This window comes from Lactobacillus selangorensis (assembly GCF_001437205.1).
Taxonomy (GTDB): domain Bacteria; phylum Bacillota; class Bacilli; order Lactobacillales; family Lactobacillaceae; genus Paralactobacillus; species Paralactobacillus selangorensis.
Map to the genome: position 1 here is coordinate 57,672 of NZ_JQAZ01000002.1, position 57,453 is coordinate 115,124.

Sequence of the window (57,453 nt, forward strand, 5' to 3'; positions counted from 1 at the left end):
TTCCGATTTACCGGAAACTGAAAAGCCCGATTCAAGCAAAGAAACAGAATTAGGCGACTAACAGAGTGCGGCACAAAACGCTTTGACCGCAAGTCTTAAAGAAAGTTCAGACAAATTCTGTCTTCTGAATTTAGTCTGAACTGACTTAAACGCAGCGGTCAGTTTTGTGACACACGTTTCAATCAGAGTGCGGCACAGAACGTTTTGACCGCAATAATAAACGTGAAAAAAGACTAACGAAAAATTTCGTTAGTCTTTTTTGTGATTCTGATGCCAAAATGCCAGCCACGCACAAAACGGACTGGTGACCAGCAAAATGAAATTGGCTGCGAACAAAATCACTGTTGTCAGTACGTTGCGCTGTCTGGATGCTGTCTGTGCCTCTGTCCGTGTCCATTTGCGCAGCCACGGTGCGGCCCAATTGCGAAACGTCGGATATAAAAAAAGATACATCGCCGTCCACAAAATGTCGCTGTTCAGCAGCTGCAGCCACCCTACGTTCCGTTGACTGAAATGAATCGTCAACAGTAACACTGCCCATGGCCAAAAGCCTTGTCGCCAGTAACGCCGCCAATATTTCTGCATCAAGTCGCCCTCCCATCTTTATTGTGCCACAATCAGTGATACGAGTAAAAAAAGTTTCACTTGAATTCGCTTTCTTTGCTTTTAAAACGGGATTTGTTACAGACTTGTGACAAAATGACAAAAGCCTTTTAAACTGTAACTTTTCTGCGACAGGATTGACATTCTTAAGTTGTATACTGCTCCTTGTAATCAGGTAATGGGGAAAAAGCCTGAACGCAATGCAAACATTAACCAAGTACAAACTATTTTACAAGGAGTGGGGAATTTGAGTAAACGAATCAAATCGATGTTGATCACGACCGGGGCAGCCGTTTCATTATTCGCAGTTTCTGCGCAAGCGACCCAAGCCGCAACGGTTACGGTTCAATCAGGAGATACACTTTGGGGTTATTCACAAAAGTATGACGTTTCGCTCGATCGGATCGTCCAAGCAAACGGAATCGATTTAACGGATTATCTGCTGTTACCTGGGCAAACAATCACAATCCCAGATGCGACGACAACCGCACCTCAGTCGACTCAAGTGCAGGCTGCGACAACGACACAAACAGTTCAGCCAGCCGTTCAAGCAACGACTCAGACTGTTCAGCAGCCTGCCGCACAACCAGCAGTCACTACTCAAACAACCACCGCACCAGCAGCCGCAACCGCTTCGTCTGATTCAACTGCTGCAACCGATAGTTTGTCCACTTCCGATTCAGCCGCCAAGGCTTGGATCGCCAACAAAGAATCCGGCGGTTCTTACAGTGCTAACAACGGCGCTTATGTCGGCAAGTATCAATTAAGTGCTTCTTACTTAAACGGCGATTATTCAGCCGCCAACCAGGAACGAGCCGCTGATCAATACGTTACCAGCAAGTATGGTTCATGGTCAGCTGCACAATCCTTCTGGGAATCCAACGGTTACTATTAAAAGAATAAAAGATAACGGCCGCACAACTGTGAGGCCGTTTTTATATGCCATTTTGAATTTGCATGCTAGAATAAGAATAAAAGAGGATGAGCATATGTCACAAGACATCATTTCATACACACAATTGCAAGCCGATTATAACGAAACAATCCCGGCCCCATTGCGTTTGCCTGATTCTGTTCAGGAAGGGATTCATGTTTATAATCATTTCGAACCGATTCAGCTGTCATTAGTCGTTACCAATGGCAAAGTCGAAAAGATCATTTTGCAAAGTACTTTAGTCGATACGAATTCTTATTATCAGATTCTGGCCAACCTTTCCCGTGTGCTCAAACTCGATTACGAACCCATCGAAAAGAGCGCCGAACAAGCGGCCACGCTTGAAAAAGATAACAGTGTCACCGTTAACGATCTCGAAATCATTAACGATGTTCCAGCCGTCAACCATATCATCACGACGATTCAGAAAGCTTAATCAATAATAGCGCAAAAGCGACTTCTAGAAAATTCTAGGAGCCGCTTTTTTTGTCTGACGTCCTGACAACATAGGCATCTGTCAGGATACGTGTCATCACTTGTAATGACAATCGTGAATGGACTTCAAATTCAGGGAAGTATGTAATATCCGATTTATAGCCTAAAAAAACTAAGTCAGAATATGGCAAAATATCGCCTTCATCATTTGTTGTAAACGTGATGGTTGTAATTTCACGTTTATTGATTTTTTTAGCTGCATCAACCAGCTCTGGCGTTTGCCCATTTAAAGTAATAAAAATTGCAACGGAGTTTTTGGGAATCCGATTTCCTAAAATGCGAATGATATTCGGATCTGTAAACATTTCAGCTTGTTTCCCCAGCAATTGAAATTTCATCATCATTTCTTTGGCAATCAGTTCTGATAAACCGCGTGCAAATATATAAATGCTTGGTATGGCTCGCAATTTTTGGATGCTATCCTCAATAACGCCGATGTTCAATTGCTTGATCGTATTTTCAACTTCAGAAGTGCTTTTAAAAATAACGGACCGAATTTCGTCGTCAGCTTGTTTTAAATTTTGATATTTGACATTTTTCGAATTATGCCGAATGATTTCATGCCGAAAGTCGGTATATCCTTTATACCCTTTTTTCTTCATCGTTCGCACAATGGTCGCAGTTGACACATTAGCTAGCTCACTTAACCTCACAATGGATAAATTGGGAATGTCGACCACATGATCTTGAATATAACGCCAAACATACTCCTCAGAGTTACTTAACTTTTTCACTGTACAGCCCCTCTTCTTGTTTTTGTAAACGTTTTTTCAGTATTTTGCTGATATTCAAAATAGTGAAAACATTTTCACACGCATTTATCCTATCATAATGGTGAAGCAACAGAGAAGGGAATCCTGCATATGATTTACACGTTAACACTAAATCCAGCAATTGATCTTTTTATTGAAACCAATCAGCTGGAACCAAACATCGTGAACCGAACGGAAAGCTCAGATATTCAAGCAAATGGAAAAGGTGTCAATGTTTCCTTCATTTTGCATCGAATGAACATTGACAATACAGCACTTGGTTTCATAGGTGGTTTTACAGGACATTACATCGAAAGTCAACTCAATGAGCAGTCGATTCAAACTGACTTCATCGATATTCCCGGCAATACACGGATTAACGTTTTTACAAACGTCAATGCGACCCAAACCGAATATAAACTAGTTAATAAAGGGCCGCAAGTTCCACAGGATAAGCAAGCTGAATTATTGATGCAGTTGCAAGAATTGACAGAAAACGATTTTCTGTGTATTTCAGGCAGTTTTGCGCAAGGAATTGACCCATCGATTTTAATTAAGATTGCGGAAATTGCAGCGCAAAACCAATTTAAATTGGTAATCGATACCAGTTACCAAGAAGTTCCGGAAACATTTAAGTATCACCCATTCCTTGTTAAACCGAATGAAGTCGAACTCAGTCATTGGTTCAACTATTCAACTGTGCCAGATCGGCAAACGTTGATCCAATTAACTCGAAAAGCCGTTCAAATGGGTGTCCAAAATGTTCTGTTATCCTTGGGAGCTGAAGGTGCCCTCTTCGTTAATAAAGACGAGGTTCTCTATGGAAATGCCCCTCAAATAACGGTCGTCAATACGGCCGGGTCTGGAGACACGATGTTAGGCACATTTTTAGGCGGCATCGTTCAGCACATGCCAGCAGCTGCAAATTTGCAGCATAGTATTGCTGCCGGCAGCGACACAACACAATCAAGTTGGATTACCGATTTTAAAAATGTTCCTGAGCTTGAAAAACAAGTTACGATTCAAAAGTTAGGAGGAAAATAATATGGCAAAATACCAAATTATTGCTGCAACTGGATGTGCAACGGGGATTGCTCATACCTATATGGCACAAGAAGCACTCGAACAAGCTGCGGCAAAACGTGGCGCTACCATCAAGGTTGAAACACACGGGCAAACTGGCGTTGAACATGAACTGACCCAAGATGAAATTGACCACGCTCAAGGTGTCATCATTGCTTCTGATGTTGCCGTCGACGATGACCGTTTTATCGGCAAACGTGTTATCAAAGTTCCGGTTGCACGTGGCATTCGGGAACCAGACAAATTAGTCGGCGATATTTTGGATGACCAAAGTATTCCGCTTTTTAAAGATAAAGGTCATCAGCAAGAACGCTCAACCAACAAAGAAGAAGAAGCTCATAGCAAGGGAACTTCGATTTGGAATACGATTTATGTTTCCTTAATGAATGGTGTTTCGCATATGCTTCCAATCGTTGTTGCCGGTGGTGTTTTAACCGCAATTTCTTTCTTTTGGGGCATTTATTCAGCAGATCCGAAGAGCAGTGAATATAATTACTTTGCTTATATGCTGAACACAATCGGTTCAACTACCATGAACCTAATGGTCCCTATTCTTTGTGCTTACATTGCTGAAGCTATCAGTAAACGTTCTGGTTTAATTGTTGGTTTTGCAACCGGGATGATTGCTTATAACGGTGGTACTGGTTTCTTAGGTGCAATTGTCGGCGGCTATTTAGCTGGTTATACTGTTATCCTCCTTCAAAAGGTATTCAAACCATTGCCAGACAAAGAATTACGTGGTTTAAAGGCTATTTTCCTCTATCCAGTCTTTGGGGTGCTTATTTCAGGACTTGTCATGTGGTGGATCTCAACACCAATGAAAGATTTGAATGTCGGCATGATGAATTTCTTAAAAGGAATGCAAAATTCGGATCCAATTCTGTTAGGAATCGTTGTCGGTGTCATGTGTGCTTCTGATTTTGGGGGCCCAATCAACAAAGCGGCCTACTTAACTGGGACTGCGCTGCTGGCACAAGGAAATTACTTCTTTATGGCCGGTGTTTCGGCAGCCTGCATTGCACCGCCATTGGCAACTGGTTTTGCCGTTTTAATGAATAAGAAAGCTTACACTAAGAATGAACGCAGTGCTGGGTATGTTAACTTCCTGCTTGGATCCACGCATATCACAGAAGGTGCGATTCCATTCGCCGCTAAAAATCCTTTGTTAAACATTCCGGCCTTTATGGTTGGTTCTGCAATTGCAGCCGTATTAAGTTATGCAACTAAAATTCAGGTACCAGCTCCACATGGTGGCTTCATTATCTTGCCATTAGTAAACCATCCAGTTCTATGGGTATTATGGATTGTCATCGGTGCTTTAGTATCCGGTGTTCTATTAGCAATTATTGCTGGTCGTCAAGCCAAAAAGCATGGCGGCGTTGAACCATCCGGGTCTAGTTTAACGAATCTTTCCGGTTTGGATACTAGTGAAGATATCAATACCGAAACACAGGATCTTGAGATGACACCTGCAGATGCAAAAGAAGAAGATCAGATTTTAAAAAAGGATGAAGAATCATTTGATCCAGGGAATATTCTGACCAAAGAAAATATTGAATTAAATGTCACTGCAAGTTCTCGGGATGATGTTTTACATCAATTAGCGGACTTGGCTGTTAAAAATCATCTTGCTGATGATGCTGATGCTGTTTACAAGAAATACATCAAACGTGAAGATGAAGGTTCCACCGGTATGGAACAAGGAATTGCAATTCCACATGCACAGGATGCTACAATTCATCAATCAGCAATGTTGGTTCTTAAATTGAAAACACCCGTTGATTGGAAAACCTTTGATCATAAACCGGTTGATACCATTATTTCATTCTTAATTCCTGAAAAAGATAGTGGCAGTCATCTTAAGTATCTGTCGAATACTGCTAAATTATTAACGCATGCAGATTTTGTGGATGCACTCAAAAAAGCTGATTCTGTCAACGAGATTATGCAGCTCTTTAAATAAACAATTACTAAAAAAGGGATTCTGACACAATTCTGCCAGAATTCCTTTTTACATTCCTCTGATTACCTCAAAACTGATCAGCACCAGCACAATGATGACAATACCGACCCCGATTGAAATCCAATGCCAGATTGGCGTGAAATGGTCGCTGTTTCGAATCAGATAAGCATACCAGACCCCTAGGATAAAAATCAGGGCAATCAACCCCAAACGGTTCGCAACTGACATTTGTACTGCACTTCCTTTTTAGAATCGTATTCGGACGCCTGCTCCGCTTCCGTCTATTTTACCGCTAATGAAAGGATGTTCGTCGCTTCTCGACTTATTTTGCGCTATGATGGACACAACAAATACTTTAAAGGAGTGAGTCAGATGCAGCGAATTGCGATTGTTTCGGATAGCCATGGAAATGCGACTGCCCTGGCAGCGGTGATTGCCGATGCTCGTCAGATGGGTGCCGATACTTTTCTGTCGGTCGGCGATCTGACCATGCGCGGTCCGTCGCCGCAAGCCTGCATCGACTTGCTGCGGCAGGTGAATACCCAGACTTGGGTTTTAGGCAATCATGAACAAACTTATGCCGATCTGAATACGACCGATAAGGTACCGTTGAAAAAACCAAAGAGTATCATGTCAGTCGTCCAAAGTGCCTATGATAAAAATGATATGGACGCCGCAACATACCGCTTTCTGGCAACCTTGCCGCTTAAACAGACGCTCACGCTTGAAAATGTGACGATGGATGTCTTCCATGCTGCCCCTGACCAGACGCATGGTGTCCATGTTCAGGCAACGGATAAACAGCGTTACTTCAATGCCCTGCTCGAAGACAGCAACAGCGACTTAGCGATTTACGGCCACATTCACCAGCAATTATTGCGCTGGACGACAGATGGCCGGCCAATCATCAATGCCGGAACCGTCGGACTGCCGAATGCCCGCCACATCTTGCTGCAAGATCAGCGAGCCGAATATGCTGTGCTGACTTTAGACAACGGCAAATTATGCGGACTTGATTTTCGTCATGTGGCCTACAATATCGACCATGAGCTGGAAATTGCACGTCATAAAAATCTGCCCTATTACGAATTATACAAAGAAGCGCTAACCACCGGGCAGTACGCCTACACACAGGAAAAAGTCGCTGCTCAGAATCAGAAACATCATTACAAACATCTCGCCAAACAATTTCTGAAACAAAAAACATTTTTATTCTGAAAAAATAAGGCTCTGGTAAAAATCACTTTTTACCAGGGCCTTATTTCGACATTCATTTATGTTCTTGCATGTATTCGGTCAAACTCTGAATGTCATCCGCAGTTGGTTGGCGCCGCATCGACTTGATGTCATGAATGTGTTCCACCGAAACGTGACTATCAAAAGCAAGCTCTGAGTCGGTCAGGTCATGCTTCTTTTGGAAGTGGATAATCGCTTCTGCAAAATCACTTAATTGTTCGTTATCATTCATCTTTCTGCCTCCTGCATTTATTATACCGCACTAAAAGTCGACTAACTTACCATTTAAGTGAACTGGAACTGGATCGCCGTCCAGCAAATGAATCTCGCTGACGACTAAATCGTTGTCCCGTTTGACTTGCAGCTGCAGCAGCGAACCGTGGTACAAAACTTCCATCTGGTAGCCGTTCCAGCTCTTCGGCAGATACGGTTCGAACGACAGCATCTTGTCGCCGATCGTCATCCGGGCAATCCCATACGCCAGAATCAGCCATGAGCCGCCCATTGCAGCTGTATGCAGGCCGTCTTTAGTATTGCCCTGCTGGTCCGCAATATCGGTCAGCGCCGTCCGCTTGAGCAGTGTCTTGGCTTTATGCGCATCGCCGATTTTAGCAGCTACAATCGCATAAATAGCTGGTGACAAGGAGGAATCGTGCGTCGTGAGTGGTTCATAATATTGGTAATTGACCCGCATCTCTTGGTCGGTAAATAACTTCGGCAGGAGGCACCATTGCTAAAATCAAATCGGCCTGCTTCAAAACCTGCTTGCGATAAATGATGAGCGGATGGTAATGCAGCATCAACGGGAAATTTTCCTTTGGTGTGTTGGCTAAGTCCCATTTGCCTTTGTCTAAGAATGTATCATCCTGCCCAATCAAATCGCCCCGCCGGTAGATAAACATCTCATCGGCAGCCTTCTTGAAGGTCTCCCATTCTGCTTGGGTGACTCCGAAACGAGATGCCTGTTCCAGTGTAAAGTGTTTCAGCAAGAAGTAGAGCTGATTCTGAACCATGAAATTCGTATAAGCATTGTTATCCACTAACGCTGTATATTCATCCGGTCCGGTAACGGTATTAAGGGTGAAGCCCTTGCCAGGCACGAAATCGCCATAGCTGATATAGAAACGGCTCGTTTCAACCAGCATTTCCAGGCCGTACTGATCGAGAAAATCACGATCCTGTGTCACTTCGTAATAACGCTGAACGGCGTACATAATATCGGCATCGATATGGATCGCCGCTGTGCTGGCTGGAAAATAGGCCGAAGCCTCTTCCCCATTGATTGTCCGCCACGGATACAAAGCGCCCTTTAACGACAGATTCTGGGCATGGACTTTGGCATCCTGCAGCTGTTCATAACGAACCAGCAGCAAATTACGAGCTGTTTCCGGCTGATTCATCAGGAAGAACGGCAGAATATAAATTTCGGTATCCCAGAAGTAATGGCCCTCATAGCCAGTACTCGTCAGCCCTTTCGCTGAAATACTCCGTTTACTGTCTTGTCCGGCCGCCTGCAGCAGCTGGTAGCTGACAAAATGCAACGCCTGCTGAAGCTCGTCATCGCCGTCGATTGAAATCGCCGCATGTTCCCAGAAAACATCGAGATGCACTTTTTGTTCCATCGCCAGTTTGGCAAAGCCGATTTTCTTAGCTTCCGCCAATTGCTGCCATAATAAATCCTGTGTATCTTTTTCACTATCGACCTGCAGATAAACCGCATATTTGGTCAATGAAACGGGATTTTGCAAATCATACGTCTTTTCCCAGCTCAAATCATGCCATTCGCCCGCTGTATCATGGGTGATTCCAATCAGCACTTCTTGATTGCTGTTCAAGGTCCGCAAATCTAAGCCACGTGCATCCTCTTTTTCAATTGCCAGCGCATTTTGGAAAATGGATTGGGTATTAACTTGGCTCAGACGAGGATCAAACCCAGCTGGTGCCGCATCGGTCGTCCGATCGAGCTGCGAAACCACTTTGAGGCGGCCGTCTTTAAAGTCGACTGCCGTTGCATCCATTAGAAAAGCAGCGACTGTCTGATGTTTGAAACTGACCAAACGGCTGAATGTCACGGCAATCGTCTTGTTCGACTTATAAGAACGCCACTTGAAGTGATGGATCATCTGCCCATTTTTCATCTTGAGGTTCCGTGAATTGACTAAAAATTCGCCGTTCTGATCATCGACGTGTTCGCCGTCCAAATACAAGGCACAGCTGCTGGCATCGGGCAGATTGATGATCGACTGCCGCTGATTGGGATAACCATAAGCACTTTCGCCGTAAACAATCGGCTCTTGTTCGTAAAAACCGTTGATATACGTGCCCCGTGTGCTGGACAGGCTCTGAATCAGATTCTTGTCCTCAAATGAACCTCGAATCCCCAAATAGCCATTTCCAACCGTGAATAAGGACTCAGTTGCCTTATTCTTGGAATCTTCTTTATTGACGCCAGCTGTTAAACTCCAGCTATCTTCTCCGTACTGCAAAGTTTGCCACTCCCCGCTTCTTAAATTCATCTTAATTTTACGACTGAATCGGTCCAGATGAAATCGTTTTTGGTACAATATTCCTATGACCGAAACAGAAAGGATCGTTTTTAATCATGAAACGTCGAAAAATCTTGCTTTATCTCGCTTTACTCGTGCCGCTGTTCTTCTGGGTGCAGCAGACGACACCAGTTGCTGCTGCCGATGACGACTGGACGCCAGTGGCTACGCTAGGGGTCACCCTGACGGACAGTCAGAAGCAGCAGACGCTCAGCACGCTGACGGCCCCTTTGAACAATGCTAGTTATACCACATTGACCGTTGATGGCAATACGCTCGTCAAGTACCTCAATTCAACCGGCGACAACTTCACTTCCAGTTCGAATGTTTATTCGAGTGCGCTCGTCCAGAAAACGTCCAGCGGTTCAGGAATCAATGTCAAGATTCTCGATTACAACGGTAAAAACAATATCACGACCATCACAGCCGATCAATACAAAAATGCCGCTTTAACGGCCGGTGTGACTGATGCCAACATTTATGTCACTTCCGCTGTCCCGATTGACGGTTCCGGTGCCCTTGCTGGTGTCTATGCCGCTTTTGCGAAAAACGGCGACACCCTCAGCAGCAGCCAAATCAGTGCTGGCCAAAGCGAATTGAACACTTTGAGCGACATTACCCAAGCCAACAAAGATAAAGACGGTTATTCCGATGCCCAGCTCAACAATGCTGTCGCCGGTGCCAAGGAAGAAATGGCTAAGAAGGGGTCCAACATTACAGTCAACCAGATTACCACAATCGTCAATAATCAGTTGACTCAAAATAACCTGACCAACGTCATCACAAGTACGCAGAAACAGCAAATTATCAACATCTTAGTCAAAGTGCGTGACTCAGGTGCACTGAAATCCAACAGTTTCCAGGACCAGGCCAGCAACGTGGCTTCCAACATTAAATCCGGTGCGAAGAACATCTTCTCGCACTTGAACACGGCGCAGAATCAGAACTTTATCCAACGCTTGTGGGCGCAGATTTTGTCATTCTTCCAATCGATTATCAGCTGGATCACATCACTTCTCTAATTGATCAAGAACCATCCCGCTCGCTTTCATAAACATGTACGTAATGACAGGGCCGACAAACTTGAAGCCCTGTTTTTTCATGTCTTTCGCAACACATTGTGAAAACGGCGTCTGATTGGGAATCGGATCCATCGGCAGATAGGTCATGATTTTAGGTTCGTCGTCGACAAACGCCCACATATAATCGGAAAAGGTTGTCTGCGCCCAATGCAGTTTGACAATTGCCTGTGCATTGGCAACCACAGCCTGAATCTTGCGGGGATTGCGGATCATGCCTGGATAAGTGATGATACTTTCAAGGTCATCTTGCATCATTGCGGCGACGGAATCAATTTTTAAGCCGTGAAACGCTTGTCGAATCGTCGGCATTTTGGCAGCGGCTACTTTCCAGCTCAAACCAGCTTGAAACGTGCCGACCGTCAGCAGTTCGAACAAACGCTGATCATCATGGACCGGATGTCCCCATTGCTGTTCATAATCAATAATTCCTGATGCTGTTTTTTTCATGATAATCCTCCTCAAACCAAAAGCAGCCGATCCATGCTAGAATATCCTCAAAGGAAGTGGGCAGGATGGATTTGAAACACGAACAGGCCAAATTAGCCGGCCACCATCGCAAACACGAACTGGAAAAGCAACTCGAACAATTACGGGACCAGCGGCAGCGGCTGATTGCCGGTACTGCTGCTGAAAACGACAACGGCACACCGGCCGATGCCGACAGCAGCCGCAACGATCATCAAGCTGTGGCCCAGCTCGACCAGCAGATCCAGCAGTTAACCGACCAACTCAATCAGTTAAAAGCATAATCCAATAGAAAAGCTGAGACAAATTCTGCCTCAGCTTTTTTGAACGTTTTTATTGCGCCATATGCCAGACGATCGTGTCCAATTTGGGATCGATCGAAGCATTTTCAACGACATCATACCCATTGGCCTTCGACGTCGAAATGATTCCGTTCTGCAAGGCATCTTCTTTGCCAGCTAAGTACATTTGACTAATTTCAGTATTAACACTGTCCAAAGAAGTTCCTTCAACAACATATTCAGCGACTAAACCGCCGTTAAAATAAAAACGAACCGAATAATGTTTCGTATCTTGTTCTGCCATTTTGTTCACCTCGTGTTCATGATAACAAATTTCACCGGGACCAGGGCGCTTAACCGTCCTCATTCTGGTTTTCTTGTTACAATAAAGATAGCTTACATTGGGGGCAAAATAAAGATGAATTTATGGATCAATTGGATTTGTATCATTATCGTCGGGTTCATCGCCGGTGTCTTTGTGGCCGCCGAATTTTCCGTTTTGAAAGTCCGGCCGTCCTATTTGCAGGAATTAAGTGATCAGGGCAACAAAACGGCCCGAGTCACCTTGCACCTCCTGAATAAATTAAATGACACCTTATCGACGACCCAAGTGGCGATTACCTTCACCGGTATCATCATGGGGGCAATCGGGGAAAGCACCGTTTCTGAAACGATCATCCGTCTCTTCAGCCTATTCCACATCGAGCTCGCTGAAAACTGGCTTCTCTCCGCCGTCAGTGTCATCATCCTGACTTATTTGGAAGTGGTCCTGACCGAACTAGTGCCTAAATCGATTGCGATCGATCAGCCGAATAAGACGGCTATGCTGATTACACGGCCTGTTCAGGGATTTGAGAAAATTGCTTATCCGCTCGTCTGGTTCATGAGCATTTCGGCAGCCGACGTTTTGAAATTGTTAGGCTTCACCGTCGCGCAGGAAGGCGAAGAAATTTACACCCAAGCCGAAATTCTGGGCATTACGAAAGCAGCTGTCAAGGGCGGCACGCTTGAACCAGCCGATGCCGCCTTTGTTTCACGTGGATTTTCTTTTAATGATCAGCAAGCCAAAGACATCATGATTGATCGAACGGCGGTCACATTTCTGGACCAGTCCGATACTGTTCAGACGGCTTACCATGCCTATTTAAAAACTGGTTTCACCCGTTTTCCTGTCACTGAGGAACATGACAAGGACCGGGTCACTGGTTACGTTTATTCGTATGACTTAGCCAAAGCCGTTCAAAACGACAATGCCCAAACCTTAAGCGAATTGACCCGGCCGCTGATTAAAGTCGCCGAAACGCTGAATATCGGGTCAATCTACCGACGCATGCGGCAGGAAAATTCGCCGATTGCGCTCGTCGTCGATGAGTACGGCGGTACTGCCGGCATGATCACCGATGAAGATATTACCGAAGAAATCATGGGTGATTTTGAAGATGAAAACGACCCGGCCAATCGTAAGGTTGTTCATCATCAGGACGGCAGCGATACCGTCAGCGGCAAAATCACGTTGCATGACTTCGAACGTCTTTTTAAAACACCAATCCCCAGCTTTTCCGAATCGCCGTCGGTTACTCTGTCCGGCTACATCACCGAACAGCAGCCGCACATTCAGGCCGGCGACACGTTCACCGTGGGGCCGTTCACACTCGAAGCCATTCGCATCAAGAACCACCGCATTCAGCAATTTAAAGTTACGCACCGCAAAAAGGAGGAACAAGCATGACAGTCAATGAATTTTTAACCACCGCTCCCGCCGATTGGACTTTTGCTAAAGTCGACACTAACACGATTAGCGAACTTACCGCCGGCCAAAGTTATGACGAAGTTTATCAAATGCCGCTCAATCAGCGGCCGGGTCTTCGTGATTTGCTGGCCAAAGCACTCGAGAAAAGCATCATCACTCGTGACACCAAACTCGAGCTCTACACCGACGGCAATATTGATGTCGTCGTCCCTGATTTAAACTGAAACAGTCCCAAAAAAGGCTTCGGCACGTTTTGTGTCGAAGCCTTTTTTAAGCCCCCTGCTTAAACATTATTTTGTTTTCGTAAACGGATTGGCAACCTTCGAATAATCATGATGTTTACGAACCATAGTGTGCGCCGCTTTCGCCAACACCTTCGGGTCCTTATCGTAATGATTCAGTTTCGGCAGGTCATCGTCCGGCAGTCCTAAGAACTTGTTGACGGCAATATGAGCACTGCGGACACTCATCATTTCGGTAAAGGTCATCTGGGTCTTCATTTCGGTAAACTGGCCCAAGAAGGCTAAATTATGCGAACCAGCCGGAACGACATGCGGCCGGTCCTTCTTGGAACGGTTGTTGAAGAGAGCATCGACGTATGGCATGTAAGCTGGAATAACATTTTCAACACTGGCCATAATTTCGTCAGTCTTGTCCCCGATTTTAACGGCCCGTTTGTCCATCGCATTCAGATGCCCAATCAATTCCAGCAGCATTTCACGGCCGGTCATTTCGATGAACGGCTTGTCGACATAATCGCCTTTGCGGCGTGGATAGAGGACGTAGCCCCACAGAACGGTTTCATTCGGCTTCTGTGCATGGAAATGCGGCTGATGATGCACCACGATACTCAATAATGGCGTCGAATCAATCCAGGTCTGCAGTGCATTGCCAGGTGCCTGACGAGTGATTTCCTTGATTTCGTTGACCAGCAGATGATTGGTCGTCGTCACGGTGAAACTCTGCCATTCGCTCTGGCTGCGATCGCCGAAGAATTTGTCAGGATTGCCGACGTTATAGAAGCGATCGGCCACTTTGCGCCATAAAGCCGCACTCGGCGCTGGATTCATATTTTCGGTGATTGGAGTATCGAGATCGCCTAAAGTGGTGCAATCCGTAATCGAACCATTTGTATCGAAAACGAGATCGCCTTCGTTGACTTCGATGTGAATCGGCTCATTCGTCTCGACATTGACTCCTTCGATGCCAGTCACGATGATTTCATCCCGCATCGGAGTATCCGCAAAGTCAAGGTCGTCGATCCGAACGCGATTGACGAATTGAACACCCTGATCCTGCAAATACTTGCGGGCTGGAAGAATCAAACTCTCGTATTGATTGTATGGCGTCCGGGTCACGCCAGCTAAGGTGTTGATCCGACTGAATTCCAAAATCATCCGGTGCATGTAGCGCCGTAATTCAGCAGCTGAACTCGTCTTCTGGAAGGCAAAGGTCGTCTGCCACATGTACCAGAAATTAGTCGTGAAGAAATCAGGGTCGTCTTTGAACCAGGTCTGAATGTCTACGTCGTCCAAGGTTTCCTCTTGATCATCCGGAATGGCCGTTAATTTAACTAATAATTCACGGTCCTGATTGCTGAAGCCCATCGAATACGTATCGATGATACCATCTTTGTCCATCAAACGGGACACATCGTTCGTCGGATGGGCATGATCAAAGTTCAGGATTTCATCCGTGACTGACTCGCCCGGATGATCCAGTGACGGAATCCCCCGAAACATATCCCACAGATCTTCGTAAGTTTCTTCATTCAGCATCCGGCCGCCGATGGCTAAAAATCCTTTGCTGTTGGCTAACCGGCCTTTTTGATATTCGTCCTCATAAGCAGTAACATGATTGCCATCATTGGCGCCATGGGTATCCAGCCCGATAATCGTAATATCCTTGCCGGACCAGCCATTTTGAATTAAATAATAAGCGGCGGCTAAACTCGAGATTCCAGCGCCGATTGTATATGCTTTACTCATTTCAAACACCTCATTTTTAATAGACAAGTTCTATCTACGGATCGTGGATAAACGATGTCTTTGATTCTGCTTTTATCATACACGTGATTGAAAACGGATACAATAGCAATATTCAAAAAATATTTAAATTTATTTTTTATTTATCTGCTGTTTTCAGCGTACAAAAAAAGTTTGATCAAAAAATGACTTTTCAATCAAACTTTGCTTAAGTTTATTTACCATGGCACGATCTGCTCAATCGCATCGCAATCATAACCAAGCTGAAACGGCTGAAAACGGCGGGCACTATTGCGAATCACTTCGGCCGGCACATGCATGCCGACAGACGGCGGCCGCTGCTGCACCTGTTCTGCCGCTCGCCGCCAATCATTCGCAAATTGAACCCCAATCACCACATTCGCCGGATCGGCCGCTTTCGCCCACCGATAGTAGTCACGCCGCTGGTCGATTCGCAAGTTAATCGCATCAACTAGAATCACATCGACCTGCGGCAATAACAGACACTGTTGGTAAAGCCATTTAAAATGGGCAACCGAAGTCTGAACGGCTTGGCGGATAAACGCCGGATCGTTACTCTGGTAAACGCCTTTTCCGAATAAGTGCACCCGAATCGTATCACTATTGAGCCAAATCACATTTTGCTGTGGATGCAGCCGGACGTAACGTTGGGCCCAGGTTGATTTGACGGCACCCTGAATTCCGGCTAATGTCAGAATACGTCTCAACGAAAGGTCGCTCCTATCTATCCAATGCAGATTTCACAACTCAATGATAACAGATCGGCGCACTTTTTAAACGGCCATGCGGTCATCGCATTCGAAGCCTTGGTTGTATGGCGCATCAATCAAGGTCAATTCACATTTTCCGTCGAGCGAACTGTTCTTCAGCCGCTGAATCAGCTGGCCCTGGTCGTCGAAATAATGGACGGCATGGATTTTTTCCAAAATAGGACCTTTATCGTTTGTACCAATATAAATTTTCCGATACGGAATATGACCTTGTTTGAGTGCCTGGATCGTTGCGGGCAAATATTGTTCCTTGCGCGCCGTCACGATATCGACTTCATAGCCATGCTGCCATGCACGCTGAGCCAGATCGGCCGCTTTCTGCAGGACATTGCTATTCAAAATCACATCTGTTTGCGTCTCATCAATAATCTTTTGGGCAACCTCATCGGGTAGTCCATAGACCTTGGCAAACGAATAATCCGTCATATCCGCCAGTTTCAGCGACTTGCCAGTAAAATCATTGAAATGATGGATGACCCGTTTCATAGAGAAAACAGTCCCATCCAAATCAAAGGCCCAGACTGGCCGCTTGAGTGGCTGCAGATCCTGACGTTGTGGAAGTTTTAATCGATCGATTGTAAGCATCTAAACACCCTCTTTAACTAAATTGTTCCGAACTTACTTCTTAAAAGTCAGCAAGTTAATATAATACGCGCTTTTAAATAAAATGCAAGCTTTTTTTGCGTAAATGAAAAGCCGAAGTTTTTACACCTCGGCTTTCCCTAAAAGCCGCCACTTCTAATTTATCATGAAAACCACTCAGGGGTGGTCAATCATGCTTGACGGTTTAAATTGAAATCAATTGGTTCCAAATTATTGAATATTTTGCCGCAACTCCTGCAGCTGCTGAATGGCTTGATCGAGCAACGCTTTGTCCTGGTTGGTGCCGTATTGAACCAAATTCTGCATCGCACCGCCTAACAAATAATCCCGATAGACCTGCGCTGGCAGTACATTAGCCAGATCATTGGCGGGACGGGCTGGTTGCACCGTCTGTGCCTGCTGCTGGTTGGCACCGGCATACTGCCGAATTGCCTCATTCAGCAATTGGTCCAGCGAATGATCCTGCTGCGTCATCCATGCTGACTGTTTGCCGCTGGCGGCACTTGTTGCCGATTGCTGAACCAGTTTGCCTAAGATCTGGTTGAACTGCTGATCGGCAGACGATTGCGGTGCGGGCGCCGCACTGCTTGGTGCCGGTGCAAAGGACTGCTGCTGCAGCCAGTCATTGAACTGGCTCGATACATCGGTCGGAATCTTCGTTTCAGTTGGTTTGGCAGCGGCCGAAGCTGGTTGTTTCGGTTCCGGCTTCAAAGATTCGGGCTTGAATAAATCAGCCACTTCTTGATTATGACGAGCTGCTTCAGTGGCTTCGGTGACCTGTTTATGATCACGTTCTTTAGCCGCCTTATCCTTTTGCTGAGCCTTTTGGATGGCACGATTCTGAGCCGCTTTCTTTTCGGTCTGTGATTCGATTTGCCGCATCCGTTTAGCCGTCGCCGAATTTTGCTTTTCCGGCTGCTTTTGCAATTTCTGCACTTGCTGATCGGCTTTTTTGAGTTCCGGATTCGTCTGCTGCTTCTTGGCCGCATTCCGCATTTGTTCACCATTCAATGTCGTGACATTTTTAGCTGCCTTGCGGGCTGCTTCTTTAGCATCCAGAATTTCCTGCAGTTTCGCCAAAGTCGTCTTCTTCGCCGTCTTTTGAACGCCGAAATTCTGACGGATTTGTTTCTTGCCGGCATTCATCTGTTCATTGGCCTGTTCCAAAATCTTGCCCAAACCACGCTGCTGAATCGTATTAACGACGTAAACCGCCGCCTTGTCCAACTTATCAACTGTTGGGGCTCCTGTGAAAGGTCCGACTCCCAGCAAAATCTGCCGCCCTAATTTCGTAATAAAAAAGGCATAATGTTGCTGGTAGAAATAACTGATCGCATCTGTCGCCGGTTCACGGAGCATCTCCATCAATTTACCGACGTTGCTGCGGCCTAACGTTCCCGTTACGGTCGTCTGTTTGGCTGCATCGGTGATCGACAAACTTAATTGCTCCCGATCCTCGCTGACCTCTAACCGAAGCTGATCATTGTACTTGTTTGCATAATTTTTCTGTAAACTCGTTGTTTGTTTACTTGCCGCCATGAAAGCTGACTTCCCTTCCTGAAAAATATTGATTGCCGCTGTTAGGTCATCATTGGCCTCAAACCCACAATTCTTGCAGATAAACAAATGTTCCGCACTCTCACGATTGGCCTTGTTAATATAATGGCATCGTGGACAGCGGTGACTCGTTTCACGTGGATTGATGAACCACACCTGCGACCCGTGACTCGGCGCACGCTTCATCAACTGCAGTTCGAGTGCAATATGCAGGTAGGGAAAACGCAGTGCGAATTGGGGACGGCGGTGCGCCGCCGCTGCAATTCGTTGCTGGCCGGCCAAGTTTTCAACGACAAACAAGGTTTCCTTCGGATAATGATTGAATAAGGTTTTCAAGGCCGTCCGAATGATCAATTCCCGTTTTTGCTGATCGTATTTTCGTTGTTCCGCCGACAGTTTATGCTGCCGATGAAACCGTCGAAACTCTTCAACTTGCGCCTGACGCAACTGGATCCCTGAGATAAATAAGGAATGTCCTTGTTCATCGATACAGGTCATCACATAATTTGTTCCCAAATCGATTCCAACAATATGCTTGATTTTGTTGGCCATCGACTTACCACCTTTCCACACCCATTATACCGTTTTGAGAAACAAGCGGGGCTGAAAACAAAAACGGATTCGACAAATCTTAAGGTTTGTCAAATCCGTTAAATTTTCTTATTGAATCGTGACCGAAACTTCGGTCGGTAATTTCGGCTGGATGACTTGTTCCAGTTCTTCCGCCGTGTGATTAAAAATCAATTGAATCCGATGATTGCGCCGGGTCACAATTGTTGCGATGACACGTTCTTTGTCGTTTTGAACGACTTTGAAACGGGTCAGTGTGATTGCCGTCAGATCAGTGTACGGCGTAATCGTCGAAAAGAAGTGATTCCCCATCACACCGCGCTCCGTAAAGCCGCCGACACCGCTTTGAAAATTGAGCAGGATCAAAGCAGCAATCAAAACGATATAGGCTTCCCCTGTGTAAGGTGTCCACCAGATAAAGAAGAGGTAAAAAACACTGTAAAGGATCATCCAGTAGTTGTAATGGGCCCGTTCGATTAGCTTCGACTGCCAATACGTATTGAGCGCCGCACCGGTCAGCAAAGCAATGTCCAGAATGATCCACATTGTATTGATACTCATCTCTGCTTCCCCCTTACAAAAAGTATTCTGTGTTCATCTTACTACACTTTAAAGGGAACGCAACTCCTGTGGAAGCGGGCTCAACTGTTGTGCCGCCACAAAGTACAAGTATTCTTCAATTGGTTTGCCATTGTGCAGCAGACTAGTCAGTGCCTCTTTGTACAAGCCCAGCTGGCCGCCGTAACGCTGCCACATTTCCGCCGTATAATCGGCCCTGCTTTCATCTGGTTTAATCCGATCCGTCTTGTAATCAAACAAAATGATTTTATCGGCTAATTCGATAAATCCATCGATTGTCCCATGAATCAGGACGGGGGCATTATGGGCACCCCGATCAGGCCGCAACATCGAAAATGAATATTCACGTTCGACGCGGTGGGGCTGTGTTCCGCCCCATAAAGCAGCATGAATCGGTTCCTGCTGGTAAAAAGCAGCGACACTAGCCAAATCAATCTGTTTGCCGGCTGCTGTTGTGATCAAATCTTGAGCAACATCCGTTTGAAGCAGTGTTTCGAATTCAGTTGGTGTGGGAGCCTGATCCTGCAACGGGATTTGTTTGAACAGCAAATGAGTCGCCGTCCCAATCTCAGTAGCTGAAGCCCCGTTTGAATCGTCCCCTAGTGTAAAGGCCGGTTCGTCAAAACGCTCATTGACATGCTGGTACGAATCGCTGCCGTCTGCCATTTCATTGTCGGTCGGATCGCCAGGATTGCCATTTCCCAAAGCCTTGAAATCCGAAACGGATTGATACGCCGGTGTAATGGTCGGATTCGAGGCCAGTTTCGAATCAGGATAGTCATCCTCGAGCAGACAGCGAATCTGGTCATAATCAGCGACCTGGTCAGGCTGGACCGCCGCTGCACGCTGATCCAATTGTTCGGCATTGTGACCACGTTCATAATCCCACTGGCCGTCTTTATCCAGATTCAAATTTTCAGCATCAAAAGTCCGGAAGGTAAATGCAGCGGTCGGCAACCCATCAATCGCCTGTACAGGCGCTGCATCATCCGCCCTTGGAAAATCTTTTTGCCGCATCAAAGCTGGAATGATCCAGTCAAAATACGTTTTAGCGTTTTGACGCAGCTGCAACGGCAGCACTGGTTGGTGGCCGGTGTCCTGTCCCTGCCAATGAGCGAGTGTTTCATCGTCATCATTATTCACGGCGCCGACTAAGACCAGCTTCTGTTCAGAACGTGTCAAAGCCACATACAAAACCCGCATTTCTTCGGCCCAGTTTTTGGCATGGATCGAATCCTGCAGCAGCATCTTCTGCGGCGTCTCCAGCTTGATATTGTACTTAGGGTCGACATAATCGATGCCGATATGAATTCCCTTGCCCTGATCGTTCAGCAACACATCGGCCGACGTATCCCAAGTATTCAAGCCTTTCGTCAGATTCATCACAAAGACAACCGGAAATTGGAGTCCCTTGCTGCCGTGAATGGTCATCAGTTTGACGACATCTTCATCGGAAACGGTCGCTGCAGCGGTCAAGTCGTTATCCTGATCCTGCATTTTTTGAATGAACTTGATGAATTGGAACAGTCCCTTAAAACTGGTCTGCTCGTAATCATTTGCCCGCTGATACAAAGCATGCAGATTGGCTTGACGCTGCGCACCGCCAGGCATTCCGCCGACATAATCCAAATAACCAGTCCGGTTGTAGATGGTCCAAATCAGTGTCACTAATTGATTCTGAATGGCTAAATCACGGAAGGTGCTTAAATCGACCGTAAAACGGCTGAGTTTGTCCATCAGCTCGCTTGATTCGCCTTGATGATGTGCCACAAACGCAGTCAAAGCTGTGTAGAAGGATGCCTTGCGATCTTCCAAACGAATCGATGCCAGTTCATCCGAAGTCAGTCCGTACATCGGTGAACGCAAAACGGCAACTAACGGAATATCCTGGTCAGGATTATCGATGATCGTCAGTAAGGACATCATTACCTGCACTTCCGTCGTCTTGAAGAAATTCGGCGCATCGGCAACGGAGATCGGGATGCCCATCTGCTTGAAAATTTCCATAATGGCGACATTATTCGATTTAGTCCGTGTCAGCAGTGTAATATCTTCGTACTTCAGATCCCGATAAGTTTTCTGCTCACTATCCCAAATCTGATGCCGGGTTGAATCAGGCAATTTCCCCATCCACAACTTGATCTGTTTAGCGACTAAATAAGCTTCCGCTTTATACCGATCTACATTATCGACCGCATCATTGCTCTTGTCGTTGGCAAACAGATCAATTTCAGGTTCACTGCTTAAAATCGGTTTGTCAGTTGTGGCAGCATAGCGCTCATCAAACCACTTCGCACCATAATGCAGCTGGCCCTGCTTCAGATAATCGCCGCCGCCTAAATCAGTGCTCATCAGTTGCCCGAACAGCATGTTGACGAACTGATCGTTTTCCTTGGTAGCTCGAAAGTTATCGTCCAAAGCAACAACTTCAGAAACATTTTTATTAGGCTGCTGCGGATACAGGGCAGCTTCTTGATCCGGTTCTTGACCTGGCTGCCATTCCCAAAAATTGCGCCGTTTGCCTTGGAACAAACCGGGCTCGGCTAAACGGAAACCATAGATTGACTGTTTGTCATCACCAACCATAAAGAGATGATTTTCAGCTTTCGTCGTTGCAATCAGGTGCAGCAGCTGTTCCTGCAGCTGATTCGTATCCTGATATTCATCAACCAGCACTTCTTTGTAATGTGCTTGGGTCATTGCTAATAAATTTGAAGTCGGCACTTCAAGCAGCTGGACAGCGTCATGCTCAATATCGGAATAATCGGCAACCCGCCGCTGTGTTTTCAAAGTCTGATACTGCTTGGCAAATTGTTGCACCACTTTAACGAGACCTTCAACCAGATGATGTGCTTTTGCGGTTAATGCAATCACCTGAGCTTCGGGATAGGCAAATAAACTCATCTGCAGGTCCGCAACGATTTTTTTATACGCCGAACGAGGATCCTCTTTTTTATCAAGGGAAATGTCTTTGGAAATTTTGACCCCATCGACCTCTAATTTACTAGTTAATTTCCCATATTCAATGTCAAGCAGTTCAGCCCGCAGCTCGCTCCACTTCTTCGAATGCATAAAGAGTGCTTGTAAATCAGTGAGCGTCTTCTGATCCGCCTCAAGAACGGCTTTCAGATGCTGATGATCCTCACTCTGTGCGATATCCGTCTTTAAGGCCGCTTTGGCTAGGTCCGCTGCTGCGCCTAATTTTTGGGCCGCCGCTGCCCGTGATTCAGTTGCAAAAACCGAATCATCGAAATGCTCTTTGTCGATTAGATAACTATCAGGCAGCTTATCCAGCCAGGCTTTCGAATCTGGATGTACATCGGCCATCGTATACACTTTGGCAACGGCTTCCTGAAGTCCGTTGTCATCCCGATCATTGGAAAAGTTGTTGCTCAGCGTCTGGAATTCAGCATCAGCATACCGTTTTTCACACAGCTGCTGCCACGCTTCCAGCCGCAGCAAAGTCCGTTCCGTATCATCGGCTAAAACACGAAACCCAGGATCGACTTGGGGCAGCAAGTAGGCATTCTGACGAACAAACTTGAGTGAAAAAGCATCCATCGTCGTAATGTCGGCAACTGCCAGCCGATTCAGCTGTTCGACCCAATGACGGTGAGCGTCCCCCTTGGTTTGATTGATTTGCTCGTGGATCTTCTGTTGAATTTTTTCCCGCATTTCTTTTGCCGCCGCATTCGTAAAGGTAACGACAAGCAGCTGATCAATGTTGATCTGCTGGGACGGATTCTTTTGCGGTGCAATTTCTCGAATGATTCGCTCAACTAGAACTTGCGTTTTCCCAGAACCAGCCGCCGCCGCAACCAGCAAATCACGCCCGTGCCGAGAAAATGCTTCCGTCTGTGGCGCAGTCCAATTAGTTTTTGTCATCGTACCCCTCCTTTGGTAATTTCTCCTGCATCTTTTCCAAGGCAACCTCTTTCTTATTCTGACCATTCTTTGCATGCAAGGTCGTGATGTCATTGTATTGATCGCCTGCCAAAGGATCAAATTGCAAAATCGGCAGGAAATCGGAATGCTCCAAAAATGTCGTTGTATCGTCGATTCGTGCCGGTGCTAATTCAATCTCGCCTGACAAGATTTTGCCAGCCGCTTTTTGAATCAGATAACGATTGTAGGCCAGCAGCAGTTGCATCTGTTTTTCATCGACCAAACTTCGCAATGAACTGTCCGCAAAGCCGCCGTTCTTGGCCTTATATTGCAATGGCAATACGGACGACTTGCCTTGTTTGAGGTGCCCGTCCTCAGCGATATTCTGATCCAGATAGGCCAATAGACTGTCTGGATTGAAATCATGATTCTCGTTGTCCTGAACCGTATTATCCAAAATGATGCCCTGATTCTTCGTCTGCTTGGCCATCCGTTGCTCTAACAGCTTTTTCAGTGCGTCTTTTCGCACATCCGGTGCATCCGACAACAGATTCTGGGCCAAATTCAGCAGCCGCTTATTATTCATCTCAAGGGCCGGGTTCTGAACGTGCTGATAAAAGGCTCCCGCCGGAATGATCTGCTTGCCTGGTCCGAAATTATCTGGCGCAGTGAAAAAGTCCGGATTCCGATCGATCGCATTCAAATAGGTCAGTAGTTGCAATTGCAAGCCGTAATAAGCCTGTGTGTAATCAAAATCACGATCACGGGATTTGTAGTCAAAGACCAATAAGTACAGTAAATCTTCGCCTGTCAATGAGTTGACCGAGAGTGAATCGATCCGGTCGATCTGACCCCGTACTTTGACATGCCGATCTGGAACCAGCTGATCATTGCCATCGAGTACGGGCAAACTCAAACCAGCAAATTGGCTGCCTTTCATTCCGAAAGGCACTTCCGTCCGCCAAACATGCGATTTTAATTCTTGACCTTGATGGAAGAGGTCAATGGCCATCTGCCGCAAAACATTATCCAATTGACTGCGACGGTATTGCATCTGGTTAGAAGCCTGCAATAAGGCATAATCCGGGTCGTTTTGAAGGGCAGCCAGCACATCTTCCATGACCTCTTTGGCTCGTTCTTCTTTCAAATCAGGATCGGCCTGCTTCAAATCCTTCAGCTGATCCATATACATCCGCAACGCCAAATGGAAGTAATTCCCCATCTTCATCGGATTCAATTCATTCGTCTTGCGAGTCTGCAAGTGCAGCCCGTACTTCAAAAAATACTCATATGGATCTTGATAATAGCTTTCCAGCTGACTGATTGAAGTAACCAAATCATGCGGATACAATTGTTCCCGCACGTTCGCACTTAAATTTTCCGGTGCATTGGCATAATCCAAACTAGAAATGACCCGTTTCGTTAATTTGGGGTCGGCCTGCTTGGTGTCCTTTTTCAGCAGCGTATAAATATACAGCCACTTTTGTTCCCGCTGCTTCTTCAACTGTTTCTCTTTTTCGTCCTGCGGCTGTTCTTGGTCTGAAGCCGCTGCCGGATCGTTTTGAACCGGTGCGGCCAATTTACCATGCAGAATGTTGACTAATTGCGTCAAGGTCGTCCGCTGTGTCCCGACGTAAGCGAGGGCCGGTTCATTATTTTGGCTCGGCACCGTTTGGAAATGACGGGGAGCCAAGCTGAAGTAGGCAGCGATCGACCGAACATAAGGCGACACCTTCAAAGTCTCCCCAGCTGCATTTAACAATGGGTACGACAAATACAGCTGTTCACGGCCGGTCATGAAAATATGATAATTGACATTCGTTTCGTTGCCCATCTGTTTTTGGGTCGTCTCGTTTAAAAATTGTTCAGCGCTCAAAACTGTCGGATTGTTGCTGGAATCGGCTGATTCCGCTAAAAATTCAGCATCTTTTAGCGTCGGATGCTGGTTGATCTGTTCGATTTGATCTAGGTCAAAATCATCTAACAAAGCGGCATCATCAGTGATACGGGCCGGCATATCATCCGCCGTCGCCCCAATGACAAAAACAACTTTGCGTGACTGCGTCTGCCGCAAATTGGTGCGGGTTACTTGCACTTGATCTAGTGTTGACGGAATCTGCGAGAATTTGGCGCCTGCAAATCCAGCCTTCAAAGTATTCGCAAAATTGCCGAGCTTATCTGAACCTTTAGTCAGCTTTTCATCGCCTAGAATCAGATGATATTCATCTAAAATCGTTGTAAACGTCTGCCAGACCTGCTGCTGCTGCGAGGCCGTCTGCAATTGATCTTTAGCAAGTGCATCCTGCTGCCACTGCTGGAGCTGGGCACTGACCCCGCTGCTTTTAATAAAGCGATAAAACTTTTTGAGCAGCGTTGCACCGGTCCGGCTGCGATTCAAATCAGCATACAGCGGCGGCAAAGTCGTGGCAATAAACTGATGCATGGCTTCGACTTCTTTTGGTGCTTCCGGCCAATCGGCATACGGAATCATGTCATGCTTGCGGCTGTCCTCACCAGCGGCGTTTTCATCCTCATCCGGCCGCTGCTTCCATGGTTTCGCCGCATCGGTAAAATCAGAACCTTGTTTGCCCCATTGCAGCATATAATTTTCGGCCAAATCCAAATTATGCCGGAAAACATGCCGGTCCATATACCCAGTCGGGCTGGCCGGGTCTTTCGGCAGCAATAATTCTGTCCGTAACAAACGCATGACATCTTCATATTGATAATGGTGGGCCGGAACCGCAAAAAGGGCATCGATAAAGGCAATCAGCGGATGATCTGCCATTTCCGTCTGCAAATCGTTAAAGTACGGAATCTCGGCTTGTTCAAAAACAGCGGCCAACAACGTTTGGTAATCGGCTAACTTAGGCGAAGCCACAATAAAGTCGTTGTAATGATACGGTTCGTGTCCGTCAGCGGCCGGTGCCATCACCATTTGATGAATTTTCGTCGCAACGGCGACCAATTCGGTATACCGATTATCGGCATTTGCCACATGAACGTCCTGCAGCGGCTTGGTTTGCTGCTGTTCATGACGTGTGACACCCGATGAACGGCTAATCCAATAATCTTCTAACTGCTGCAGGTCCGGTGTGACACGACGAAAGCCGGTTTGTGCAGCAATCGTTTCGACAGTCGGTTCAGCACCAAGATTAGCCAGCATTTGATAAGTATGCCGGGCTTCCGCAAAAACATCGTTAATGGCATTTTGCGGCTGTGGCGCAAGAATCAAACTGACTTGGACACTAGCAGCCTGCTTGATTAAAGTACTCAGCAGGTGAAACTCCTGCGCCGTAAAATGATCGAAGCCTTCAACGTAGAAACGTGTGTGGCTGAGATCGACCTGTTTCAGTTCGTCCGTTAAATATTGCGTCAGTTCATCCAGTACATCCGCCTGCTGAATGAAACCTTCCTTGACCTGACCATTTTGATCCGTCGTGGACCGCATTGCCCGCTGATAGGCACTCAGCAGGATCTGCAAATCCCGCAATTTCTTGATTGTATTTTGAATGGCCTGATCCGTTTTAGCGGTCGGCCCGTTTTCAAGGTTGGCGGCCAGTTTGCCTAAGTCCTCCGGCGCAATACGGCCGGTAATCAGATTCTGCAATTCCAGCACCAGCTGGTTCACAAAACCAGGCTTTTCTGCTTGATCTTTGTACAGTTTCAATTCGGAATTGTGCCGTTGCAAAATGCGATAAACCAGCATGCTTAGACCCGTATTATCCAGCCGCTGCTTCCGATAATAATCGGTCCGCTGCATGTAATACCAGGCCAGACGTGAAAATGAAAAGACCTGAACGCGTGACTGTGCAAAAGCAGCTGTTTCCGGCTGCTGCAGCTGTGCACGTAATTGATCCAGCACATCGACTTCAGCGCTAAATTTGACATGGTTCGGAACGATGTAAAAATACTGATAATCAGCTGGGTCAGTTTGATAGTTTTGACTCAGGTCCAGCACCATTTTACGCCGGTGATCGGCGCTGGCCTTGCCGGCGACCACCGTTAATTTTGGTTTACTCTCCATGGATTTGTCTCCCTTTCATCGAACAACCGTTTGCTCTTTTCTTTCTTAAATATACCATTGCCGTTCCGACAAAAAAAGGCTGATTTGCGAAATGAATTGACATTCAAGCCGGCAAATGATTATGCTAAAGAAAGCCTAATCATTGGAGGAAATTAAGTTGAGCACAACTGCATTATTGATCATCGATTATACGAATGATTTCGTCGCTGCCAAAGGGGCATTAACAGCCGGCAAGCCGGCCCAAGCAATTGAACCGGCCATTGTTTCACTGGCCCAGTAATTTGCCGATCGGGATGATTGGGTCCTGCTGCCAACGGACGTCCATACACCAAACGATCCGTATCATCCCGAAACAAAACTCTATCCGCCGCATAACGTCGCCGACAGCTGGGGACGTGCATTATGCGGCAGTTTAAATGATTGGTATCAAAATCATCAAAACGAACCCCAGGTCACTCAGTTTGCCAAAACCCGCTACAGTGCTTTCGTCGGCACTGATCTCGACCTGCGTTTGCGGGAACGGCATATCGATACATTGCATCTTGCTGGGGTCGCAACCGATATTTGTGTCCTGCACACTGCTATTTCGGCTTACAATCTCAATTACAATCTGGTCGTTCACCGTAACGCCGTAGCCACATTTAATCCTGGTGGTCAGGAATGGGCGCTGAATCATTTTAAGAACGCATTAGGCGCAACAATCGTCGCCTAACAAAAAAGGATTGTTCCAGTATCAAATCTGATGCTGAAACAGTCCTTTTATTTAAGCGCTAAAACCGTCATCTGGACAACACTTTTCAATGCCGGTGCCGCCAGTTTTTGATGCGATGATATAAATTGCTTAAAAGAAAAACAACGATGATGATGAGGGCAACGGTATACCCCGTCACACCTAAATTAGCAATGAAACTGCCGTGGCCTTTATCCTGAACCAGCAGCGACGAACCGACGATCACAGCGGCCAGAATCAGCGCCACTGCAATTCGATTGACCATTTCTTCGAGCCGGTGCAAAATACGATCGCTGTGCTTGACTTCAATATTGAGTTTGCTGTGGCCTCGTTCGAAGACATCGAGCGATTCGACCATGCGGCTAACCAGTTTCGGCGCCGCTTTGGCTCCTTGCCATAAACTCAGCGCATCATTTTCGAGTTCGTCCCGCAAATTGAAATGCTGGCTGAAGTAACGACGGGCAAATGGCCGGGCCACCTCAAGCATCGACAGGTCGGGATCGAGATCCTGGATCGTGCCTTCCAATGTGCCGAATGCTTTGACTAATAACGTAATATCGGGATTCATCTGAAGATTATTCTGATAACAGACTTTAGCCGTTGAATACAGCAGGCCTTTGAAATCAATGTCGCCCAGCCCTTGTGTATACAGCGGCTGCATAATCTCGCCCAGCTGTTCGAAAAATTCGGCTTCATCGACGGGACCGGTGCGGCGGCATAACGCCAGAATAGCGGTGCCGATTTGCCGATTATCACGAGTGTTGATTGCAAAAACGACTTGGGCAATCTCATCAATTAAATTGTCGCTCAGCTGCCCCATCATCCCAAAATCGAGGTAGATTAGCCGATAATCAGGCAGCTGCTGTTCTTCGTCGGGCGCAATGGCATACGGATCGCCGGCTAAAGTACCGGTATAATGCTGCGCCGTTACTTTTGATTCCGGTTGTGCGGCTAATTCTCGATCGCTTAACTTGCGTAATAAAATATTGCCGGGATGCGGGTCGGCATGAAAAAAGCCATCTTCAAAAACTTGTTTAATGAAATTGCGCACCAGCACATCGGCAATGTATTTGCATTGGTCCCGATACTGCATGTCGCCGTTTTTTTCGGCTTTTTGGACCATTTCGATGAAGTCCTTGATACTCTGACCCTTCATATATTGATTGACCAGAATTTTCGGCGCACTGTACTGCGGATAGACACGGGGCACCTGAATAATATCCCAATTATTATTGAGCTGATAAAACCGCAGCCCGTTATTCATCTCGTTGCGCGTATCTAGCTCGCTCAGCAGTGACCGTTTCAATTCATTGATGATTTGTTCCGGATTGATGATATTTGCTTCGGGCACATACCGCAATAATTTGACGGCTTTGTCGAACAACGCTAGATCGGTCGTGATTTCTTCCTGAATGCCGGGATGCTGGACTTTGACAACAACGCCCTGTCCATCTTTCAAAATGGCATGATGAACCTGGCCCATCGAAGCCGATGCAAACGGCCGTTCCGAAAAGTAACGGTAATTCTCTTCCAGCGGCTGGCCCGTTTGGGTTTCGATCGTCTGCTTAACCGTTTGAAAACTATCAGCCGGCACGTTGTCCTGCAGTTTGCTCAATTCAGCGACATAAGCCGGTGTAATCAGATCGGTACGCGTCGAAAGAATCTGGCCCATTTTGATGAAAGTCGGCCCTAACTTTTCGAAGGCAATCCGGACTTGTTCTGGATGCTGCTGGCGGGCAAGATCGATCACGACGTTATAACGCCGCAACACATGTAAAATTTCATACAAGCGGTGCCGTTTCTGCTTTTTCTTTTCGTCCTGCGAAAACTGCCGTGTGTCGGGCTGCGCCGCTTCGTCATGTTCCGCCCGGCGGTCAAACGCCCGCTGCGCCTCATCATGTGCCGCCTGATCGGAATCCTGCTGCTGATGAGCTGGTGCCACGCCGTTGGGTCCCCAATCTTCTTCTGCCGATTTTGCCATCGTCTTGCCGCCCCCTTTGTCCTAAATAACTGCCTTCATTTTACCACTTCATTCCAGTCGATCGTGCCGTCAGGATAATCGACGTTGACTAGGATGTCCGCCAGCCGATATTGCGCCAGCTGCTCGAAAAACAAGCTCTGTGCCTCATCGAGCTGCCCCATAATCTCATTTTCTTTGCGGTGAATCGTGGTCGGATTCAAAAAGACCCGTTCCGCCACTCCGGTCAGCCGAAATAAGGGTTCGGTGCCCTCAACCGCCTGATAAATATCCAGAACGGTAATGTCTTCCGGTGCCCGGTTCAATTGAAAGCCGCCATCCTTGCTGGCAATCGAACGCACAATGCCGGCGCTGACTAATAAATGCATTGTCTTCTTCAAATACGAATCTGATAACTGCAGCCGTTTGCTTAATACGGCACTTTTCAATGGCTGCTGGCCCTTCTGAGTGCCCAGCATCACTAAAGCACAGATACTTTGTTCTACACGTGCAGATGCATGCATTTTTTTCGCCGCTTTCCATCTATTTTTATCCAGCTTACTGATTTATGGAAAAGAAGTCAAAACGGGTTGCCGATTCCAGCCAGATGCACTAAGATAAAGCCACCTTTGCGGGGCCCTCAACACTTCCCACCGGCTCGATTTATGTGTAGAATAAGGAAGTAAAGTGAACTTAGGAGGAAATTTAAATGCAAACAGCGACAGATCCAAAACGTTTTTCACGTATTTTAGTTGGTGTCGACGATTCTGAAGATGCCCAGTTGGCTTTCCGTTACGCCATGAATCGCGCTAAGATGGACGACAGCGAACTTTACATCGTTTCCATCCTAGAAAATAACGAATTCAATATTTATCAAGCCCTTGACAAGGATTTCATCCATGGCAAACGGGATGACCTTGAACAGCACATGCAGGGCTATGTCAAAGTTGCTAAAGAATTTGGCATTAAAAAGGTCAAGGCTGTAGTTGCAGAAGGCGAACCCGGCGAAACAATCGTCAAAGAAGTCATTCCGAGCGTCAAGCCAGACTTACTAGTCGTCGGTTCATTATCTAAAAAAGGACCCCGCCGTTATTTCGGGAGCCAAGCGGCTTATATGGCCAAATATGCCCCCATCTCGGTCATGGTCGTTCGCTAATCACTTTTCACCCCCGATCAGCTGATTTCGTTTTATAATGAAGCTAGATTAACGATCGTGGGAGGCGTATGATGAAATACTCGAATAAAGATTGGGAATGGTACCAAAAAATGGTCGCAAAGGGCGGTCCCCATACTTTTTCTGAAAAGGTCGCCTATCGTGCCATCCAAGATAAGTTGGGACTTTCAACGCAGCCGGCGGCATTTCATCGCATCAAGCAGCCTGGCAAACCAGCTATTTACTATCAAATTACCAGAATTAAAAAATAAAAACAGCAGTTTAACAAGGATTGCGGCAAATTTATTTTGTCGCAATCCTTTTTTTACGCTATGCTAGAAGGTGAAACTAATAAAGAAACTGGTGTCGAATTTTGCAAACTGAAAAGCATTACTTAGGCGGGGCCAAATGGATTCAAAATTTATGGGTTCTTTGGTTCGGCAACTTTATCACCGGGCTTGAATTTTCGATGACAATGCCGTTCATGGCACTTTTTATCGATACTCTGGGCCATTTTAATAACTGGTCGCTCAACTTGCTGAGCGGCGCAGCATTTGCGATTACCTTTTTAGCCAAAGCCATCGTTTCGCCGATGTGGGGCAAACTCGCCGACCGCAAAGGCCGTAAATTGATGTGCCTCCGTGCTTCAGGGGTCATGATGTTCACCGTCATCTTTACCGGGATGGCACCCAACGTCTGGTGGGTCATTTTTCTGCGGGGCCTGCAAGGCTGTTTCTCCGGTTATGTCAACAACGCCAATGCGATTGTTGCTACTGAAGCGCCGCATGATCGCAGCGGCAAAGCAATGGGGACATTAGCGACTGGCAACGTTACCGGAACCTTGTTAGGACCATTATTCGGCGGCTTCATTGCCGGTATCTTCGGTTATCGGGCCACTTTCTACATTGCCGGGACCTTGATGTTCTTCGTCTTCCTGTCCACTTTGTTCTTAGTCCATGAAGATTTCAAACCCATCGCCGCTGCCAAAATGCGGTCAATGAAGACGATCATCCGGCAGTTAAAATCGCCCAACATGTTGTTAGGCATTTTCATCACCACTTTAATCATCCAAGCTTCAGCAACATCCATTACCCCATTTATCAGTTTATTCATTCGGCAGTTATTACATGGGCAGGGCAACTTGGCGCTCGTCAGCGGAGTCATCTCAGCTATGCCTGGGATCGCCACTTTGATTGCTGCGCAGCCATTGGGTAATTTAATTGATCGGATTGGCGCCGTCAAAGTACTGACTTGGGGATTGGCCTTTGCGACAATCTGCTTCATTCCGCAGATTTTTGTGACCAATGTTTGGCAGCTAGGCTTCCTGCGGCTGTTAGTCGGAATTTCCGATGCTGCACTATTGCCAGCGGTTCAAACGTTAATGGCCCTCAACACCCCCGCCGATGCCTTTGACCGAATCTTCAGCTATAACCAATCTTTCCAAGCCATGGGTAGTGTCGTCGGTCCGATGATTGGGGCTGTTATTGCCAGTGTCATCGGCTATCGAGGCGTATTCGCCATGACAGCAATCTTCGAATTCTGCAACTTGCTGCTGATCTGGTATGACCAGAAGCATCCTTATCCGAATTGGATTAAGAAACGGATTGCAAACGAAAATTAAATTCATCAAAAAAGGCTTGAAGCATTATTTTTGCTTCAAGCCTTTTTAACGACTATTTTTAAATTACAGATCCAGTTTCCGTAAACCTTGGAAGTGATCAGGGCCGGATACCGCACGGTAAACTGCGTTCAAGAAATCGACAACCGTCAATGAACCTTCTTCATAGGCATCCCCCAAATGAGTACCTTCTTGTTCGTCGTATTTTGACAAAACAGGTTCTGACAGATCGACCTCATATTTTGCGACCGGTTTGTCATGGGCCGCAAATGTGACGATGTAGTCGTCATCTTCACCCTTGACCCGAGCTGCATCATATTCACCCAGCTTCAGATCACGAAAAATATAGTCCTTATTATCCTTTAAGGATGCCAAACGCGTTTGCTTCATGGAATTTTCCTCCTATCTGATCTTTCACTATTAGTTATACCATACAACCACCAGCAACTGGGGGCCTACTTATTTTTAATCTTAAATAAATCGTTGCAAAAGAATGATAAGATGAAGTTATTCTACGAGAGAGAATGAAAAATATGAAAAAGATTCAGTCCCACATTCAGTTACCAGCCAAGTGGATTCTCATCCTGATCGTGCTGGGGTTGCTGGGCGTGATCGCCGTTCATTTCGACAATCCGGTCTACCAGCAAACAATCGTCCGCATCACCCATGTTACCAACAGCAAGGCCAAATCCACGACGGATGAATTCAACAACGAAGACAGCACTGTCACTCAGAAACTGACCGGTATCATCACCAACGGCCGCCGTAAAGGTCAGACCGTCCATCTCAAAAATACTTATACCGGTTCGCATGCAACCGACCAGCGTTATTACAGCGGCAATCAGGTTTTTATCAGTCACAACAACCTGATCACCGACTATAAACGGGATACATCGGTCGCCCTGCTTTTCTGGATTGCCTTCAGTCTGCTGCTGCTGATCATGCAATGGACCGGCATGCGGGCCCTGCTCAGTGTTCTGCTCAATGCCGTCTTATTCTTCATCGCCATCGAAATCGATTTGGCCGTCCATGGTTCCAACATCCTGCTGATTTTCGGCGGTCTGTCGATCGTCTTTACTTCCGTCACTTTGTGGATCGTGCTGGGCTTCAATCGGCAAATGGCGATTACACTGGGCGCCACCTTATCCGGCACAGCAATTGCAATGGCACTCAGCTGGCTAGTCATCACACTGACGGGTTCCAACGGCGTTTATTACGAAGCTATGCAATATGTAACGCAGACGCCGAAACCTCTCTTCTTGGCGGAAACACTGCTCGGCTCATTGGGCGCCGTTATGGATGAGTCGACCGATATCATTTCCTCCCTCTTCCAATTGAAGAAGGAGCAACCGGATATTTCGGCGCATCAAATCTTTAATTCCGGACGGGAAATCGGCCGTGAAATCATGGGACCATTAATCAACGTCCTCTTCCTGATTTTCGTCGCTGATACCTTTCCCATGGCCGTTTTATTCCTGCGCAACGGCAATTCATGGGGCTACACTTTCAACATGAATATGTCGCTGGGAATCACCCAGAGTCTGGTCAGCGGCATCGGAATCGTGCTGGCCATCCCAGCCGCTGCCTTTTTAGCCGGACATTTTAGCGGAGGTGAGCGGAAATGAGTACGATCGTTGCTTTAGGATTATTCCTGCTGCTCGCTATGTTTCTAGTCGGCGGCCGGCGGGGCATCCGTTCCTTTGTCAGTTTATTGTTAAACTTCGTCCTCTTATTTATGGCCATCGTGCTAGTGGCCTTCGGATTTCCGCCGCTCATTGTCACTTTAATCATCGGCATTATGATTTTGGGCGTCACCATTTTTATGGGTGCCGACAGCGATTTGACCACGCAGACAGCCTTTTATGGGGCCGTGATTGTGTTAGTGATTGTCGTTTTGCTGATTATCCCGGTCGAGCATTGGGCTGCCGTCCAAGGGTTTGGGGAAGAAGACAGCGATGATATCGTCGGCTTCTCATTAGCAATCGGCATTTCATTTGCACAAATTGCCGCTTCAACGGCTATCTTCAGCACATTGGGTGCCATTGCCGAAGCTGCGATGGCAATCGCAGCCGGCTTGAATGAAATCGTCGTTCAGACACCGCACCTCAGCAACCATGAATTGTTCCAAGACGGTTCCGATATCGGCCGCCAGATTATCGGGACTACGTTTAATACCTTATTCTTCGGTTTCTTCGGCGGTTTCCTAGCGCTATTTATCTGGTTCGTTGGACTGCACTATTCACTCGGTCAGATTTTTAATAATAAGATTTTCGTGGCCGAACTGCTTGAAATTCTCTTTTCAATCATCGGCGTTATCTTAACGGTGCCGATCACAACGTGGGTCATGACACGTCAGCGGCATGATTAACCCATTATCACTAAAAAGACTGTTCTGACATCGAATGCGATGTTGAAACAGTCTTTTTTAAGCCATCCATAAAATTAAAATGCCCACAAAAGCGATTAGAAAACTGACGACAGCCACCCAGAAATCCCGTTGGGCAAACCGATTCTGAACCATTTTGACTAAACTGATGACCAGATAAACGAGGAACAACGCCCCGAAAACGATAAATAAAAACGTGCCGAGATCGACTAATTTCATCTGGCAGTTCCCCTTCCTATTTTCATTATAAGGTTTTCAGTTAAAAAACTTGTTCCCGAAGCTTTTAGAAGTAAAATGGAGTTATCAAATCAGAAAAAGAAGGTTCGCTATGACAAATACACAAGTATCTCCCCAAGAGAATTTATACGATGCTGTCAACGGCCAATGGGAACAAAAAGCAGTCATTCCAGCTGACCATTCAACCATCGGCGGCTTTACCGATTTGTCGGATCAGATTGAAAAAACATTGATGGACGATTTTGCCGCAATGCTGGATCATGATAAGAAGGCGCCGAAGGAATTGGATTCTTTCTTAGCCTACTACAAATTAGCGGCCGATTTTAAGCAACGGAATGCAGCCGGCGTCAAGCCTGCGCAGCCGTATCTGGATGAAATCGAAGGCATGAGTTCGCTCGATGACCTCGTCGAAAATTGGCACGATATGGTGCTGGACGGCATGCCATTACCGTTCGTCCTCGACGTCGATGCCGATATGAAGAACGCCACCATCAATGCCCTGTATGCTTACGCCCCATCCCTGATTCTGCCGGATAAATCTTATTACAGCAAGGAAAATGAAGCACAAGCCAAGCAATTATTGAAGGTCTTCTTCGATATGATGTCCAAACTGTTCGAAATGGCCGGTCTGTCGGCCGAAAAGTCGCAGCAGATCATCAACGGTGCGATTGCCTTCGATAAGCAGATCGTGCCCTATGTCAAGAGTGCCGAAGAAAAAGCCGATTACAGCCAGATGTATCATCTGCAGAGCATGTCCGAATTCACGGCTCACAGCAAGTACTTGCCCTTCGGCGATTTAATTACCAGCCTGATCGGCAAACTGCCTGACAACATTATCGTGCCTGAACCCGACTTCTATGCCCACTTCGACCAGCTGGTCAATCCAGAACATTTTGGCGAGCTGAAGGATTGGATGCTCGTCCAAACGTTACAAGGTCTGAGTGGCTTTTTAAGCGACGACTTCCGGACAACCGGCGGAATTTACGGCCGGGTTCTTTCTGGCAGTAAAGAAGCCAAAGTCCCGCAAAAGAGTGCTTATTATTTAGCAACCGGACTCTTCGACCAAGTAGTCGGCGATTATTATGCCCATGCCTACTTTGGCGATGCCGCTAAAAAAGACGTCCACTCGATGGTCGAAAAGATGATTGCCGTTTATAAGAAACGTCTGAAGAATAACGACTGGCTCAGCGCTGAAACACGTACTGAAGCGGTCAAAAAACTCGATCATCTCGGCATTCAAGTCGGATTCCCAGACAAACTCGACCCGCTGTACAAGCAGTTTGTCACGAAACCGGCTGAAGCTGGCGGCGATCCGTTGAACAACGCCATGACCTTCAATCGCATCCGTCAAAACGATATGTTCAAACGCTGGGATAAAAAAGTCGATCGCAACAAGTGGGAAATGAGCGCCAACACTGTGAATGCTTATTACCATCCCTTCCGCAACATCATCGTCTTCCCAGCAGCCATTTTGCAGGCACCGTTCTACAGCCTCAAGCAGAGTGCCAGCGCCAACTTCGGCGGAATTGGTGCTGTTATCGCCCATGAAATTTCGCATGCCTTCGATAACAATGGGGCCTTGTTCGATGAATACGGCAATTTAAATAATTGGTGGACGAAGGAAGATTCTGCACACTTCAAGCAGCTTTCACAGGCGATGATTGATGAATTTAACGGCATTCCGTTTGCAAACGGCAAGGTCAACGGCAAGCTGACCGTTTCCGAAAACATTGCCGATGCTGGCGGTTTGAGTTGTGCGCTCGAAGCCGCTAAAGGTGAATCCGAAGTCGACTTGAAAGCCTTCTTCGAAAACTGGGCCCGTGTCTGGCGCAACAAGTCGACCGAACAACGACAGGAACTGCTGCTGGCAATCGACGTCCATGCACCGGCTAAACTGCGTGCCAATGTGCAAGTCAAGAACCTCGATGATTTCTATACGACCTTCGACGTTCAGCCTGGCGACGGGATGTACATGGCCCCTGAAAAACGGGTGCATATCTGGTAATCAAGTTGTGGCATGAAAATAAATTGAATTTGCCCCAAGGAGCCGCTGGACTGTATCCAGTGGCTCCTTGTTATTTCCCGCCAAGCAAGCATGTCGCATGGACGACGCTCCTTGGGCATGCTATAATTAAGATTCAATCAGGGTTATTTTCACACGTTATTTCAAATGATCCATTGCTGCAAGAACGACCTTTTCTTCGAGCGAGTAATGAATGTGCTACTTAAAGGTCGTTTGACCAACCACCCCTCACTGCGAGCGGTTTCAGAAATAACCGTGTTAAAAATGACCATATGCGGAGGCTTTTAATCTATGAAAATTGTTGTTTTAGCGGGCGGACGAAGCACCGAACGGAATGTTTCGCTGTCCTCTGGTCTGAACGTTGCAAATGCGCTGCGCCAAAAAGGCCATCAGGTCGCATTCGTCGATTTGTTCTTAGGCCAGGAACTCGCCAGCGACGCTGACATCGATGCTTTATTTACCACTGCTCAAACCGGTCCCAGTGCGCCGATCAGCGATGAAGTCCTGACCGATGAAAAGATCAACTCCTTGCGGACAGATGGCACAATCGGCCTCTTCGGAAAAAATGTGCTGAAAATCTGCCAGCACGCCGATATTGTTTATATGGGTCTGCATGGTGAAGATGGTGAAAACGGGAAGGTGCAAGCTGTGCTCGACCTCTTCGACATCCGCTACACCGGCAGCGGCACCTTGGCATCTGGTGTTGCCATGAATAAAAAGGTCTCCAAAGAGATCATGCTGCAGAACCATATCAGTACCGCCCCATTTGTAACGGCTTATCGGGATGAAAATGAAATTCCGAGTGTGCCGTTCGACTATCCAGTCGTTGTCAAGCCAAGCAGCGGCGGCTCCAGCGTCGGCACGCACATTGTCCGGGACCCAGCTGATTTGGAGGATGCCGTCTTAGATGCCTTCCGATTCGATTATGAAGTGTTAATCGAAAAGTACATCAAAGGCCGTGAATTCTCGCTGGGAATCGTCAATGAACGCCCTATGCCTGGAATCGAAATCGTCGTTCATGACGGCTGGTATGATTTCAAACACAAATTCCAAGCCAACAATACGACCGAATTTATCACCCCACCGGCAATCGACGATGCGCTCCATGATGAAATGAAAAAAGTCGCCTTGAAGACCTTCCATGTCTTGGGCATGCAGAATTATGGCCGTATTGACTTTCTGCTGGACGACACCGGGATGTACGTCATCGAAGCCAATACTTTGCCGGGCATGACCCCGTTGTCCTTGCTGCCGCAAGAAGCCGCCGTCGTCAACATTTCATATGCCGACCTCTGCGACCAGATTGTCTTGGGCAAATGGAAATTATACGAACAAAACGAAGTTCATTAACGCAAAAAACGACCGTGCCATCACTTGGCACGGTCGTTTTATTTCATCAGCCGAACTAATTCATACTATCCGACTTTTTGGCTTTTTTCTTGCTGCTTTCCATCATGCCAGAGCTCTTCTTGCTGCTGCTCTTCTTTTTCGTGCTTGAAACCTTTTCGGACTTCGGCTTGCTGGACGATGAATTCATATTTGAATTGGATGAACTCGAGCCGCATCCGGCTAAGAGCAGCATACTGCTGACTGCTAAAATTCCAAAAATACCACGCTTTCTCATTTAAAAGCCCCCTTCTAATAAATGTGTTCGTCATATTTTGGTACACGCTCAATATATCATGCCTTCGGGCTGAACATAAAAAAAGACACTCCCTTACCTAGCGTGGCTGTAGGAGTGCCTGCATTTTTACTTAGAATACTGATCGAAATATTTTGTCGTCATCCCAAAGGTCTGGACCTTGTAGCCGGAGTCCACTTTGTTCAGAACAGCTTCGCCATAATATTTCTCCAAATGATGGGTTTTATCCTTAGACTGATTCTGATTGGTAAAGTCATAATAAACATTCAGCGCGACGCGTGACTGGTCGTTTGGCAGCGGCACGCTGGCTGTCGCATCCGACGTAATCTTCAGGCTCTTGACGCTGTAACTCTGCTGATAATTCTGCAGGGTGTGCAGCAGATCCTGATAATAAGCATTCGACTGGCCGTTGACAAAGTAGTCCGCCAGCGCATGATTCTTGTCGGTCCCATTTTTGACGACTTGCGCCGCTTCATACCAGAGGTTATTGAACAACGTGTTGGCATCAGCGGTAGTAACGGCACCAGCATAAACGGCGGCAATTGTTTTGCCGTCATCAGCATGGGTAATCGTCTGTGTCTGCGACGTCAATTCTTGGCCGTCGCTGCGCTTATATTTCAGCTGATAGGTGAACTGGTCGTGCCAAGGAATGTTGGGGAACGTCATTGTGCCAGATTGCGGCAGTTTACCCTTCGACTGGCCGTTCAGATAGACCGTCGCACCACTATTGCCTTGAACCGTCATCGTATAGGTTTTCGCAACTAATGGCAATGAATAAGTTTGATTCGTCGTGATGTCAGTGGTCAGCTTTTTCTGTTGCTGACCAGCACTCGCTTGCAGTGTGTAGCGGCCCGGAAGCAGCGGCCCTACTTTTTTGGTCAGCGCTTGTTTCGTAGAGGTCGCCGTTTTGTGTCCATCGACCGTCAATGCTGCTCCAGCGACATCCGTTTTGACGGACGGCTGCACAGTCTTGACCTGAATTCGATACCGAGCATAAAACAGCCCCGTTTTTCCGTCCTTGACCCATTTGAACAAGCCATTTGCAGCCGTCCCATTTTTCTTTAAAGCTTTCATAACCTGCTGGTGATTTTGCAAATACGTCACCGTTGGCTGTAACGTTTTCTGATTCAGTTTTACTTTAGAATTGGTGGTGAAATACCGGCTAGAATCGCCATTTTTAGCTGCTAATGCTGTTGCCGCTCGCTGCAGCTGGTTGGCCGCCGAATTGTAGCTGCGGCCCCAGAGATAACCGCCGACTAATAGCACAATGACAACAACGGAGGTCAGAATTTTGCCGACCGGCGACTGTTGATGGGGCGCCACATGCGACGGTGACTTGTGGTGCGGATCATTTTTCAAATCATACCCACAGTGAGGACATTTATCTGCCCGTACTGAAACCTTGGTCCCGCAATTGGGACACCGCATCTTATCGCGACTCATTGACTGCACCCTTCCCGTCTAAAACATTGACTATGTATGTTCAATATTATAACATATTGGTCCACCGTAAAAAGGCCGCAAAAAAACACCTTCCAGCCGATTGGACCGCTTGGAAAGTGCCGCTATTTAAACCTTCATTTTTGTGTGGGCAACGTGATTCTGATCGACCACGCCTAAACCGCCATACGCAAAGATTTTGGTGGCCACGTAGCCATGATCATTCTGACCACCTTCGAATTCGACCGTCACACCTTTGCAGACAGCACCTTGAATGACATTTGAAATGTGAAAATAGAAATCGCGTTTAGCGAAATCCCGGATGAAACCAAACCCTTTTTGTGAATTGTAGTATGTAACTTTCCCATGCAAATACACGTTTTGAACCTTCCTTACTCCCAATGTGTTTACAGATAATTATTGCTCTGAATCGGATGGTGCCTCTGAATCAGTCGATTCCTCTGATGCAGCCGATTGATCCTGCGGCGCAGCTGAAGACTCTGATTCCCGATCATCCTCTTCAGTTTTGACATCTTTTTCTTCATGGTTAAAAACATTGCGTACCTTTTGATAACCATATTTGGATTCAAGCTGTGAAAGCAATTCACTCACGTCTGCCGTGTGTTCATTATCTTTACTCATGAAGTCGCGCCTCCCTTTATGTTTATTATACCGCAAGATAAAATGAAAGGGCGCTTTGAAAGTGTCTTTTTGCAATCCCACTTCCAAGGCTTTAGAATAGAATGTATAAGCCTTGATAGAAAGAAGGTTGACCCTTATGAAAGCTACCAAACAACGGAAACAGCGCCAAGCCCGTGAAAAGACTTGGGAAAAATTCAAAGATCAGCAAAACCAATTGATTGCCCATAAACGCGGCATCAAAAACAAACGTGCAAGAAAACATGATTAAACAAAAGTGTCAGAAAAGTCGCATTTGTCCATACGGATTAAACAAATTCCTTAAACGACCAAAAAAGGACCGGCAAAGTCATTTTTGCTGGTCCTTTTAATTTACTTAAAGGCCTTCTGATAATATCGTTTCAGCTGTTCGGCTTTGCGATCGTATTTATGGGTCGAACTGGATTGGGCATTGTTCGAACTGCCAGCCGGTGCTGGAACTGTCATCCTGCTGTCGACTTGACTGGTCCCAGTCGCATAATCGAACACCAGTCCGGGCTGGACATTGAAAATGTAGACATTGAAATTCAATGAGCCATCCGTACTGACAGCTTGCAGCTGATCCCCTTTTGCCATCAAATCACTGCCGGAAAAAATCGGTGTCACCTGATAAATTATTTTTTTACCGTCTTTCAGCGCATCCAAAATCTGATACTCATAGCTCAGCTGCAGGGTCTGATTGGCATAAGCAGCTTGGGTAAACAAATTCTTGGGATTGTCTAACGACCCCTGAGTTTCATTGGCATCGTACTGGCCTTCTGCGTTGAGGTGGCCCGAAATCGAATACGCAATCAAGTGGCCCCGATTCTGCGGCGTAACTCGTCTGCCATCCACATATTTCGGCTGATTGTGCCAGCCGGTCGGCTCGAACCGCTGCTCAGTCCGAGTCGAACTAGCCACCAAAGTGTCAGAATCCAAATAAGCTGTGGCCTGACCAGAACGATTTTCTGCATCAAGCTGGCTGTAAACGATTTTAGGCCTGTCCCACGACTGCGGATTCAGCGTGCTCTTGCCATTGTTGACTTGCACAATCGCCGATTGGCCCGACTGATAATTCAGCGCCGCCAGCTGCGCCGTATTTTTATTCGTACTGGCCGTTTGTCCCGTCGAACTGGCACTGCTCGCCTGACTGCTGCGGGCCTGGTCCGTTCCTGAATTGGAATTGGGCGACGAATTCCCGTTCCCCTTGAACAGGCCGCCCAGTCCAATCAGGATAATCCCAATGATAATCACGCTCAGCAAGGATTGCTGCTGGCGCTTTTTTCTCCGTCTCCGTTTCATGCATACTCCCCGATTTCATTTCATGATAATCTCATTGTACCTGAAAAAGGAGCCGAAACAAACACATGTTTGTTTCGGCTCCTTTGCTTTTTAATAACGTAATAAAGCAATTCGTGGGACTGGTGCCGGCATCTCCTCTTTGGTTAAAGTAACCACTTCACCCTGATTCTGCAGTGTTAGCCGTGTCAATACGATTGAAAGCAAGTCGACCTTGTCGAGATCATCTTCGGTGGCTTCCGGACGCTGGAGGAATAATTTGCGAATGCGGCCGGCACGTGCGGCTTCGAAAATGGCCAATGGCGTCGCCGCCACCTGCTGTTTTTGAACAGCCTGGTGATATTGCTGGGCAATCACGGTAATCTCTTGGTCATACCACTGCGTCACAATCTGCGTCAGCTGGTCCTTGTACTGTGCCGGTGAGAATTGGGCTGGCGATAACGGCAGGTAAACATGCTCGCTCAGTAGCGGATTCTTCGACACCTTTCGGAATAAAGTCTGCGTTTCCGGCACCGCCATCAGCACCACTGGTAATTGCAGCGGCCGTGAAAATTGCGAAGTGACAAACTGGTCGACGATTTGATAATAGTTCTTCTGATCGATCGCCTGTTCCTGCTTTTTATCATTGTGACCATGATAAACAACGCCGCCATCACCCTTGGAGGTAAAGTTCAGTTCACCGCCCCGCAGCTCGTTATCGCCCAATGCTTTTTGCATCGTGGTCGGTGCTTCATCATTCAAATGAAATTCAATCAGTTGATCCCGATCGCCGCAGAACAGCCGCATCCGGTCCCGCCCCAATGCCAAGAGTAAATACTCAAACTGCTGCGCATGATTCACAAGCGGCAGCAAGTTCGGATGCTCCGACACGGTCACTTCATTGGCCATTGCATCACGTGAATAATAGGTCAAAATCTGGTCGGCCGTTACCAGCATGATGACCGTTTGCCCATAGCCGTCGAGCCAGAAGGATGGGTCCAGCTTCTGCTGCAGGCGGCGTTCGTAGCCGTTCCAATCGGCTTGCGGCACAAACCGTTCGAATTGCCGGTGTGCATAGCTGAGCAGTTGTTTGAATTCGAGCTGCGTTTTGCGAACAGCCTGTTTGGTCTGTGGGCGTCCGATTACAAGCGTCACGAACGGGCCGTTTTTAAGGTTCAGTAATTTGTTGAGGGATGGTTGCGCTGCTGTCTGAATCATGGTGAGTCCTCCTTTACAAAAGCAAACTGGAAACGATTTCTTAACGTAAAGTCAGCTTAGCAAATTGCTGCGAAGCGGTGCAACTCTTTTTATAAATTTTTTTACCAGCGGGTATGGTCCCACGCCCGGCCATCAATTTCGCCCTGCATTTGGGTTTGACGTTTGGCTTGTTCAGCCACCACATCTGCAAATGCTGTTAAAAAGGCCCGTTTTTCATAGGCCGGTTCATTTTCTTGCAGCTGGGCGATCTGCTGCTGCATCCATTCATAGTTATTATCCATCAGTCATTCTCCTCATTTTGGCGCATCATCTGCAGCGTATCATTCAATTGCTCAAGCTCATCGGCATTCTTGGTAAACTGGTCGAGCAGGAGCTGATAATCAGGATGATCAGCCGCTAATTGAGCCAGCTGTTCGGCAAACCATTTTTCGGTATCAGCAAAATGACGTGGGTAGGGCTCTGTTAAGTAACGCTGATAAGCCACCAGCAACCGCTGCTTTTGGGCATCGGTCTGATAACCGAATTGGGTAATTGGAAACAGGGGCAGATATGTCATGCCCGTTTTGTGTGCTAACGCTTGAAACGGGCGTAAAATTTCATCCAGTGTGAACCCTTCTCGTTCGCCGGCATGATAAGCTTGGTCGGCGACACCCGTTGTGACGACGATGCCAAGCTGTTTGCCATTTAGATTACCCGCCCGGACGGCAAATTTTTCCGTCCAGACATCATCGAGCCATTGATAGAGCATTGCTGGCGCACTGTACCAATACAGCGGAAATTGCAAAATTAGACGGTCAGCCGTCAATAATTGCCGTTGTTCGGCCTCTTTTTCAAAGGGCGCTTCTAATTCATGCCACTGGACCGTTTTGAAGGGTGCGGCACTCGCCTGTAAAAATTCTTGGGTCCCTGATTGAACCCGTTCAGGGTGCGCTACGACAACAAGTGTTTGCATAATCATTCTCCTTTTCTGAAACTCAAGGTTTGACAAATCGTTTTTGATTTCATAGAATACACTTAATCAATTAAATACCACCAAGCAATAGAGGTTGCAATGTTTACAAATCCCCCTGAGTCGCCAACGACTGTGATGGGGTGCTCAAGAAACATTGCCGAAATGGCTAGCTGTGTTGGATGCAGCTGACTGTTGGGCCATGAGTGAATAATTCATGGACTGTCTCGTTAGAAATAACGAGGAGCGCTATTTTGGATAAACGAACTGTTCTTAATTCGCAATTCAGCCCTCTATTGACGTATATGTCGATAGAGGTTTTTTTGTGAGTTGAGACACGTTTTGACAGGATTTCCCTCTCTTTGCCATGGAGGACATTCATGGAAGGAGCACTACTATGAGAAAGAAAAGAGTTTGGGCCAGCCTTGTGTTGGCATTGTTCTTGTTCATCTTCGCCTTTGCATTGCCGCAGAATACCACGAATACTTCTGCGGCTGCCAAAACGGCGGCTGAATACGACAAGGACAAGACGTTTCGTGTCGGGATGGAGGCCGGTTATGCCCCCTTCAACTGGACACAGAGCAGTTCTTCAAATGGGGCCGTCAAGATTCAGGGATCATCTGAATACGCCAATGGCTATGATGTTCAGATGGCTAAGAAAATTGCCAAAGCGTTAGGCAAGAAACTCGTCATTGTCAAAACCGATTGGAACGGCTTGCCGCCTGCCTTAACTTCCGGCAAGATCGATGCGATCATCGCCGGGATGTCACCGACACCGGCTCGCCGCAAGCAAATCGATTTTACGAATACCTATTATAAATCAAAATTGTGTATCGTCGTTCGTCGGAATGGCAAATATGCGAACGCCACTTCCATCCAGGATTTTAAGGGTGCCAAGCTGACTGCTCAGCAGAATACCTTCCATTACCAAGCTATCAAGCAGATCAAGGGTGTCAAGAAGCAGCCGGCGATGAATAACTTCGCTGCGATGCGGACTTCCCTTCAATCAGGTGTCATCGATGGGTATGTTTCCGAAGTACCAGAAGGAATCACCGCCCAAAATGCGCAATCTGATCTGAAGATGATCAAGTTTAAGAACGGCAAAGGCTTCAAGACGAGTCCGGACGATGTTGATATCGCCATCGGGATTCGGAAAGGCGACCCTGACAAGGCCAAGATGAATGCGGCCTTAGCCAAGGTCTCCAACAAGCAGCGGGACAAGTTAATGAATTGGGCCGTTGAAAAACAGCCGAAGACCAGCAGCACAAAGAACTGGTTCCAGCAGATCTGGGATCAATACGGCAACATGATTCTCAAAGGGACTGGTTTAACGTTATGGATTTCGCTCTTCGGGACCGTCGTTGGTTTCTTAATCGGGTTACTGATTGGGATTGTACGGACCACACCGATGCCCGATTCACGTGGCCGTCGGGGCGTGCTGCATTTAATTGATTGGCTGCTCGCCGTTTACATCGAAATCATTCGTGGGACCCCAATGATTGTTCAGGCCGCCGTCTTCTACTACGGCTTAGCACAGGCTTTCGGAATCAACATGAACCGGACTGTGGCCGCCTTAATCATCGTTTCCTTTAACACTGGGGCCTATATGGCCGAAATCATCCGCAGCGGAATCATCTCCGTTAACTCCGGCCAGTTCGAAGCTGCGAGTGCTTTAGGGATGACGCACTTCCAGTTAATGCGTAAAGTCGTCCTGCCGCAAGCTATTCGCAACAGCATTCCAACCATTACCAATGAATTTATCGTCAACATCAAGGATACATCAGTCTTAAGTGTCATCTCCGTTTCTGAACTCTTCTTCCAAGGGGAAACAGTTGCCGGACAGACCTTCCAATTCTTCCACACTTACCTGATTATTTCCGTCATCTACCTTGTCCTGACCTTCTCAATCTCACGAATTCTGGCTTGGGTCGAACGCCGTTTAGATGGGCCGACGAATTATGACGTGATGGCCAATCCAAGCACTTTGGCAACCGTCGATGATTCAACTGCCGAAAACATGAACACACCAACACATGATGTTCATAATACGAAGGAGGACCAACATGACTGAACAATTGATTGAAGTAGCTCATTTGAAGAAAAATTTTGGGAAGCATGAGGTCCTGAAAGACATCAACTTAACCGTTGATAAAGGCGAAGTGCTCACAATCATCGGCGCCTCCGGGTCTGGGAAATCCACTTTGCTGCGCAACATCAATTTGCTGGAACGCCCGACCAGCGGCGACATTCGTTTTCATGGCAAGAGTATTTTGCAGCCGCATTTCGACATTCCCAAGTATCGGGCCGAAGTCGGGATGGTCTTCCAGCAGTTCAACTTATTCAGCAACCTAAATGTGTTGGATAACTGCGTCGTTGGCCAAACCACCGTCTTGAAGCGTGACAAGGCTGAAGCTGAAGAAATTGCCAAGAAGCAATTAGCAAAAGTCGGCATGGGGCCGTATATCCAAGCCAAACCAGCCCAGCTTTCCGGCGGGCAGCAGCAGCGGGTGGCGATTGCCCGTGCCGTCTGCATGGACCCGGAAGCACTCCTCTTCGATGAGCCGACATCAGCCCTTGACCCGGAAATGGTCGATGAAGTGCTCGACACCATGAAGCAGCTGGCCAAAACCGGTTTGACCATGATTGTCGTTACTCATGAAATGGCCTTTGCCCACGATGTTTCCGACCAAGTCGTCTTTATGAAAGACGGCGTTCTGGCCGAAAAAGGAACGCCTGACCAGATTTTCAACCATCCACAGGAAGCAGCGACACAACATTTTCTCAAGCGTTACACACAACGCTAGCTCGATTTACGTTACAATAGAGGAAATGAATTGGAGGCCGTAAAAATGCAAAAAATCAGACAACACGAACAGGAATCATCGTTGATCCATATTTTGATCTTGATCATTTTGGGTGGGTGGCTGACCTTCTCCCCCCGAAGTGCCTTTCATACGTTGATCTACTTCTTAGCATTGACACTCGTCGTCGAAGGAATCATTCGATTGCGGGTCGGTCGTCAGGTCGAACGCGCCACTGGTGACCGTAATCCTTATTACGGCGGCATCAGCCTGCTGATTCTGGCCGTCATCCTCTTATTGTTTGCAAAACCATTAGCGAGCTTGCTGCCAGTAGTCTTAGGCATCCTGCTGATCGTCTACGGCCTGCAGAAACTCGGCTTTGCCAGACGAAACCAGCGCTTTGTCAACGTTACGCCTTGGCCGGCCTATGTTTACGGAATTCTGGTCCTATTATTGGGTGCGGTTGTCCTCTTCCATCCGTTCGGCAGTCTGCTGTTCTTGCTGCGGGGTGTCGGAATTGTGATGTGCATCATGGCCATCAGCGAAATCATCGGATTATTTATCTATAAAAACTAGGGAAACAACTTCTTTAACCAGCCAAAAAGGCTTCGCATCGAAAAACGATGCGAAGCCTTTTTTTATTCTAAACCAGCCACTTTAGTAATTCGTACGTATACGTCTGCTCATCGTCACGCTCAGTCTGACCGCCGAACAAAGTATCCAGCACGGCTGGCAGCTGCTCCTGCCGCTGAAACGATAAATCCGGCAGCACTTCGGCCCGAATTTCAGTGCGTGTCACCTGCTCATGGAGTGTATATTGAAACTGTTTTGTCGTAAACGGCTGGCCTAAACGAGTCAGTTCAGCTCGATACTGATCCATTAAAGTTTGGTCAGCACTTGGATCATAATTCTGCGGCACATCTAACGTTTTTACCAATGAATCCATCACCGTATCTGTATGCGCCACCGCACGCACGATCACAACGGCATGACGACTCAAACGGGTCAGCGCCGCCAATTCGGTGGGCTGCAGCGCTGGAAACATTGCCGCAAAGACCAAATCAGCCTGCGGTGCTGTCCTTTGCTGCAGCGCCGACCAGGGCTGATGCACATAAGTGATGTTCGTCAGGGCACGCCCATGCTGCGCAGCCAGTTTCAGCATGGCGGCCGAAATGTCGCTGAGAATCACCTGTTTTGCCACTTGTGCAAATGGAATCGCATAGCGGCCCGTTCCGCCGGCCACATCAAGGACGACTTGATTCTGCAGTAAATGCTGTTCCGCTAAATAGGCCGTGACATCAGCGACAATCCCGACGCGTGATTCAGATTGAATGGCATCGTAATCGGCCGCAAAATCGTCCCACATTGCTTCTAATTCTGCATCTTCTGCAGCCATTAAACTTCACCGAGCAGATAAGTCAGATGACTCTTTCCGTCACCGTTTTTGACGACTTGCAGCTGATATGGAATCTGTTCTTCCATTTCTTTGACATGACTAATTAGGCCGATCAGACGGTGTTTGCCTTCAATCGACTGCAAGGCCTCCATGGCTGTATTGAGGGCCTCTTCATCAAGTGCTCCGAACCCTTCATCGACCAGCAGCATATCAATCGTCACACCGCCGGATTCCTGCTGCACCACTTCGCCGAGTGCCAAGGCCAATGATAAGGCCGCAATAAAGCTTTCGCCGCCTGATAAGGTATGAACACTGCGGGTATCGCCAAAATTATCATCGTAAACATCGATTTCGAGTCCTGAATTCTTGATCGAACTCCCGACTTCATGGTGCAGCCGGAATTGGTAGCGGCCGTCGGTCAGTGATGCTAAACGACCATTCGCCTGCTGCAGAATTTCCTGCAAGTAAGTCTGCAGCACGTAACGTTCCAAACTCAGCGTTCGTGATGACCGATCGCCGGCCACAACGCCGACTAATGCGTTCAAACTGGTCAATTGGTCCTGCTGGTCACGAATCTGCTGCGCCCGTTTCTGCAGTTCCGTTTGGATTCGTTTGTCGTTCTGTAACGCCGCTTTGGTATCTTCCCAGTGCTGACGGCGTGTTTCAGCAGTCGCCTGCATCTCATCCAGCTGTGCTTGAGCAGCAGCCACATCCGGCTGGGCTTGTCCGGCAATGGCATCCGTAAAGTGACGGACTTCATCCTGCGCTTGCTGCAGCTGATGCTGATAGTCCTGATAAATTTGCTGCTGTGCCGCCAACTGATCCAACTGGTCCAGCAGCTTTCCTAAATAATCAAGCGCATCCGTTTTGTCCGGCCATTTTGTCTGACTCCGCTGCGTCAATTCTGTTTCCAATGCCTGAACAGTTTCCTGCTGCTGAACCAATTGACCTTGCTGATCCTGCAATGACTGCTGAACAGCGGCCTGGTCTGTTTGCGCCGTCTGCAGCTGGTCCGTTTGTGTTTTCAAATCTGTTTGAAACTGGTCCCATTCCTGCCGCAACGCTGTAATATGCTGCTGCAATGCCTGCTGATCGGCAAACGCCGGATCAAGCTGTTCCTGCTGGGTCTGCAATTTAGCTTGCAGCTGCGTCAAGGTCAGTGTCGCTGCTGTCAGCTGCCCTGTCTGCGACTGCAGTTGTTCATTCAGTTGATCGGCAGCCTGTGTCTGCTGGTCCAGCTGTGTTTGTGCAGCTGCTAATTCCTGCTGTTTCTGATCGGCGGCTGCCTTTTTGGCCGTCAAATCAGCCGACCATTGCTGCAGGACGCTGATCAAATCCTGTAACGACGTTTCCTGAGTGACATCCAGCGAACATTCCTGAACCTGCTGAATCAGTTGTGCCCATTGCGTATTAAAATCTGTTTGCGCCTGCTGGAAGTGTTTCTGCTGCTCGCTATATTGGCCTTGCAGCGAATTCAACCGGCTTTGCGCATCTGTCAGGGCGTGCTGCGCCTCTTTGACTGTTGCTTCATCTAAATCAGCAATAGCAACCGTCGAAGCTGGATGCGGATGTTCCGTCGAACCACAAACCGGGCAGGGCTGACCAGGCAATAATTTCTGGCTGAGCTGGGCAATTTGCGCCGCTGCCCACTGGCTGTCTAACTGCTGATAATTCGTCTGAGCGTCAGCAACTGTCTGCGTTTCTTGGGCCAAACGAGTCTGTTTGTCCTGCAAATCCGTTTGGGCCGTTTCCAACGCCCGATGCAGCTGTTGAACCTGTTGATACTGCCGCCGGATATTATTCAACTGCAGGTTTTGCTGGTCGGCTTGATGCAGCTGCGCCTGATTCTCATCACGTTCAGTCAATTGCTGCTGCAAAGCGGCCATTTGATTTGCAAACTGCTGGCTTTGTGCTTGTAATTGCGCCACCTGCTGCTGGCCGTCAGCGACAACTTTTTGCTGAGCGGCTGCTGCCTGCTGCGTCTGCGCCGCCGTTGCATACAAAGGTAATTTTGCCTGCAATTGCGTCATACGAGTGTGATGCGCTTCAAATTCAGGCTGTTGTTTCCCTAAAGCAGCCACCCGTTCCTGATGATCAGCCGCATCCTTGACTAATTGTGCCGCCTGCTGCTGCAAAGCAGCAACGGCCTCTTGCTGCGTCTTAATGTGCCGCTTGCCGGTCTGCCACTGTTTATAAGTATCGGCCTGCACCTGTGCCCACTGCAAAGCATCGATTTGGGCAGCGACCGACTGCATTGCCGGCGCCTGGGCGTTCAGCGCCGTTAACTGCTGCTGGGCCGTGTGCTGTTTCTGATAATTGTCAGCCAATTGCTGAGCCTGCTGCAGTGTCGTTCGCTGCTGGTCAACGGCTTCCTGCTGCTGTTGATACTGCTGTTGTTCCTGCGCCGCTTTTTGCGTAAGCCGGTCATCTTGCTGCGCCAGCAGTTTCGAAACATCCAACGGGTTTTTCAATTGTGCCGCTTGCACCTCATCGTCAGAATTGACCCACTGGATGTGCTCCGTTAAGCCGGTGATTTTGTCATGGTCGCTATTGACCTGTTTGCTCATCTGCTGACTGCGGCTTTTCAAATCTTGGGCCCAATCTTCATAGAATTGTGTGCCGAACAAACTGCGCAAAACAGCTTCCTTATCATTGCTGTCAGCCATCAGGAACGTCTGAAAATCCCCCTGCGGCAGTAAAACAATCTGCCGGAACTGTTCGGCCGTCAAATGAAGCAGATCTTGAATCATCGTGCCCACGACCTTGGATTTCTGGTATTCGCCCAGTTCTTTATCGCCCTGCTTCACTTGCAGCTTTACTTTAGCCGGCCGACTCGTCAAGCCGCCATGTGCCTTCGGAAAATCCTGAGCTGGCGCACGCCAGATTCGATAATCCTTGCCGCCCTGGCTGAACCATAAGGTAACTGCCGTTTCATCGCCTAGTTGTGCAAATTTGGACCGCAGTGTTTCGCCGGTTCGTTCGTTCTTCCGGGATGTTTCGCCAAATAAGGCATAGCACATTGCATCGAAAATCGTTGTTTTGCCGCTGCCAGTCTGGCCGCTGATTAGAAACAATGGCACTTCTTCAAATTTGGCAAAATCGACCGTTTCATGTTCATACGGCCCGAAAAAATTCATTTCCAGTTTACTTAATTTCATTGCGTTTATGCCTCCGTATCATGGTGCTGCAGCTTTTGCAGACTCTGTTCGGCCCACTTCTGCTGCTGATCATCGAGCGCATGGCCGGTGACCGCTTCGAAATAATCCGTCAATAACGTCATCGGCGCCAGCTGCCGGCGCTGGACACCCTCTGTCGGTGCGTCGACCGTCAGTGCCTGCTGACGATGCAATTCGATGATGTGCGGATAAATCTGCCGTAATTCCTGCATCACATTGGGAATCACATCGACATCAGTCAGCGTTACTGCAATGAAATCGTTCCGGTTGATGTCCTGGTAGAAGGCTGGATCGATCAGCGTCTTGAAATTGTTGGTGAGCTCGACCACATCATGAATCGGTGTGATGGCCCGAAAATGAATCGCAAACGGATTGGTATCGACAATCCAGACACCTTTCGTTTGATCTTTTTCCGAAACGGAGAATTTCAGCGGCGACCCGCTGTAACGAACTCGGTCTTCATGGAGCGCATCCCGATTATGCAGATGGCCCAGCGCAACATAATCGAAACAGGCCATCAAATCGACCGGAACGGCATTCAAACCGCCGACTTCGATTTTGGTTTCAGAGTCGGAGTGACTGCTGCCAGCCGCAAAGAAATGAGCCACTAGCACATGCTGCTTGCCGGCCTCAAAATGAGTCTGCATTTCGGCAACGATTGCCTCCATCGCCGCTTGTACCGTATGGATGTCGTCCCGGTCAAAATACAAACGGGCATCGACTGGTTCGAAGTACGGCAGCAGGAAGAACTGCGTATCGCCGATAGTCACAGGGTCGAACGCCTGGGCCAGCTTTGTATGTAAATAAAAGTGAGTGGCCTGATACCACGGTGTTCCGGTTTCGAGCCGAATTGCACTGTCATGGTTGCCGCTGATCGCCAGTACCGGCCAATGCCGTTTCAAATTCAAATCCTCCAGCATGCCATTCAACGTCTGAACACTCTCTTCACTAGCCAAGGCACGGTCGTAAAGATCCCCAGCAATTACGATTGCATCCACTTTTTCTTCTTCAGCAATCTGAATCATCTGCTGGTAAGCTGCTTTCTGATCTTCAATCAGATCAAAATCATGCAGCCGTTTGCCGATATGCCAATCGGCAGTATGCAAGAAACGCATTTTTACTCCTCCATTCTGAACGTATGTTTGCTTTAAAATTACCATGATTGCTGCCATTAAGCAACGGGCTTTCGAGTCAAAAGCCTGAAAAAGCTGATTTTATGCGGTAAACTAATCTTTTTAGGGCGAAAATGCATTTTTCTATGACACTTTTTTTTAAAGCGGTATAATAGAAGTCGAAGGTATTCAAAAATATGAGGAGGTATTTTACAATGGCAGAAATTGAAGAAACAAAATTCTTGGATGAACCCATGAATAAGGTTTTTGATTGGAGCGATAGTCCGATTGCCGTTCGCGACGCGATCTGGGATTTCTATATGGAAAAGAATGACCACGATACAAAGAAGACAAAAGACGATGTAGAACCTTACCAAACTATGGATGAAGCCGACATCAAGAAGTTTGTCGAAGATAACCAAGATGCAATCAAGGCATTCAACAAATAACTTGATCAAAGGAGCCAACGTTTTCCATGCGTTGGCTTTTTTTATACAGAGCGTGAGGCTTAACAAGCCTTTGGATTTAGGCTCGCCCTATGCGCCAAAGCCAAAGGATGTTAAATGAAATTGTCAGTTTCTGTGAACGCATTAAAAGCCGCCCAGAATTTTCTGGGCGGCTTTGTTGGTATTTGCTAGGTTTATTTTGCTTCTGGCAACGGCTGTACTTGGCGGACTTCTTTGATTTTATCATCAATCAAGCCTAAGACGGTGTTCAAATCATCTTTGTTGGCTACAAAGTCATACTTATCGCCGTCGATCTGCATCTTCGGACTGGCATCATAATCGTTGTACCAGTCAACATAGCGGGCATTTAACTTCTTGTAGTAATCCAATAAAGTTGGATCGGCATCAAGCTGTTCGTAATCGCGGCCGCGTTTTTTAATGCGTTCCAGCATTGTCGGCAAACTGACACTGATATCGACTAATAAATCGGGTGATTTCTTCGGTTCATAGGTCAATTCTTCCATCATATTGTCTAATAAACTATCGTAAACATCCACTTCCTGCTGTGTGGCACGACCCATGTCGGCATTCAAATGGAAAAACAGACTATCTTCATAGATGGAACGATCTAAAACATTGTTATCATCATAGAAAGCTTGCTTAATTGTGTGGAAACGCTGATTCAAAAAGTAGATCTGCAGTAAAAACGCGTACTTATCAGGATCCTTGTAAAATAATGGTAAAACCGGATTGTCTCCAACAGGTTCATAAAAAGGTTGTGTATTCAAATGCTTTGCTAAGTAGCCCGTTAAAGTACTCTTCCCGGCACCAATTGTTCCTGCTAATACGATCACAGTCATTAAACCTCCCCTACCTTAGCTCTTTATTTGGCTTGTTGTGCACCCTCACGATCGCAGGCACAGCTTGGACATGCTGCAGTACAGGTTCGCTCCTGTACCGTGCGCAATGACTGGAAAATCGGCAGTGATCGTGGTGCACTGCCGATTTTTCAGTTCGATTTTCAAACAGCCTGAGCTGTCAGAAACCGTTACGCTCAATGAGTCTATTATACATAGATATGGTGTAAAATAATAGTTGAAATACCACATCTTGTGTGCTATGACAAAATACTTTCGTTTGTCAAAAAGGCTGGCCGTTCAGCAAGTGACGGCAACCTTTTAATTATATAATATTTTTACGATTTGCCAACTCCCAATTTTATAAAAATATTCATAATCGTATGGCAACCGGTCTGCACCCAAAATGTGCTAACATGAAGCAAATTCACAAATAATTATTAAGGAGGAGGAACCCGTGATGAAACAGCTGATTATCAACGCAGATGACCTTGGACTTTCCGATGGGGTCAGCTGCGGGATTCTAAAAGCTATTCGTTCTGGTGCGGCAACATCCGCATCGGCGCTCGTCAATCTGCCGACCTCGGATCGTGGACTGCGTTTGATCCATGAACACACATCTGCCCTAATCGGTCTACAACTCAATTTTATTCTTGGAGCACCCGTTTCAAATGATCCGGCGATTGGTTCGCTCTTGGATGAGAACGGCGGGTTTCTCGCCGCCAATGAAACCAACACACATATCGACCAGCATGCCTTGTTAATCGAAGGCGACGCACAAATCCAGCGTTTTAAAGAAATTACTGGTACCGTGCCGCAGCAGCTGAGTATGTATGGATACGCCAGCCAACCCTTCGCACAGGTGCTTTATCAACTCGCACAACAGAATCAGATTCATGCCAGCTACTTCTTTATGGGAACTTCGCAAAGTCCTGCAGAATGGCACACAACGAGCCTGCCGGCACCTGACACAATCGTGCCGCTTTTCCAGCATGGCATCCACCGCAGTGAGTTTACGAAGGATCATCTTAATCTGAACGATTTGCCGGAAAATATCATCGAACTCCACCTGCATCCAGGTTATGTCGACCAATTTCTGCTGGATCATTCGCAGCTAACATTGGCCCGCTGCCGGGACCTTGCCACTTTGATCGATCCGCACCTGCAAGACTGGCTGCACAAACACTACCAGCTGGTCGATTATCAAATTTTAAAAACACACTAAAAAAAGCCTACCGCAGGTGAGCTGTACCCCTAAAGTTGAAGTAAAACCTTAGGGGTATTTTTATGACCAAAATTTCAAAAGAAACCAAATTAAAAGCTTTGATTGAATATTGTGAGGGAAAGCAATCCCTTCGAGGGATTGGTGATAAATATGGCATTACGTTGTTTAACTTCAGAATGCTCGTGGCAGCTTATAAGACTCATGGAAAAAGTGTCCTGCTTGATCCTCCGAAAGTTACACCAGATTTTAGAATTAAATTAGCTAGATGGGCAATTACAAATCATGCATCATATACAGAAGTTGCGGCTGAATTTGGGTATTTAGGAATTGCACAGATTAAGCAGTGGAAAGAAATATATCGCAATCAAGGCCCAAATGGTTTAATGTCTATAACAAAAGGACGTAAACCAAAAATGACTAAAAAAACAAATAAGACTCCAAAGAACAAACAAAAACTTACTCCAGAACAAAATCGTATCAAACAATTAGAAGATGAAAATCTCGAATTACGAATTAAAAACGAAGCGTTAAAATTATTGGCCTCGAAGAAGCAACTCACAAAGAAATCGCCCAAGTGATTTGTATCTTAGAGGCCAAATTCAAGTTATTTGATCTTTTGAAATTTTTGCCCATCGCTCCATCAACTTTCTTTTATTGGCAACGTCAGTTCAAAAAAGGCGATAAAGAACATTATCTGAAGGACATCATGATGTATATTTGGAATCAGGATCATCATTTAGGCGTTCTAAGATTAACAGAAAGGATCAAACGTGACTTTGACCTTACGGTCAATCACAAACATGTTTATCGGCTTATGAGAGAGCTAGGTATTCATGGGGAAGGATATCGGAAAAAAGTACGTAAATACGATTCTTCAAAAGGTCCTGAAGGAAAACGAGTTAAAAATAGACTTAACCGTCGGTTTAAAACTGATCGAAGATTTCAAAAGATGGTTTCAGATATAACTGAATTTAAAATTCCTAGTACGCAAGAGAAAGTCTATCTTGAACCAATTATGGATCTTTATAATAACGAAATTTTAACTTACGCAATTACCTCAGAAGGTCCCACATTAAGCTTTGCATTGAAGCCACTAAATGACTTAACTAAAAGATTGCCCAATGAATCTTATAAACGATTCTTGCACACTGATCAAGGATGGCAATATCGGCATCATATTTGGCAACATACCTTGAAGAAGGCGCATATCACACCAAGCATGTCCCGTAGGGCGACATGTCTAGACAATGCATGTATTGAAAGCTTCTTTAATAAATTAAAAGTTGAATTGGGTAATTTGAAAAACTACAATTCCTCAAAGGAATTAACACGAGCAATCAACGAATGGATTAAATACTATAATAATTCTCGCATACAAATGAAACTAGGCGGCTTAGCGCCGATCGAGTATCGACACCAAGCCGCCTAGAAAAGACAGACAAATATAAAACTATATTCACTTTAACTTTTTGGGTATACCTCAAGGTTCACACTTGCGATAGGCTTTTTGAATGACTTTTCATCTGTCGAACTTAACCGGCTACTGTAACTTTTCCAATCACGTCGCCATGGTTCACACTGCTTGTTTCAACCGCATCCATTGCATTGATTTTATCCATGTTGGTAAAGACGACAATTAAAACATCATCACGCCCACTGCTCGTGATCTGCTGACGATCCATGCTCCCCAAGCGATCACCGGCATTTACATGCTGCTGCTCGCTGACGGTAATCTCAAACGGTGCGCCTTTTAATTCCACTGTATCGACACCTAAATGCAGCAATACTTCAATTCCGTCATCCGTTACGAATGAGAGCGCATGTTTTGTCGGAAAAATGGATTGAATCGTTCCCGCAACAGGTGCATAAAAGGCATCTTCCGCCGGTTTAACTGCATAACCATCGCCCATAATTTTCTGTGCGAACATTGCATCAGAAACCTCTGTAATCGGCATTACTTCACCG

General features: G+C 46.9%; 56 protein-coding genes, 4 pseudogenes and 1 riboswitch (2 of these 61 running past the window's edge). Of the genes and pseudogenes, 28 read left to right on the plus strand and 32 right to left on the minus strand.

Annotated features, from left to right (window positions below; translation table 11 throughout):
* Window positions 1-61: the 3' end of an ATP-dependent Clp protease ATP-binding subunit gene (locus IV40_RS02845; RefSeq protein ID WP_057768877.1), read on the plus strand. The gene continues 2,063 nt to the left of window position 1, outside the view; only the last 61 of its 2,124 coding nucleotides appear in the window; its start codon lies beyond the left edge, outside the window; its stop codon occupies window positions 59-61.
* Window positions 62-249: 188 nt separating this feature from the next.
* On the opposite strand, the gene IV40_RS02850 is transcribed toward IV40_RS02845, so the two are convergent.
* The gene (locus tag IV40_RS02850) at window positions 250-585 is read right to left on the minus strand and encodes a hypothetical protein (RefSeq protein WP_057768878.1); all 336 of its coding nucleotides are present in this window, start codon (window positions 583-585) and stop codon (window positions 250-252) included.
* Window positions 586-841: 256 nt separating this feature from the next.
* On the opposite strand from IV40_RS02850, the gene apf reads away from it, so the two are divergent.
* Complete coding sequence (apf, locus tag IV40_RS02855) at window positions 842-1,498, plus strand: aggregation-promoting factor (RefSeq protein ID WP_476737438.1); 657 nt, start codon at window positions 842-844, stop codon at window positions 1,496-1,498.
* A gap of 94 nt (window positions 1,499-1,592) precedes the next feature.
* Window positions 1,593-1,973, plus strand: a complete 381-nt coding sequence (locus IV40_RS02860; protein WP_057768879.1) for a hypothetical protein — start codon at window positions 1,593-1,595, stop codon at window positions 1,971-1,973.
* A 34-nt stretch (window positions 1,974-2,007) separates the two neighbouring features.
* On the opposite strand, the gene IV40_RS02865 is transcribed toward IV40_RS02860, so the two are convergent.
* Entirely contained in the window at window positions 2,008-2,766 is a 759-nt protein-coding gene (locus tag IV40_RS02865; protein ID WP_057768880.1) for a MurR/RpiR family transcriptional regulator, read from the minus strand.
* 129 nt (window positions 2,767-2,895) lie between these two features.
* On the opposite strand from IV40_RS02865, the gene pfkB reads away from it, so the two are divergent.
* From pfkB to IV40_RS11025, 4 genes and pseudogenes are all read left to right on the plus strand, one after another.
* On the plus strand, window positions 2,896-3,828 hold the full coding sequence (pfkB, locus tag IV40_RS02870; RefSeq protein ID WP_057768881.1) for a 1-phosphofructokinase: 933 nt from the start codon (window positions 2,896-2,898) through the stop codon (window positions 3,826-3,828).
* A 1-nt stretch (window position 3,829) separates the two neighbouring features.
* Window positions 3,830-4,115, plus strand: a pseudogene (locus IV40_RS11015) (PTS fructose transporter subunit IIB); the annotation flags it as partial.
* A 107-nt stretch (window positions 4,116-4,222) separates the two neighbouring features.
* Window positions 4,223-5,242: pseudogene (locus tag IV40_RS11020) on the plus strand (PTS fructose transporter subunit IIC); the annotation flags it as partial.
* 132 nt (window positions 5,243-5,374) lie between these two features.
* Window positions 5,375-5,830 (plus strand): annotated as a pseudogene (locus tag IV40_RS11025) (PTS sugar transporter subunit IIA); the annotation flags it as partial.
* A 48-nt stretch (window positions 5,831-5,878) separates the two neighbouring features.
* On the opposite strand, the gene IV40_RS02880 reads toward IV40_RS11025, so the two are convergent.
* Window positions 5,879-6,058 (minus strand): hypothetical protein, encoded by a 180-nt coding sequence (locus tag IV40_RS02880; protein WP_057768883.1) that lies wholly within the window; start codon window positions 6,056-6,058, stop codon window positions 5,879-5,881.
* Between the two features lie 144 nt (window positions 6,059-6,202).
* Here IV40_RS02880 and IV40_RS02885 point away from each other — a divergent pair, with 144 nt between their 5' ends.
* A complete protein-coding gene (locus IV40_RS02885; protein WP_057768884.1) occupies window positions 6,203-7,048 on the plus strand; it encodes a metallophosphoesterase family protein in 846 nt (281 codons plus the stop codon).
* Window positions 7,049-7,100: 52 nt separating this feature from the next.
* On the opposite strand, the gene IV40_RS02890 is transcribed toward IV40_RS02885, so the two are convergent.
* Genes IV40_RS02890 through IV40_RS02900 form a run of 3 tightly spaced genes read right to left on the minus strand, consistent with a single transcriptional unit; the run spans window position 7,101 to window position 9,552 of the window.
* Entirely contained in the window at window positions 7,101-7,298 is a 198-nt protein-coding gene (locus tag IV40_RS02890; protein ID WP_057768885.1) for an LBP_cg2779 family protein, read from the minus strand.
* 30 nt (window positions 7,299-7,328) lie between these two features.
* Window positions 7,329-7,760 (minus strand): glycosyl hydrolase family 65 domain-containing protein, encoded by a 432-nt coding sequence (locus IV40_RS10955; RefSeq protein ID WP_057768886.1) that lies wholly within the window; start codon window positions 7,758-7,760, stop codon window positions 7,329-7,331.
* Window positions 7,735-9,552, minus strand: a complete 1,818-nt coding sequence (locus tag IV40_RS02900; RefSeq protein WP_057768887.1) for a glycoside hydrolase family 65 protein — start codon at window positions 9,550-9,552, stop codon at window positions 7,735-7,737. The genes IV40_RS10955 and IV40_RS02900 overlap by 26 nt, the downstream gene beginning before the upstream one ends.
* A 116-nt stretch (window positions 9,553-9,668) precedes the next feature.
* On the opposite strand from IV40_RS02900, the gene IV40_RS02905 reads away from it, so the two are divergent.
* The gene (locus tag IV40_RS02905) at window positions 9,669-10,634 is read left to right on the plus strand and encodes a DUF1002 domain-containing protein (RefSeq protein ID WP_057768888.1); all 966 of its coding nucleotides are present in this window, start codon (window positions 9,669-9,671) and stop codon (window positions 10,632-10,634) included.
* Here the strand turns inward: IV40_RS02905 and IV40_RS02910 are convergent.
* Window positions 10,623-11,141 (minus strand): DNA-3-methyladenine glycosylase I, encoded by a 519-nt coding sequence (locus IV40_RS02910; protein WP_057768889.1) that lies wholly within the window; start codon window positions 11,139-11,141, stop codon window positions 10,623-10,625. The genes IV40_RS02905 and IV40_RS02910 overlap by 12 nt on opposite strands.
* A gap of 65 nt (window positions 11,142-11,206) precedes the next feature.
* Between IV40_RS02910 and IV40_RS02915 the strand changes: the two genes are divergently transcribed.
* Complete coding sequence (locus IV40_RS02915; RefSeq protein ID WP_057768890.1) at window positions 11,207-11,443, plus strand: hypothetical protein; 237 nt, start codon at window positions 11,207-11,209, stop codon at window positions 11,441-11,443.
* 49 nt (window positions 11,444-11,492) lie between these two features.
* On the opposite strand, the gene IV40_RS02920 is transcribed toward IV40_RS02915, so the two are convergent.
* A complete protein-coding gene (locus IV40_RS02920) occupies window positions 11,493-11,744 on the minus strand; it encodes a hypothetical protein (protein WP_057768891.1) in 252 nt (83 codons plus the stop codon).
* Between the two features lie 114 nt (window positions 11,745-11,858).
* Here IV40_RS02920 and IV40_RS02925 point away from each other — a divergent pair, with 114 nt between their 5' ends.
* Both IV40_RS02925 and IV40_RS02930 read left to right on the plus strand, forming a co-directional pair.
* Window positions 11,859-13,169 carry a hemolysin family protein gene (locus IV40_RS02925; protein ID WP_057768892.1) on the plus strand — a complete coding sequence of 437 codons (1,311 nt, stop codon included), beginning with the start codon at window positions 11,859-11,861 and terminating at the stop codon, window positions 13,167-13,169.
* Entirely contained in the window at window positions 13,166-13,414 is a 249-nt protein-coding gene (locus IV40_RS02930) for a hypothetical protein (RefSeq protein WP_057768893.1), read from the plus strand. Before IV40_RS02925 ends, IV40_RS02930 begins: the two co-directional genes overlap by 4 nt.
* A gap of 66 nt (window positions 13,415-13,480) precedes the next feature.
* Here the strand turns inward: IV40_RS02930 and IV40_RS02935 are convergent, their stop codons facing one another.
* From IV40_RS02935 to IV40_RS02965, 7 genes are all read right to left on the minus strand, one after another.
* Window positions 13,481-15,199, minus strand: coding sequence for an oleate hydratase (locus tag IV40_RS02935; RefSeq protein WP_269083537.1), 1,719 nt, complete (start codon window positions 15,197-15,199; stop codon window positions 13,481-13,483).
* Between the two features lie 194 nt (window positions 15,200-15,393).
* On the minus strand, window positions 15,394-15,903 hold the full coding sequence (locus IV40_RS02940; protein ID WP_057768895.1) for an AAA family ATPase: 510 nt from the start codon (window positions 15,901-15,903) through the stop codon (window positions 15,394-15,396).
* Window positions 15,904-15,969: 66 nt separating this feature from the next.
* A complete protein-coding gene (locus tag IV40_RS02945; protein WP_057768896.1) occupies window positions 15,970-16,551 on the minus strand; it encodes a hypothetical protein in 582 nt (193 codons plus the stop codon).
* Between the two features lie 228 nt (window positions 16,552-16,779).
* Window positions 16,780-18,678, minus strand: a complete 1,899-nt coding sequence (locus IV40_RS02950; RefSeq protein ID WP_057768897.1) for a zinc ribbon domain-containing protein — start codon at window positions 18,676-18,678, stop codon at window positions 16,780-16,782.
* Window positions 18,679-18,786: 108 nt separating this feature from the next.
* Window positions 18,787-19,257 carry a hypothetical protein gene (locus IV40_RS02955; protein ID WP_057768898.1) on the minus strand — a complete coding sequence of 157 codons (471 nt, stop codon included), beginning with the start codon at window positions 19,255-19,257 and terminating at the stop codon, window positions 18,787-18,789.
* 48 nt (window positions 19,258-19,305) lie between these two features.
* Window positions 19,306-23,160 carry a helicase-exonuclease AddAB subunit AddA gene (addA, locus tag IV40_RS02960; RefSeq protein WP_057768899.1) on the minus strand — a complete coding sequence of 1,285 codons (3,855 nt, stop codon included), beginning with the start codon at window positions 23,158-23,160 and terminating at the stop codon, window positions 19,306-19,308.
* On the minus strand, window positions 23,147-27,187 hold the full coding sequence (locus tag IV40_RS02965; RefSeq protein ID WP_057768900.1) for a PD-(D/E)XK nuclease family protein: 4,041 nt from the start codon (window positions 27,185-27,187) through the stop codon (window positions 23,147-23,149). The genes addA and IV40_RS02965 overlap by 14 nt, the downstream gene beginning before the upstream one ends.
* A 157-nt stretch (window positions 27,188-27,344) precedes the next feature.
* Between IV40_RS02965 and IV40_RS02970 the strand changes: the two are divergent.
* Window positions 27,345-27,899: pseudogene (locus IV40_RS02970) on the plus strand (cysteine hydrolase family protein).
* Window positions 27,900-27,984: 85 nt separating this feature from the next.
* On the opposite strand, the gene IV40_RS02975 reads toward IV40_RS02970, so the two are convergent.
* Window positions 27,985-29,898 carry an ABC1 kinase family protein gene (locus tag IV40_RS02975; protein ID WP_082617892.1) on the minus strand — a complete coding sequence of 638 codons (1,914 nt, stop codon included), beginning with the start codon at window positions 29,896-29,898 and terminating at the stop codon, window positions 27,985-27,987.
* Between the two features lie 35 nt (window positions 29,899-29,933).
* Entirely contained in the window at window positions 29,934-30,398 is a 465-nt protein-coding gene (locus IV40_RS02980; RefSeq protein WP_057768901.1) for an Rrf2 family transcriptional regulator, read from the minus strand.
* A gap of 185 nt (window positions 30,399-30,583) precedes the next feature.
* Between IV40_RS02980 and IV40_RS02985 the strand changes: the two genes are divergently transcribed.
* From IV40_RS02985 to IV40_RS02995, 3 genes are all read left to right on the plus strand, one after another.
* Window positions 30,584-31,030 (plus strand): universal stress protein, encoded by a 447-nt coding sequence (locus IV40_RS02985; protein ID WP_057768902.1) that lies wholly within the window; start codon window positions 30,584-30,586, stop codon window positions 31,028-31,030.
* A 71-nt stretch (window positions 31,031-31,101) separates the two neighbouring features.
* Window positions 31,102-31,299, plus strand: coding sequence for a hypothetical protein (locus IV40_RS02990; RefSeq protein WP_057768903.1), 198 nt, complete (start codon window positions 31,102-31,104; stop codon window positions 31,297-31,299).
* A 101-nt stretch (window positions 31,300-31,400) separates the two neighbouring features.
* Window positions 31,401-32,648, plus strand: coding sequence for an MFS transporter (locus IV40_RS02995; RefSeq protein WP_236698019.1), 1,248 nt, complete (start codon window positions 31,401-31,403; stop codon window positions 32,646-32,648).
* A gap of 63 nt (window positions 32,649-32,711) precedes the next feature.
* On the opposite strand, the gene IV40_RS03000 is transcribed toward IV40_RS02995, so the two are convergent.
* Window positions 32,712-33,035, minus strand: a complete 324-nt coding sequence (locus tag IV40_RS03000; protein ID WP_057768905.1) for a hypothetical protein — start codon at window positions 33,033-33,035, stop codon at window positions 32,712-32,714.
* 143 nt (window positions 33,036-33,178) lie between these two features.
* Between IV40_RS03000 and IV40_RS03005 the strand changes: the two genes are divergently transcribed.
* Window positions 33,179-34,270, plus strand: coding sequence for a YibE/F family protein (locus IV40_RS03005; RefSeq protein ID WP_156404213.1), 1,092 nt, complete (start codon window positions 33,179-33,181; stop codon window positions 34,268-34,270).
* Window positions 34,267-35,013 carry a YibE/F family protein gene (locus tag IV40_RS03010; RefSeq protein WP_057768907.1) on the plus strand — a complete coding sequence of 249 codons (747 nt, stop codon included), beginning with the start codon at window positions 34,267-34,269 and terminating at the stop codon, window positions 35,011-35,013. Before IV40_RS03005 ends, IV40_RS03010 begins: the two co-directional genes overlap by 4 nt.
* 57 nt (window positions 35,014-35,070) lie before the next feature.
* Here IV40_RS03010 and IV40_RS03015 read toward each other — a convergent pair whose 3' ends face one another.
* Window positions 35,071-35,250, minus strand: coding sequence for a hypothetical protein (locus IV40_RS03015; RefSeq protein ID WP_057768908.1), 180 nt, complete (start codon window positions 35,248-35,250; stop codon window positions 35,071-35,073).
* Between the two features lie 109 nt (window positions 35,251-35,359).
* Between IV40_RS03015 and IV40_RS03020 the strand changes: the two genes are divergently transcribed.
* Both IV40_RS03020 and IV40_RS03025 read left to right on the plus strand, forming a co-directional pair.
* The gene (locus tag IV40_RS03020; RefSeq protein WP_057768909.1) at window positions 35,360-37,273 is read left to right on the plus strand and encodes a M13 family metallopeptidase; all 1,914 of its coding nucleotides are present in this window, start codon (window positions 35,360-35,362) and stop codon (window positions 37,271-37,273) included.
* Between the two features lie 309 nt (window positions 37,274-37,582).
* The gene (locus IV40_RS03025; RefSeq protein WP_057768910.1) at window positions 37,583-38,641 is read left to right on the plus strand and encodes a D-alanine--D-alanine ligase; all 1,059 of its coding nucleotides are present in this window, start codon (window positions 37,583-37,585) and stop codon (window positions 38,639-38,641) included.
* 55 nt (window positions 38,642-38,696) lie between these two features.
* Here the strand turns inward: IV40_RS03025 and IV40_RS03030 are convergent, their stop codons facing one another.
* From IV40_RS03030 to IV40_RS10860, 4 genes are all read right to left on the minus strand, one after another.
* Entirely contained in the window at window positions 38,697-38,915 is a 219-nt protein-coding gene (locus IV40_RS03030) for a hypothetical protein (protein ID WP_156404214.1), read from the minus strand.
* A gap of 126 nt (window positions 38,916-39,041) precedes the next feature.
* Window positions 39,042-40,376: a TcaA 3rd/4th domain-containing protein gene (locus tag IV40_RS03035; RefSeq protein ID WP_057768912.1), complete on the minus strand. Its 1,335-nt coding sequence runs from the start codon at window positions 40,374-40,376 to the stop codon at window positions 39,042-39,044.
* Between the two features lie 126 nt (window positions 40,377-40,502).
* On the minus strand, window positions 40,503-40,751 hold the full coding sequence (locus tag IV40_RS03040; RefSeq protein WP_057768913.1) for a cold-shock protein: 249 nt from the start codon (window positions 40,749-40,751) through the stop codon (window positions 40,503-40,505).
* 39 nt (window positions 40,752-40,790) lie between these two features.
* Complete coding sequence (locus IV40_RS10860; protein WP_057768914.1) at window positions 40,791-41,015, minus strand: hypothetical protein; 225 nt, start codon at window positions 41,013-41,015, stop codon at window positions 40,791-40,793.
* A 136-nt stretch (window positions 41,016-41,151) separates the two neighbouring features.
* On the opposite strand from IV40_RS10860, the gene IV40_RS10960 reads away from it, so the two are divergent.
* Window positions 41,152-41,283, plus strand: coding sequence for a hypothetical protein (locus IV40_RS10960; RefSeq protein ID WP_269082191.1), 132 nt, complete (start codon window positions 41,152-41,154; stop codon window positions 41,281-41,283).
* Window positions 41,284-41,384: 101 nt separating this feature from the next.
* On the opposite strand, the gene IV40_RS03050 is transcribed toward IV40_RS10960, so the two are convergent.
* From IV40_RS03050 to IV40_RS03065, 4 genes are all read right to left on the minus strand, one after another.
* Window positions 41,385-42,332, minus strand: a complete 948-nt coding sequence (locus IV40_RS03050; protein WP_057768915.1) for a DNA/RNA non-specific endonuclease — start codon at window positions 42,330-42,332, stop codon at window positions 41,385-41,387.
* 90 nt (window positions 42,333-42,422) lie between these two features.
* The gene (locus tag IV40_RS03055; RefSeq protein ID WP_057768916.1) at window positions 42,423-43,526 is read right to left on the minus strand and encodes a baeRF6 domain-containing protein; all 1,104 of its coding nucleotides are present in this window, start codon (window positions 43,524-43,526) and stop codon (window positions 42,423-42,425) included.
* A 101-nt stretch (window positions 43,527-43,627) separates the two neighbouring features.
* Window positions 43,628-43,807 (minus strand): hypothetical protein, encoded by a 180-nt coding sequence (locus IV40_RS03060; protein WP_057768917.1) that lies wholly within the window; start codon window positions 43,805-43,807, stop codon window positions 43,628-43,630.
* Window positions 43,807-44,478, minus strand: coding sequence for an NAD(P)H-dependent oxidoreductase (locus IV40_RS03065; RefSeq protein WP_057768918.1), 672 nt, complete (start codon window positions 44,476-44,478; stop codon window positions 43,807-43,809). The genes IV40_RS03060 and IV40_RS03065 overlap by 1 nt, the downstream gene beginning before the upstream one ends.
* A gap of 80 nt (window positions 44,479-44,558) precedes the next feature.
* Window positions 44,559-44,735: riboswitch (Lysine riboswitch) on the plus strand.
* Between the two features lie 137 nt (window positions 44,736-44,872).
* Between IV40_RS03065 and IV40_RS03070 the strand changes: the two genes are divergently transcribed.
* The 3 genes from IV40_RS03070 to IV40_RS03080 are packed head-to-tail and all read left to right on the plus strand — an operon-like array spanning window position 44,873 to window position 47,852.
* Window positions 44,873-46,546 carry an ABC transporter permease subunit gene (locus tag IV40_RS03070; protein ID WP_057768919.1) on the plus strand — a complete coding sequence of 558 codons (1,674 nt, stop codon included), beginning with the start codon at window positions 44,873-44,875 and terminating at the stop codon, window positions 46,544-46,546.
* Window positions 46,539-47,279, plus strand: coding sequence for an amino acid ABC transporter ATP-binding protein (locus IV40_RS03075; RefSeq protein ID WP_057768920.1), 741 nt, complete (start codon window positions 46,539-46,541; stop codon window positions 47,277-47,279). Before IV40_RS03070 ends, IV40_RS03075 begins: the two co-directional genes overlap by 8 nt.
* Before the next feature lie 45 nt (window positions 47,280-47,324).
* Complete coding sequence (locus IV40_RS03080; protein ID WP_057768921.1) at window positions 47,325-47,852, plus strand: DUF308 domain-containing protein; 528 nt, start codon at window positions 47,325-47,327, stop codon at window positions 47,850-47,852.
* A 67-nt stretch (window positions 47,853-47,919) separates the two neighbouring features.
* Here the strand turns inward: IV40_RS03080 and IV40_RS03085 are convergent, their stop codons facing one another.
* From IV40_RS03085 to IV40_RS03095, 3 genes are read right to left on the minus strand one after another with little or no spacing between them, the layout of a single operon-like run.
* On the minus strand, window positions 47,920-48,672 hold the full coding sequence (locus IV40_RS03085; protein ID WP_057768922.1) for a class I SAM-dependent methyltransferase: 753 nt from the start codon (window positions 48,670-48,672) through the stop codon (window positions 47,920-47,922).
* Entirely contained in the window at window positions 48,672-51,830 is a 3,159-nt protein-coding gene (locus IV40_RS03090) for an AAA family ATPase (RefSeq protein ID WP_057768923.1), read from the minus strand. Before IV40_RS03090 ends, IV40_RS03085 begins: the two co-directional genes overlap by 1 nt.
* 5 nt (window positions 51,831-51,835) lie before the next feature.
* Window positions 51,836-52,963 carry an exonuclease SbcCD subunit D gene (locus IV40_RS03095; protein ID WP_057768924.1) on the minus strand — a complete coding sequence of 376 codons (1,128 nt, stop codon included), beginning with the start codon at window positions 52,961-52,963 and terminating at the stop codon, window positions 51,836-51,838.
* 212 nt (window positions 52,964-53,175) lie between these two features.
* On the opposite strand from IV40_RS03095, the gene IV40_RS03100 reads away from it, so the two are divergent.
* Window positions 53,176-53,409, plus strand: a complete 234-nt coding sequence (locus tag IV40_RS03100) for a P8 family protein (RefSeq protein ID WP_057768925.1) — start codon at window positions 53,176-53,178, stop codon at window positions 53,407-53,409.
* Between the two features lie 191 nt (window positions 53,410-53,600).
* Here IV40_RS03100 and IV40_RS03105 read toward each other — a convergent pair whose 3' ends face one another.
* Entirely contained in the window at window positions 53,601-54,266 is a 666-nt protein-coding gene (locus IV40_RS03105) for a deoxynucleoside kinase (RefSeq protein ID WP_057768926.1), read from the minus strand.
* Between the two features lie 457 nt (window positions 54,267-54,723).
* Between IV40_RS03105 and IV40_RS03110 the strand changes: the two genes are divergently transcribed.
* The 3 genes from IV40_RS03110 (at window position 54,724) to IV40_RS03120 (ending at window position 56,917) form a co-directional block, all read left to right on the plus strand.
* On the plus strand, window positions 54,724-55,488 hold the full coding sequence (locus IV40_RS03110; RefSeq protein WP_057768927.1) for a ChbG/HpnK family deacetylase: 765 nt from the start codon (window positions 54,724-54,726) through the stop codon (window positions 55,486-55,488).
* 62 nt (window positions 55,489-55,550) lie between these two features.
* Window positions 55,551-56,066 (plus strand): helix-turn-helix domain-containing protein, encoded by a 516-nt coding sequence (locus IV40_RS03115; protein ID WP_057768928.1) that lies wholly within the window; start codon window positions 55,551-55,553, stop codon window positions 56,064-56,066.
* Window positions 56,063-56,917, plus strand: a complete 855-nt coding sequence (locus tag IV40_RS03120; RefSeq protein ID WP_162258841.1) for an IS3 family transposase — start codon at window positions 56,063-56,065, stop codon at window positions 56,915-56,917. Before IV40_RS03115 ends, IV40_RS03120 begins: the two co-directional genes overlap by 4 nt.
* 103 nt (window positions 56,918-57,020) lie before the next feature.
* On the opposite strand, the gene IV40_RS03125 is transcribed toward IV40_RS03120, so the two are convergent.
* Window positions 57,021-57,453 carry the 3' portion of a PTS sugar transporter subunit IIA gene (locus IV40_RS03125; protein ID WP_057768929.1) on the minus strand. It continues 53 nt past the right edge of the window, so 433 of the gene's 486 nt are visible here — the last part of the coding sequence; the start codon falls outside the window, past its right edge; the stop codon is at window positions 57,021-57,023.

Coding starts and splice junctions, on each gene's coding strand:
- IV40_RS03110 (WP_057768927.1), top strand. CDS start 54,724: ATGAAACAGCTGATTATCAACGCAGATGACCTTGGACTTTCCGATGGG.
- IV40_RS02850 (WP_057768878.1), bottom strand. CDS start 585: ATGCAGAAATATTGGCGGCGTTACTGGCGACAAGGCTTTTGGCCATGG.
- IV40_RS03025 (WP_057768910.1), top strand. CDS start 37,583: ATGAAAATTGTTGTTTTAGCGGGCGGACGAAGCACCGAACGGAATGTT.
- IV40_RS03115 (WP_057768928.1), top strand. CDS start 55,551: ATGACCAAAATTTCAAAAGAAACCAAATTAAAAGCTTTGATTGAATAT.
- IV40_RS03090 (WP_057768923.1), bottom strand. CDS start 51,830: ATGAAATTAAGTAAACTGGAAATGAATTTTTTCGGGCCGTATGAACAT.
- IV40_RS03100 (WP_057768925.1), top strand. CDS start 53,176: ATGGCAGAAATTGAAGAAACAAAATTCTTGGATGAACCCATGAATAAG.
- IV40_RS03060 (WP_057768917.1), bottom strand. CDS start 43,807: ATGGATAATAACTATGAATGGATGCAGCAGCAGATCGCCCAGCTGCAA.
- IV40_RS03030 (WP_156404214.1), bottom strand. CDS start 38,915: ATGAGAAAGCGTGGTATTTTTGGAATTTTAGCAGTCAGCAGTATGCTG.
- IV40_RS03010 (WP_057768907.1), top strand. CDS start 34,267: ATGAGTACGATCGTTGCTTTAGGATTATTCCTGCTGCTCGCTATGTTT.
- IV40_RS10960 (WP_269082191.1), top strand. CDS start 41,152: ATGAAAGCTACCAAACAACGGAAACAGCGCCAAGCCCGTGAAAAGACT.
- IV40_RS02975 (WP_082617892.1), bottom strand. CDS start 29,898: ATGGCAAAATCGGCAGAAGAAGATTGGGGACCCAACGGCGTGGCACCA.
- IV40_RS03080 (WP_057768921.1), top strand. CDS start 47,325: ATGCAAAAAATCAGACAACACGAACAGGAATCATCGTTGATCCATATT.
- IV40_RS02880 (WP_057768883.1), bottom strand. CDS start 6,058: ATGTCAGTTGCGAACCGTTTGGGGTTGATTGCCCTGATTTTTATCCTA.
- IV40_RS02890 (WP_057768885.1), bottom strand. CDS start 7,298: ATGAATGATAACGAACAATTAAGTGATTTTGCAGAAGCGATTATCCAC.
- IV40_RS03050 (WP_057768915.1), bottom strand. CDS start 42,332: ATGAAACGGAGACGGAGAAAAAAGCGCCAGCAGCAATCCTTGCTGAGC.
- IV40_RS02920 (WP_057768891.1), bottom strand. CDS start 11,744: ATGGCAGAACAAGATACGAAACATTATTCGGTTCGTTTTTATTTTAAC.
- IV40_RS02915 (WP_057768890.1), top strand. CDS start 11,207: ATGGATTTGAAACACGAACAGGCCAAATTAGCCGGCCACCATCGCAAA.
- IV40_RS02955 (WP_057768898.1), bottom strand. CDS start 19,257: ATGAGTATCAATACAATGTGGATCATTCTGGACATTGCTTTGCTGACC.
- IV40_RS02885 (WP_057768884.1), top strand. CDS start 6,203: ATGCAGCGAATTGCGATTGTTTCGGATAGCCATGGAAATGCGACTGCC.
- IV40_RS10955 (WP_057768886.1), bottom strand. CDS start 7,760: ATGCGGGTCAATTACCAATATTATGAACCACTCACGACGCACGATTCC.
- IV40_RS03000 (WP_057768905.1), bottom strand. CDS start 33,035: ATGAAGCAAACGCGTTTGGCATCCTTAAAGGATAATAAGGACTATATT.
- IV40_RS02905 (WP_057768888.1), top strand. CDS start 9,669: ATGAAACGTCGAAAAATCTTGCTTTATCTCGCTTTACTCGTGCCGCTG.
- pfkB (WP_057768881.1), top strand. CDS start 2,896: ATGATTTACACGTTAACACTAAATCCAGCAATTGATCTTTTTATTGAA.
- IV40_RS02980 (WP_057768901.1), bottom strand. CDS start 30,398: ATGCATGCATCTGCACGTGTAGAACAAAGTATCTGTGCTTTAGTGATG.
- IV40_RS02990 (WP_057768903.1), top strand. CDS start 31,102: ATGAAATACTCGAATAAAGATTGGGAATGGTACCAAAAAATGGTCGCA.
- IV40_RS03075 (WP_057768920.1), top strand. CDS start 46,539: ATGACTGAACAATTGATTGAAGTAGCTCATTTGAAGAAAAATTTTGGG.
- IV40_RS03070 (WP_057768919.1), top strand. CDS start 44,873: ATGAGAAAGAAAAGAGTTTGGGCCAGCCTTGTGTTGGCATTGTTCTTG.
- IV40_RS02910 (WP_057768889.1), bottom strand. CDS start 11,141: ATGAAAAAAACAGCATCAGGAATTATTGATTATGAACAGCAATGGGGA.
- IV40_RS03015 (WP_057768908.1), bottom strand. CDS start 35,250: ATGAAATTAGTCGATCTCGGCACGTTTTTATTTATCGTTTTCGGGGCG.
- IV40_RS03065 (WP_057768918.1), bottom strand. CDS start 44,478: ATGCAAACACTTGTTGTCGTAGCGCACCCTGAACGGGTTCAATCAGGG.
- IV40_RS02985 (WP_057768902.1), top strand. CDS start 30,584: ATGCAAACAGCGACAGATCCAAAACGTTTTTCACGTATTTTAGTTGGT.
- IV40_RS02945 (WP_057768896.1), bottom strand. CDS start 16,551: ATGCTTACAATCGATCGATTAAAACTTCCACAACGTCAGGATCTGCAG.
- IV40_RS03020 (WP_057768909.1), top strand. CDS start 35,360: ATGACAAATACACAAGTATCTCCCCAAGAGAATTTATACGATGCTGTC.
- IV40_RS02965 (WP_057768900.1), bottom strand. CDS start 27,187: ATGGAGAGTAAACCAAAATTAACGGTGGTCGCCGGCAAGGCCAGCGCC.
- IV40_RS03055 (WP_057768916.1), bottom strand. CDS start 43,526: ATGATTCAGACAGCAGCGCAACCATCCCTCAACAAATTACTGAACCTT.
- addA (WP_057768899.1), bottom strand. CDS start 23,160: ATGACAAAAACTAATTGGACTGCGCCACAGACGGAAGCATTTTCTCGG.
- IV40_RS03095 (WP_057768924.1), bottom strand. CDS start 52,963: ATGCGTTTCTTGCATACTGCCGATTGGCATATCGGCAAACGGCTGCAT.
- IV40_RS03005 (WP_156404213.1), top strand. CDS start 33,179: ATGAAAAAGATTCAGTCCCACATTCAGTTACCAGCCAAGTGGATTCTC.
- IV40_RS03105 (WP_057768926.1), bottom strand. CDS start 54,266: ATGACTGTGATCGTATTAGCAGGAACAATTGGTGCCGGGAAGAGTACT.
- IV40_RS03035 (WP_057768912.1), bottom strand. CDS start 40,376: ATGAGTCGCGATAAGATGCGGTGTCCCAATTGCGGGACCAAGGTTTCA.
- IV40_RS03085 (WP_057768922.1), bottom strand. CDS start 48,672: ATGGCTGCAGAAGATGCAGAATTAGAAGCAATGTGGGACGATTTTGCG.
- IV40_RS02925 (WP_057768892.1), top strand. CDS start 11,859: ATGAATTTATGGATCAATTGGATTTGTATCATTATCGTCGGGTTCATC.
- IV40_RS10860 (WP_057768914.1), bottom strand. CDS start 41,015: ATGAGTAAAGATAATGAACACACGGCAGACGTGAGTGAATTGCTTTCA.
- IV40_RS02950 (WP_057768897.1), bottom strand. CDS start 18,678: ATGGCCAACAAAATCAAGCATATTGTTGGAATCGATTTGGGAACAAAT.
- IV40_RS02860 (WP_057768879.1), top strand. CDS start 1,593: ATGTCACAAGACATCATTTCATACACACAATTGCAAGCCGATTATAAC.
- IV40_RS02930 (WP_057768893.1), top strand. CDS start 13,166: ATGACAGTCAATGAATTTTTAACCACCGCTCCCGCCGATTGGACTTTT.